The organism is Thioalkalivibrio sp. ALE16, assembly GCF_000381305.1.
Classification (GTDB): domain Bacteria; phylum Pseudomonadota; class Gammaproteobacteria; order Ectothiorhodospirales; family Ectothiorhodospiraceae; genus Thioalkalivibrio.
Genome location: NZ_KB906354.1, coordinates 55,627 through 110,912, shown reverse-complemented (window position 1 = coordinate 110,912; position 55,286 = coordinate 55,627). Strand labels below are relative to the sequence as shown.

The window sequence follows — 55,286 nt, the reverse complement described above, 5'->3', positions numbered from 1 at the left end:
GTCCGGGTGGCCTCGGGGAAGTGCGCGATCCGGATCCGGTCGGTCACCGCCAGCAGCTCGTCCTCGCAGTCCAGCAGCGAGAGCTGGCAGCCGTCGCAGGAGGCGAACTTGAATACGGCAAGGGTCGGACGTTCGGCACTCATAGTTCGCGTATCCGGAAGGCCGGTTCCATCACCGGGTAGGGAAACACGGGCCCGTCGCGGCAGACGAAATGCGCGCCGATCTGGCAGTGCCCGCAAAAGCCCACCGCGCAGCGCATGTTGCGCTCCATGGAGACGTAGATGTCTTCCGGCTTCAGGCCACGGCGCTCCAGCGAGGACGCGGTGAAGCGCATCATCACCTCCGGGCCGCAGGTCATCGCCAGTGTGTTGCGCCGGTCGAAGCCGCCACGATCGACCAGCTGGGTGACCACGCCGACATCGCCGCGCCAGGCGGCCGTGCCACGATCCACGGTGATGCGCAGATCGATGTCGTCGCGCGCGCCCCAGGCCTCCAGCTCGTCACGAAAGATCATGTCACCGGGCGAGCGGGCGCCGTAACAGATCACCACATGGCCAAAGTCGTCGCGCCGTTCCAGCGCCGCATGGATCACCGGACGCAGCGGGGCCAGACCGATGCCGCCGGCGACCAGCACCAGGTCGCGGCCTCGGGCCTGCTCCACCGGCCAGGCGGTACCGAACGGGCCGCGCAGGCCGACCACCGCGCCGGGTCCCAGATCCTGCATCGTGCGGGTCACGCTGCCCACCGCGCGCGTGGTATGCACGATGCCGCCATCGCCCGTAATCGCGGATACCGAGATCGGCACCTCGCCCACGCCGAACAGGTAGAGCATGTTGAACTGCCCGGGCGCCGGCGGTGGCCCCGGGTCGACTCCCGGCTCGGGGTACAGCGTCCAGCTGAACACCTCGTTGCTGGCGACATCCGGGCGCACCGAATGGATGCGCCAGGGCTGCGGCGCCATCGCCTGTTCCGGCAGGGCGCTGTCGGCGCGGGGCTGCAGGGTCTCAGGTGCCATGCCCGGGCCCTCCGTGGCTGTAGATGTCCAGCGCCTGCAAACGCGCGGCCTGCAGCCGCTGCACGATCAGCGCGGAGAAATCTTTCATTAGCATGTAGCCGAACGCCGGGTCGGCCTCCATGTGTTCCCGCAGCACGCCGGCATCGAAGCGCAGGGTGTGCAGGTCGGTCAGGGCGCGCGCGTCGTAACTGGCACGGTACGGCGGCAGGAGCCAGGACCAGCCGAGGATGTCGCCGGGCCCCAGGGTCTGGAAGGTCACGCAGCCTTCGCGCAGCGGGCTCTCCAGCGCGACCTGGCCCTCTCGGATCAGCCAGAAGGTCTCCGTCGGCTCGTGGTCGCGCATCAGCCGCGTGTCCGCCGGGTAACTTAACTTCGCGGCGCACGCCGCCAGCAGGCGCCGGTGTTCCGGTTCCATGTCGGCGAAAAACGGCTGGTCTTCGAGGATCGCCAGCAGCTCGTTCATGCCCGTCCCTCCGGGTCGCGGCGCACGGCGGTCACCTCCTCGGTGATGTCGATGCCCACCGGGCACCAGGTGATGCAGCGTCCGCAGCCGACACAGCCGGAGGTGTCGAACTGGTCGTGCCAGGTGGCGAGCTTGTGGGTGATCCACTGGCGGTAGCGCGCGGCCACCGAGTCACGGTGCGGCCCGCCGACCAGGTGCGAGTGCTCCTGGTTGAAGCAGGAGTCCCAGCGCCGCACGCGCTCGGTGCGCTGACCTTCCAGATCGGGCACCTCCTCGACCTGGGAACAGAAACAGGTGGGGCAGACCAGGGTGCAGTTGGAACAGGACAGGCAGCGCTCGGCGGTCTCTTCCCAGCGCGGGTGCTCGAAGGCCCGGTTCAGCACCTCGCGCGCGTCGCCGGGCATCTCCCGGCCCATCTTTTCCGGGGCCTCGGCCCACACCTGTTCGGCCGCGGCCTGCTCGGCGTCCGTGGCCGGGCGCGGCTCCAGCCGCTCGAACATCGCGCGCCCCGCCTCGCTCCCCGCCTCGATGACCAGGAAATGCTGCGTGGCATCGATCACCTCGGTCAGGGCCAGGTCGAAGCCCTCGCGGGCGCGCGGTCCGGTATCCATCGAGGCGCAGAAGCACGTGGCGCCGGGCTCGGCGCAGTGGGCCGCGACCATGAACACGTCCCGACGCCGCGCTGCATAGCCGCGGTCCTGCACCGTCTGGCCGAGGAACACCCGGTCCTGCACGCCGATCGCCGCCAGCTCGCAGGCACGCATGCCGATGAACGCACGCGGCGACGCGTCGGATTCGCCCGGCTCGGTGGTGAAGCTGCCGTCCGCCTGGCGGGTCAGCCGGAACAGGGTCTCCTGCGGGGGAAACAGGTATTTCTTCCAGGAGTGCGGCCCGACCACATAGCCGAACAGGGCCGCGTCGTCACGCTCGCGCAGGCGGTAGTGGCCGGGGGCGTGCTCGTCCCCCCAGCCCGCCGGCAGGTCATCCAGGCCTTGCACGCGGTCGTAGACGATCGCCCCGTCGCGCCGCGTCGGACCCACCACCTCGTAGCCATCACCGGCCAGCAGGCGGATCAGCGTATCCACGGCTTGTGGGGCGATCACATGCATAGGTTGCTCCCGGACGCCCGCCGCAGGCAGCGCCGAAATCGATGCGTGCGGGTCAAAACATAGTGCGCCAATCACGGGGCACGATCCACCCGGGCGGTAACCTTTCCCGGTTATGCTGGAGTTTGGCCCAACCACTGTCCGGGGGATGCGATGAAGGTCGCCGTCTTCAGTACCCAGCAGCATGATCGCGAGCACCTGATACCGGCTCTGGTGGCCGCCGAATTGGTGCCGGTGGTGTACGCCGAGCGCCTGACTGCGGAGACGGTGCACCTGGCCCGGGGTGCGGATGCGGTCTGCGTATTCACCAACGACGACCTGCACCGCCGGGTGATTGACGGGCTGGCGGATCAGGGCATCCACGTGATCGCGCTGCGCTGCTCCGGGTACGACAATCTGGATGTGGCGCGGGCCCGCGAGCGCGGCGTGCGCGTGGGGCGGGTTCCGGCCTACTCCCCGAACGCGATCGCGGAGCATGCGGTCGCCCTGCTGATGACGCTGAACCGCCGGGTGCACCGGGCCTGGGACCGGACCCGGCGTGGCGATTTCCGACTCGACCACCTGACGGGCTTCGATCTGGTCGGGCGCACCGTGGGGGTGGTGGGGACCGGGCGGATCGGCCAGGCCTTCGCGCGGATCATGCTCGGCTTTGGCTGCCGGGTGCTCGCGCACGACCCGTACCCGAATGCGGAGCTGCAGGCCGCGGGAGTGGAGTATCGGGACCTGGATACGCTGCTGGCGGAGTCCTCGGTGGTGAGCCTGAGCTGCCCGATGACGCCGGAGAACCGGCACCTGATCAATGCCGACACGCTCGCGCGGATGCCGCGCGGGGCCTTCCTGATCAATACGGCGCGCGGGGCGCTGGTGGATACCGATGCCGCCGAGGTCGCGCTGGACTCCGGTCAACTGGGCGGATTTGCGCTGGATGTCTACGAGGCCGAGGCGGGGCTGTTCTTCCACGACTGGTCGCTGGCCGGTCTTCCGGACCGGCGCCTGGCGCGGCTAATGCAGCGCGACGATGTGCTGGTCACCGGCCACCAGGCCTTCCTGACCCACGAGGCGCTGACCAACATCGCCGACACCACCGTGGCCAACCTGACCACCCTGCACCAGGACCCGGACGCGCAACCCGAAGGCCGCGTCGTCTGAGGCATCTCCCCGCGATCAGAACGCGAGCTGGAAGCCCGCCCCCAGCCCCGCACAAACGAGGATCAGCGGGATGATCCCGACGCGAAAGCGGGCCAGGGCGATGAAGGCGGCGATGCCCAGCAGGGCGGAGAACCATTCGAAGGCGCCGTCAAAGCCGTCGGGCCACAGCACGTGCCAGGTGAAGAAGACCGCGAGGTTCACGATCACCCCGACCACCGCGGCGGTGATGCCGGTCAGCGGCCCCGTGAAGTGCAGATCCCCGCGCGTGCGTTCGACCAGCGGTGCGCCGACCAGGATGAACAGGAATGATGGCAGGAAGGTGAAGAAGGTTGCGACCAACGCACCCAGCACGGCCGCCAGAAAGACCTGATCCGGTCCCAGGAAGGCCTGGGTCCAGCCGCCAATGAAGCCTACGAACGTGACCACCATGATCAGCGGCCCTGGCGTGGCCTCCCCCAGTGCGATCCCGTCGATCATCTGCGCGGGACTCAGCCACCCATAGGTCTCCACCCCGCCCTGGTAGACATAGGGCAGGACCGCGTAGGCCCCGCCGAAGGTTACGAGTGCCGTTTGGGTAAAGAATTGCCCCATGCGGGTCAACGTGGCGTCCCAGCCGAACAGCGCGAGCAGGGCCCCGAACACGGCGGCCCACAGCCCCAGACCCACTACCAGAAAGCGAATCACCCGCGACCAGCGAAACTGCATCCAGGGGGCGGGTGGCGTGTCGTCATCCACCACCGCCGGGCCGCGCGACTCAACACCCCCGGTCCCGTGAGATTCGCCATTCTCGAAGCGCTGCGGCCAGACGCGGCTGCCCAGCCAGCCGAGGACCCCCGCCGTGATGATGATGTACGGGAACGGGACGTTGAGGGCGAAGATGGCCAGGAAGGCCGCGATGGCCATTAGCCACAGCAGGCCGTTATTGAGCACCCGTCCGCCGATACGCCAGCCGGCGTAGACAATGATCGCGACCACGGCCGGCTTGATGCCGTAGAACACCGCCTCCACCGCCGGCACATCGCCAAAGGCCAGGTAGACCCATGAAAGCCCGGCGATCAGGAATAGCGAAGGCAGGATGAACAGCAGCCCGGCCATCAGACCGCCGAAGGTCCCGTGCAGCAGCCAGCCGAGATAGGTCGCCAGCTGCTGCGCCTCGGGACCCGGCAGCACCATCGTGTAGTTCAGCGCATGCAGGAAGCGGTTCTCGGAGACCCAGCGGCGCCGCTCCACCAGCTCCTCGTGCATCATCCCGATCTGCCCGGCGGCACCGCCAAAGCTGATGAAGCCGAGTTTCAGCCAGTAGCGAAAGGCCTCGGCCCGAGTGGGCGGGTCGGGTCGTTGCGTCGCGGAGTGTCGGGGATCGGTCATTCGGTGTTGTGTCCGGATTGTTGTTCATAGGCCTGGCGGAGGTCGTGCAGCACCGGGGTCACGCGGGCCAGCAGGGCGTCGTCGTCCGCGCACTGCTGTTTGGCCCCGGTCAGGATGCTTTCGAAGCCCGCCGCCTCGGGGATGGGACGCCCCCCCACATCCAGGAAGTGCACCATCTCGGCCAGTCCGGCCAGACCGCTGTCGCGCTCCAGGCCGAAGGCGGCCAGCAGGACCTCGAAGGTGACGCGGTCGCCAACGTGGGTGAAGGCGGCCCCGTCGAAGTCGAAGCCCAGGGCCTCGGTCGGGCAGTCGGCCGGGGTGGGAATCCAGACGAAGCGGGCTTCCGGGTCGATGAATTCGCGGATCAGCCAGGCACTGGCGACCCGGTCCACCCACATGGCCGCGCGCGTGGCCCATAGCCGGCCCCGGTAGTCCGCCGGGTCCAGGCGGGGGATTCCGGAATCCGGCGCGGGCGATGGTTCGTCCGGCGAGAGCATCGACTGGGCTGCGGCTTCGAGCCGGGCCAGCTGGGCCTCCAGTGGGCCGCGTCCGGGGCCCGGGAAGTAATCGGTGCGGCGCAGCGGCTCCGCCTCGCGGTGGACCTGGCGCAGGCGCTTGAGCAGTTCGGCCTCGCCCAGTCCGGGCAGCTGGCCCAGCAGGGTCTCGGCGCTGGTCTGCAGCGTACGGTACTCGGCCTCGCGATCGAACAGGCTGCGGTAGTGCGCCTGCTCCTCGGCGCTGGCCGCCACCGGCAGGTGGTAGGCCTGGTTGCCTGCCGCCCGGGCGGATTCCGCCAGTTCCAGCAGAGCGTCGCGCAGATCCGGGCGATTGGGCAGCAGGTAGACGCCGTCGCGCAGCGTGGCGGCGCCCAGCGCCTTCAGCGCGCGCCAGAGCCGGACCCGGGTCGAGTCCTGCCCGCTCTGAAAGGCGAGGATGAGTAGTTGCCAGTCGGTATCCGGAAAATCCATGTTACAGGTATAGCAGTAACGTAACGTCCGTTACAACCAATGGCTTCCGGGCACAAGAAAGCCCGGCGCCTTGCGGGGCCGGGCCTCTTGGAAGGCGCTGACTTGATCGCGCGTCCGCGCTCGCGCCAGCGTCTAACTGACTGCAAAGGGCGTAGGGATCAGCCCTCGTTGTGGTAGCCGGTGATGCGCTCCACTTCGTTCTTCGCGCCCAGGACCACCGGTACGCGCTGGTGGATGCCTTCGGGGCTGATGTCCATGATGCGCTCGCGGCCGGTGGTGGCGGCGCCGCCGGCCTGCTCGATGATGAAGCTCATCGGGTTGGCCTCGTACATCAGGCGCAGCTTGCCGGCCGTGCCCTTGGCCTGCATCTTCGTGTCCATCGGGTACAGGAACACCCCGCCACGCGACAGGATGCGATGCACCTCGGCCACCATGGAGGCCACCCAGCGCATGTTGAAGTCCTTGCCGCGGGCGCCTTCCTTGCCGGCCAGGCATTCGTCGATGTAGCGCTTGACCGGGGCCTCCCAGAATCGGCTGTTGGACATGTTGATCGCGAACTCCTGGGTGTCTTCCGGGATCTGCACGCTGTCCTTGGTCAGCAGGAATTCACCGAAGTCCTTGTCCAGGGTAAACATCTTCACGCCCTGGCCGGTGGTCATCACCATCATGGTGGACGGGCCGTACAGGCAGTAGCCGGCGGCGACCTGCTTGGTGCCCGGCTGCAGGAAGTCCTCGGTCTTGGGATCGGTGACGCCCTCCGGGGCCTTCAGGATGGAGAAGATCGTGCCGACCGAAACGTTCACATCGATGTTCGAGGAACCGTCCAGCGGATCGAACAGCACCAGGTAGTGGCCGCGCGGCTCGTTGGCCGGCATCTCGCAGATCTCGTCCATCTCCTCGGAGGCCAGGCCAGCGGCGTGGCCATTGTGGCTCAGGCTCTCGATGAACACCTCGTTGGTGATGATGTCGAGCTTCTTCTGCGTCTCGCCCTGCACGTTCTCGGAGCCGGCGGAGCCGAGCACGCCGACCAGATCACCCTTGTCAACGAGGTCGGAGATCTTCTTGCACGCCACGGAGATGTCGTTCAGCAGACCGGTGAATTCGCCGGTCGCGCCCTGGATGCCGCGCTGGGTTTCGATGATGCAGTTGGTCAGAGTGGTACCGATATGCATGATGCAATCCTGATGCTGTTGTGAATCGGGCGACACGGCGCGAAATGGGGCACAGCAGCCCCGTCGCGGGGCGAACGGCCCCGGCGCGCCGGGTGTCAAAGGCGGCATAGTGTAGCAAAAGCACCCGGAGTGGCCGATCCACGGTACGGATCGTGGCGTGATCGGCCTGGCACTGTGTTTGCTCGGCCTTCGGGAACCAACAGGAAATGGAGGATTCGCATGCCGCAGAACGCGCTGTACGCCCAGTCGGGCGGAGTCACTGCCGTCATCAACGCCAGCGCCTGGGGGGTGATCGAGGCGGTGCGCGCCCACCCGGCCCATTTCGGCAAGATCTATGCGGCGCGCGACGGCATCCTGGGTGTGCTGCGCGAAGAGATCATCGACCTCGACCAGGAGGACCCGCTGACCCTCGCCGCCCTGCGCCATACGCCGGGCGGTGCGTTCGGTTCCTGCCGCTTCGATCTGGGTGACCCCGACAAGGACCCGCAACAATACGAGCGCCTGGTCGAGGTCTTCCGCGCCCATGACATCGGCACCTTCTTCTACAACGGCGGTGGCGGCTCCATGGATACCGCCTTGAAGATCGCAAAGATGGGCGAGCGCATGGGCTTTCCGATCAAGGCGATCGGCGTGCCGAAGACGATCGACAACGACCTTGCCGTAACCGACTCCAGCCCGGGGTTCGGCTCGGCCGCCAAGTTCATCGCCACGGCAGTGCGCGAGGCCAGCCTGGACGTCGAGTCCATGCACACCAGTTCCACCAAGGTGTTCGTGATGGAGGTGATGGGTCGGCATGCCGGCTGGCTGGCGGCCGCCGCGGCGCTGGCGCAGGAGTTCGACGGTCAGCCGCCGATGCTGATCCTGTTCGCCGAGGTCCCGTTCGACCAGGACGACTTTCTGGAGCACCTGAACCGCACCATCGAGCGCCACGGCTACTGCGTGGTGGTCGTCTCCGAGGGCATCAAGAACCCGGACGGGGAGTTGTTCTCGGTCGCGCAGAGTCACGACGTGTACGCCTATACCCAACTCGGCGGTGCCGCCCCGCGCCTGGCCGAACTGATCCGCGAGAAGACCGGCCACAAGCTGCACTGGGCCGTGGTGGACTATATCCAGCGCGCCTCGCGCCATATCGCATCGAAGGTGGACGTTGAGCAGGCCTATGCCTGCGGGCGCGCGGCGGTGGAGGGGGTGGTGGCCAGCGAGGACGCCTTCATGCCGATCATTCGCCGGGACTCCAACCAGCCGTACCGCTGGAGCATCGGCTTTACCCCGCTGGAGACCGTCGCGGACATCGAGCAGGGCATGCCGCGCAACTACATCACCCCGGATGGCTACGGCATCACCCAGGCCGCGCGCGACTACCTGCGCCCGCTGATACAGGGCGAGGATGCCCCGCCATTCGAACGGGGCCTGCCCTGCTACCCGCGCATCCGCGGCGAGCTGTTGCCAAAACGCTGCCCGCCATTCGACGTGAAGACCGAGTAGATACGCGGACTACGGACCCTAAGGCCTCCCGGGGGTACAGCAAGCACCGGGGCCCTCCTGCTGGATCGGCGGACAGGGCACGGACCCGTAGGAACAGAAGACGCAGCAATCCCCCGGCAACGGCCTCAGCAGGGCACCGTAGCCGGTGCACTCATAGAACCACTGGCAGGCATCGGTGGGCATCGTCTCGGTCTTCTGATGGCCGCACTCCGGGCAGGTCAGGGTCGAGTCGGGGCTGATCTCGTTCATATGCGTTTCAGGTCGGTTTGCGAAGATAGGGTGCAAGGTCCGGGCGGTCATACGAAAAACCCCGCCGGACGACCGGGATCGGCACAAAACGGGCGGTTCCGGAGTCTACAGCACTGCAAGCCCGCGCAAGACGGGCGCCAACACCGGATACCGGATGGAGGAAACGATGTACACGCGAATCCTGAACCGCACGCTTGCCCTGTCAGCCGCCAGCGTCCTGGCCGCCGCATTCCTGGCGCCAGGCCAGGTCGCCGCGCAGGGCGCCTATTTCGCGCCGGCCGATGGCTCGCCGGACGAGGTCACCTTCGAATACCGCATGCGCGAGTACGGCTGTGCCAACGTGCGCGGCCAATGGCGGGCGACCAACAACACCGACGACTGGCTGGAGGTGCGCGTCACCAAGACCGCCTACAACTGCCCGGGCGAACTGGAAGACGACGTGCGCACGACCACCCGCCTGTGGCGCACGTTGGCACCGGGGGCCACCGAGAACCGGACCCGCGACAACTCCGTCTGCGGCGGCGCCTGGGCGCGCGGGGTCGAGGTCCTGGAATACGAGATCAACGTGGTCGACGCCCCCGAGGAGAGCTGACAGGTGTGATACCGGCCGCGAATTTTCTTCGCGGCCGGTCGCTTTGGGCCCCGGCACGCTAAACTCGGTACTGTCATCCACCCCTCTCAAGGAGTCTGTCCATGCGCGTCCCTTCGTTTCGCCAAGTCCTGTCCGCCCCCGCGGCCTTTCTGGTCGCGCTGACTCTGACCCTGCTGCCCGCCACCCCGGCCTTCGCCGGCGTGGGCATGCTCGATACCGGCAGCATGATCCAGCAGGCCAGCGCCGACGACACCCGCGCCCAGTTGCTGGAACAGCTCAATGACGCCGATGTTCGTGCCCAGTTGATCGAGATGGGGGTCGACCCCGAACGGGCCGAGCAGCGCGTGGCGCGTCTGACCGACGAGGAACTCGCCCGCCTGGAAGCGCACATGGAAACCGACCCGGCCGGTGCCGCCAGCGCCCTCGGTGTGGTCGCCATCGTGTTCGTGGTGTTCGTGATCCTCGATGCGGTCGGCGTGACCGACATCTTCTCGTTCGTGGGTCCGGCGCGCGCCAACCGCTGACGCGGTCATGGCATCGTGGAACCGACGGCGAGCCTCCGGGCTCGCCGTTCTTGTGTTCGGCCTGGTGATGGGCGCATTCGCCCTGGGCGGTTGCGCCACCGCGCCGCAGAGCGCGAGCCTGGCGAGCGAGCGCCCGGCCGACCTGCCGACCCGCGTGGAACTGACGGACACGCCCTTCTTCCCGCAGGAGCAATACCAGTGCGGCCCCGCCGCCCTGGCCACGGCCCTGAACGCCCGCGGCATCGACGCCGCGCTGGACGACCTGATCGAGGAGGTCTACCTCCCCGGCCGCGAGGGCAGTCTCCAGGCCGAGATGCGCGCGGCGGTGCGGGCCCGCGACCAGGTCGCCTACCGCATCGAGCCGCAACTGGAAACCGTCCTGCGCGAAGTGGCCGCCGGCAACCCGGTGGTGGTGTTCCAAAACCTCGGCGTGGCCCTGATCCCGGAATGGCACTTCGCGGTGGTGATCGGCTATGACCTGGAAGATCGCGAGATCTTCCTGCGCAGCGGCCCCATCCAGCGCCATGTGAACTCGTTTGCCCGCTTCGAGCGGACCTGGGCCCGCGGGGAACGCTGGGCCTTCTTGGTGATGGCACCGGACACCCTGCCGGCAACGGCCACGCCCCTGCGCTGGCTGCGAGCGGTCAACGAGCTGGAGCAGACCGGACGCCTCGCGGCGGCCGCCACTGGCTATGAAACGGCGATGGAGCGCTGGCCCGACGAGGCCATCCCCTATGTGGGCCGGGCCAACGTGGCGTTTGCCCAGGGCGACCTGACCACGGCCGAGGACGCCCTGCGGAACCTCGTGGAGCGTGATCCGGCGCGTCACGAAGGGTGGAACAACCTGGCGCATGTACTGATCGCCCGCGAGTGCGGTGAGCAGGCGCGCGAGGCGGCAAGCTGCGCGGCCGGTCTGGCGGGGCCGGGCAGCTACGCTCGCACCCTCGGTGCGGCGGCGGATGCGCCGGACACTGGGGCCGAATGCCGCGCCCTGCCGCCTTGTGCCGCGACGATGGACTCCGCGGCTTTACCGGAGCGCGATTAGGCGGGTGCACGCTTGCGCGGCGCACGCCGGTCCTCTCCGGCCGGGGCGTGTGCGGCGCGCCTACTTGCGCTTCTCGAGCGTCTGTTCAGCGTGCTTGAGGACCAGGCCCAGGTTCTGTTTCTCGACGTCCGTGACCTGCGGGTCTTCCTTCACGGCGTGGCGCAGGTGTTCCACCAGTTGCGCCAGTTCGTCGCGCGAGATCTGGTGAAAATTGAAGCCGCCACCGTAGCGGGACTCGAGCTGATCCCAGTAGTCGGCAAGCGGAGGGCGGTAGTCGTCACTCATGGGGCATTCCCTGGTTGCGGTGCGGCGGGCGCATTTTGTCTGCTTGCGGTGCTTGGGGTCTAATGGGGGCTTTCCCGGCCGGCCTTTCGCCCATGTCCGTTACCGCTATCTACCCCGGCACCTTCGATCCCATCACGCATGGTCACACCGATATCGTGCGCCGGGCCGCCCGCCTGTTCGATCGCGTAGTGATCGCGGTGGCCGCCAATCCCAACAAGGGCCCGGCCTTCCCGCTGGAGACGCGTGTGGCCCTGGCCCGCGAGGCCGTGGGCGAGATCCCCGGCGTCGAGGTGCAGGGGTTCAACGTACTGCTGGCGCATTTTGTCCACGCCCAGCGCGCCAACGTGATCCTGCGCGGTTTGCGGGCGGTGTCCGACTTCGAACACGAATTCCAGCTGGCGGCGATGAACCGCCAGCTGGCGCCGGAGGTCGAAACCCTGTTCCTGACACCGGCCGAGGAATACAGCTTCGTCTCCTCGAGTCTGGTACGGGAAATCGCCCGTCTGGGCGGCGACGTCTCAAAATTCGTGAGCCCCGGCGTGGCGCGCATGCTGGCCGAACAAAACGGCCTGGAGCGCTAGCGGCCGGGCCCTGCGACTGGATACGAGGATTGGCCCATGGCCCTGATGATCACCGACGAATGCATCAACTGCGATGTCTGCGAGCCCGAGTGCCCGAACGAGGCCATCTACCCGGGTGACGAGATCTACGAGATCGACCCCAATCTGTGCACGGAATGTGTTGGGCACTTCGACGAGCCGCAGTGCCAGGATGTCTGCCCGGTCGACTGCATCCCGCTGGACCCGGATCACAAGGAGACCCGAGAACAGCTCCAGGCCAAGTATGAAGCCCTGATGGCCGCGAAGTAGGCAACCTCGTGGACTGGCATCGACCCCTCCAGCGCGGCGCCGTCCTTGTCACCCTGGCACTGGCCGCCCCGCTGGCCTGGGCCGGGCCCGGGCAGCATGCGGTGGCCACTGCCCACCCCGCGGCCACCGAGGCCGGCGAGGCCGTGCTGCGCGACGGCGGCAATGCCTTCGACGCCGCCGTGGCCATCACCGCCGCGCTGGGCGTGGCCGAACCCTATGGCTCCGGCCTCGGGGGCGGCGGGTTCTTCCTGCTGTACGAGGCCGACTCGAACCGCAGCGTGATGGTCGACGCCCGCGAGACCGCCCCGGCCGCGGCGCATCGCGACATGTACCTGGATGCGGAAGGCGAGGTGGTCGACGGACTGTCGCTGGACGGCGTGCTGGCGGCGGGCATCCCCGGCATGCCGGCCGGCCTCGATCACCTCGCGCGGAACTACGGGCGTCTGTCGCTGGCGGACAGCCTGGCCCCGGCGATCCGTCTGGCCGAAGACGGTGTCCCCGTCAGCGGTCGCTATCGGCAGATGGCGGGGTTCCGCCACCAGGCCCTGCGCGACGGGGCAGACGCGCGCGGCATCTACCTGGACGACGGCCAGCTGCCGGACGAAGGGACGCCCCTGCGCCAGCCGGATCTGGCCGCAACCCTGCGGCGCCTGGCGGACGCCGGCCGCGACGGGTTCTATACCGGCGAACTGGCCGAGCAGCTGGTCGCGGGGGTGCGCGAGGCGGGCGGGATCTGGACGCTGGACGACCTCGCCGGTTACGCGGTGGTCGAGCGCGACCCGATCCGACTCGACTACCGCGGGGCCGAGATCACCACGGCATCCCCGCCATCCTCCGGGGGGGTGGCACTGGGGCAGATCCTGAACATCCTTTCATTCTATGACCTCGAGGCACTGGCGCCGGACATGCGCGCCCATCTGACCATCGAGGCCATGCGCCGCGCGTACCGCGACCGCGCCGAGTACCTGGGCGATCCGGATCACGTCGAGATGCCGCTGGAGCGGCTGCTGTCGCGCGACTACGCCGCCGGGCTGCGCGCCACCATCCATCCGGACACGGCCACCCCCAGCCGCTACCTGCCGCTGTCGGTGGATCCGAAGGCCGACCACCCGGAGGCCGCCGCCACCGAGAGCCGCCAGACGACGCATTTCTCCGTGATCGATGCCGAGGGCAACCGCGTCGCGGCCACCCTGACCCTCAACTACCCCTTCGGCGCCGGCTATGTGGTGCCCGGCACCGGTGTGCTCCTGAACAACGAGATGGACGACTTCTCGGCGAAACCGGGCGAACCCAACGCCTACGGCCTGGTCGGCTTCGAGGCCAACGCCATCGCGCCGCAGCGCCGGCCGCTGTCGAGCATGAGCCCGACCTTCGTCGACACCGGCGAGCGGGTGGCGATCCTGGGGACGCCCGGGGGCAGCCGTATCATCACCATGGTGCTGCACGGCATCCTCGGGGTGCTCGAGGGACAGTCCATCGAGGATGTGGTGGCGGCTCCGCGCTATCACCACCAGTACCTGCCGGACCGGGTCGAGCACGAGACCGGCGCCTTTGATGCCGAGTTGCGCGGCCAGCTGGTCGCGCGCGGGCACCAGCTGGTGCCTCAGGTCCGCCCGTTCGGCGACATGCACGCCATCCTGTGGGAGCCCGAGGCCGACCGTCTGGAGGCCGCCTCCGACCCGCGCGGTGAGGGCGAGGCGCGCGTCTTTCAGCCCCGGTAACCCTCATTGTGGAAGGAACGCGGCGGTCGCGGGGTACCCCGAGAGCTCGCCACGTCGCTGTGCGACTCGCGATGACGGGGGATAGCGGCGACGAATACGTTCAGGGGCGCGCCGAATGCCACCCACGCAAAAAGCCGCGCCCGTTTGCGGGGCGCGGCTTCGCGATTCAGCTATCCGCGGCCGGCGCGAGGCCGGCCAGATGGCCGGGGGCTTAGCCCTGGGCCAGGTCGCGGATGCGGGCGTTCAGACGGCTCTTGTGACGCGCCGCCTTGTTCTTGTGGATCAGGCCCTTGCTCACGGTCTTGTCGATCACCGGCACGGCCGACTTGTAGGCCTCGGCGGCAGCCTGGGCATCGCCCTTGTGCAGCGGCTTCAGCACGGCCTTCATGGCCGTACGGAAACGGGAGCGCAGCGCCATGTTGTGGGCGCGGTTCTTGACCGCCTGACGGGCCCGCTTACGGGCAGAAGCAATATTCGCCAAAGTACTTCCCTCGCGTTGAATCGCTAGGTTCTGGAAAAGGCGGCAGAGCATACCGCCGGGCCGGCTGGGCGTCAACCGGGAGCAGGGCGTGGCGGGAATGACAGAGGGGTTCCGGGGCGTCTACTCTAGAAAGAAACAACACCATACAAAGGAGACCACGATGAACCGCTTTCCCCGGACCCTTCAAACCACCTCGGCAACCGCCGCGGGCATGGCCCTCCTGCTGGCCACCCTGCTGGTCGCGAGCCTGGCCTTCATGCCCCATGCCAAGGCCTTCGAGCCGGAGGCCAAGGTGGTCTATCACGCCGACTTCGCCGACCCGCGCCGCTTCTCCGCGATGCTGACCAGCATCAATAACATGATGACGCACTACCAGAACGAGTTCATCGACGCCGACGTGCGCATCGTGTTCGTGGCCCACGGCATCCGCTTCCTGACCGACGACAATCTCGCCGATACGCCGTTCGAGGCCGACGAGGAGCTGAAGGAAGAGCGCGAGACCCTGCGCGGCCGCCTGATGAGCCTCGCAAGCACCCATGGCGTGAAGCTGGAACTGTGCGAGATCACCCGCTCGCAGATCGGCCTCGACGAGGATCTGATCTACGACCACGTGAATTTCGTCCCCTCGGGCGTGGTGCGCGTGGCCGAACTGCAGAACGAGGAAGGCTTCGCCTACATCAAGATCGAGTGATCGCCGTTCGGCTTGATGCTCACAAGCCCCGCCTCGGCGGGGCTTTTTTGTGTCACCACGAAGCGCACGAAGATACGAAGGGGATCAAGGGCGTTTGCACCACAGAGGGCACAGAGGACACGGAGAAACCCCGCGAAGAGGGGCAGGATGTGGCGAGCGCAGCGAATCGCATCGTGTCGCTATTGAGTACGTCATCGCGAGAAGCGAAGCGACGTGGCGATCGGGTTGGGAGTCCCGCCAGTGTTAACGAAAAGATTGCCGCCTACGCTCACAATGCCAGCCCTATTAATCCAGCCCTTCTCTTCCTGTCTCCCCACCTTCCTGTAAATCGCCCTGGCCCTTCTCCGTGGCCTCTGTGTTCTCCGTGGTGAAATAAGCGGCATTCCGCCTAACCCAGAACCTCCAGTTTGGCGAAGCTGAGCACCAGCCACTTGGAGCCGGCGTGGGCGAAGTTCACCTGTACCCGCGCCGAGTTGCCGGAGCCCTCGAACTGGGTGACCAGGCCCTCGCCGAACTTCGCGTGATGCACACGGGCGCCGATGGCCAGGCCCGCCGCGGAGGCCTCGGCGGCCTGTGCATCCATGGACCCAAAGCCCGCCGTCTTCTGCCGGGCCGCCGCAAAGCGTCCGGCGCCGTAGGGCGAGGCCTGCGGGCGCAGCACCTCCAGCGCGTCCTCCGGGATCTCGTTGATGAAGCGCGAGGCGACGTTGTAGGACTCGCGCCCGTACAACCGACGGGTCTCGGCGTGGATCAGGTACAGCTCCTTCTCGGCGCGGGTCATACCGACGTAGGCCAGGCGGCGCTCCTCCTCCAGCCGGCCCGGCTCCTCCAGCGAGCGCGCGTTGGGGAACAGGCCCTCCTCCATGCCGGTCAGGAACACCAGCGGGAACTCCAGGCCCTTGGCGGAGTGCAGGGTCATCATCTGCACCGCGTCCTCGTGCGGGTCGGCCGCGCCCTCGCCGGCCTCCAGCGCCGCGTGGGCGAGGAATTCGGTCAGCGGATTGCCCTCGCCTTCCTCGCTCTCGGCGGTGGATTCCATGTCGAAGGCGCGCGCCGCGCCCACCAGTTCGTCCAGGTTCTCGAGACGCGCCTCGCCGCGCTCGCCCTTTTCCTTCTTGTAGTGCTCGCGCAGCTGGGCGCGTTCGATCGCCTGCTCCACCTGGTCCGCCAGCGGCTGGCGCGGGAGCTCCTGCTGCAGATCGCGGACCAGCTGCACGAAGCCGGCGACCGCGTTGCGCGCACGCCCGGGCAGGGCGTCGGCATCCACCGCGTGGGCCGCCGCCTGAAGCAGGCTGGTGTCCGCCGCCTGGGCCGCCTGGCGCAGGCCCTCCAGGGTCTTTTCGCCGATCCCGCGCGGCGGCTGGTTGACCACGCGCAGGAAGGCGGCGTCGTCATCGCCGTTGCCGGCCAGGCGCAGGTAGGCCAGGGCGTCGCGGATCTCCTGGCGCTCGAAGAAGCGCAGGCCGCCGTAGACGCGGTAGGGCATGCGCCGGCCGATGAAGGTCTCTTCCAGCACGCGCGACTGGGCGTTGGAGCGGTAGAGCACGGCGCACTCGCGGTACAGCCCGCCCTCGTCCACGTGGCGGGCGATGGTCTCGGCGATAAAGCGCGCCTCTTCCTGCTCGTTCAGCGCGGTGTACAGGCGCACCGGCGCGCCCTCCTTGTCCTCGGTCCACAGCTCCTTGCCGAGGCGGCCGGAGTTGCGCCGAATCAAGGCGTTGGCCGCGTTCAGGATGTTGGCGCTGGAACGGTAGTTCTGCTCCAGGCGCACGACCTGGGTGCCCGGGTAGTCCTGCTGGAAGTGCTGGATGTTCTCGATCTTCGCGCCGCGCCAGCCATAGATGGACTGGTCGTCGTCGCCCACCGCGAACACCGGGCTGTCGCCGGCCAGCAGGCGCAGCCAGGCGTACTGGATGTCGTTGGTGTCCTGGAACTCGTCGACCAGCACATGGCGAAAGCGCGTGCGGTAGTGCTCCAGCAGCGCCTTGTTGTCGCGCAGCAGCTCCAGCGAGCGCAGCATCAGCTCGGCGAAGTCCACCACCCCGGCGCGCTCGCAGGCCTGCTGGTAGGTGGTGTAGACGCGCACCCACTGGCGCGCGACGGGGTCGCCGGTATCCGGCAGGTGTTCCGGGCGCGAGCCCTCGTCCTTGCGCGCGTTGATGTACCACTGCGCCTGCTTCGGCGGCCAGCGCGCCTCGTCCAGTTCCAGGCCGCGCAGCACGCGCTTGACCATGCGCAGCTGATCGTCGGAGTCGAGGATCTGGAAGCCCTGCGGCAGTTTCGCCTCCTGCCAGTGCTGGCGCAGCAGCCGGTGCGCCAGGCCGTGGAAGGTGCCGACCCACAGCCCCGTGGCCGGGTGGCCCAGCAGCGCCTCGATGCGCCCGCGCATCTCGGCCGCCGCCTTGTTGGTGAAGGTGACCGCCAGCAGGCTGTGCGGGGCCACGCCCTCCACGCCGATCAGCCAGGCGATGCGGTGCACCAACACGCGGGTCTTGCCGGAGCCGGCGCCGGCCAGCACCAACAGCGGCTGCGGCGGGGCGGCCACGGCCTCGCGCTGGGCCGGGTTCAGGGAATCAAGCAGGGGGGAGACATCCATGCGCGAATGGTAGGGAAACCCGGCCGGAATCGCACGTTCCGCATGCGGGCCGTGTGCCTTCGGCCGGGCAAACGCGCTACTCTCGAAGTCAGCCCACGTCGAAGCGCCAGGGTGCCTGCAAGGAACCTCGCACGCCGACGGAGTCACAAGGGTAGTCGCATCAGGAATGGGAAGACCGCGAATGAACGAGATGCCATCCCGGCACCGGCTGGACAGCCCCGTCTCCGGCCAGGAACTGCACCCCGACAATCTGGCCTTTGCCGAGGGTCTGCTGGAGCGCTACCGCGAGGACCCCGATTCGGTCCCGCCCGCCTGGGCCGACTATTTTCGCTCGCTGGAAGGTGTGTCGCGGCCGGAACGCCGCCGGCGTTCGACCGACCGTCCGGACCTGGCGCACGAACAACTGCAGATCCGGGTGCTGCAGTTCATCAACGCCTACCGCTATCTCGGGCACTTCGGCGCCCGCCTCGACCCGCTGGAACGCGAGTCCCCCGAGCCGCCGCGCGAGCTGAGCCGCGAGCATCACGGGCTGGACCAGGTCGGCCCGGACATCACCTTCGATCCGGGTTCCCTGTTTATCGAGGGGCGCGTCTCGCTCGATACCATCGAGCGGGTCCTGAAGGAGACCTACTGCGCCAGTATCGGCGCGGAATACATGCACCTGATGGCCACCGACGAGAAGCGCTGGCTGCAGGAACGCCTGGAGTCCGCGCATGGCCGGTTCGGCTTCGACGACGAGACGCGCCTGGCCATCCTCGAGCGTCTCACCGCGGCCGAGGGCCTGGAGCGCTACCTGCACCGGCGCTATGTCGGACAGAAGCGTTTCTCGCTGGAGGGCGCGGAGAGCCTGATCCCGCTGCTGAATGCCCTGGTCCAGCGTGGCGGCGCGCGCGGGCTGCACGAACTCGTGGTCGGCATGGCCCATCGCGGGCGCCTGAACGTGCTGGTCAACCTGTTCGGCAAGTCGCCGGAGGAACTGGCCAACGAATTCGAGGGCCGGCCGCGTGACGATCGCGGTACTGGGGACGTGAAGTACCACATGGGATTCTCGTCGGATCTGGATACGCCGGGCGGGCCGGTTCACCTGGCGCTCGCCTTCAATCCGTCGCATCTGGAGATCGTCACCCCGGTAGTCGAGGGCTCAGTGCGCGCGCGCCAGGTCCGCGTTGGCGATCGCAAGGGCAACCGCGTGATGCCGGTGGTGATCCATGGCGATGCCGCGTTCGCCGGGCAGGGCGTGGTCATGGAGACCTTGAACATGTCCCAGACCCGGGGGTTCTCCACCAAGGGCACCGTGCACGTGGTGGTGAACAACCAGATCGGGTTCACGACATCGACCCTGAAAGACGCACGTTCGACCCATTACGCGACCGATGTGGCCAAGATGGTGAATGCGCCCATCCTGCACGTAAACGGCGACGACCCCGAGGCCGTGGTGTTTGTCACCCAGATCGCGCTGGACTACCGCATGCGCTTCGGCAAGGACGTGGTGATCGACCTGGTCTGCTATCGCCGCCAGGGGCACAACGAAGCCGACGAACCGGCCGCCACTCAGCCGCGCATGTACCACCGCATCCGCGAGCTGCCGACCACCCGCGAGCGCTACGCCACGCGCCTGATCCGCGACGGCCTGACCACCGAAGAGGCCCAGGATCAGGCCCTGGAGGACTACCGCGGCCGGCTGGATGCCGGACAGCCGGTGGCGCTGTCGCTGCTGCGCGAGCGCAATGGGCATACCGGGTCTTCGACCAACTGGGGCCCCTACGTGAACCAGACCTGGGACCAGGACGTGGAGACCGGTGCGCCCGCCGAGCGTCTGGCGCGCACCCTGGAGCAGCTGTCCACGCCGCCGGAGGGCTTTCGCCCGAACGACCGCGTGCAGAAGATCCTGGAGGCCCGCGTCGCCATGGCGCGGGGCGAACAGCCGCTGGACTGGGGCGCGGCCGAGACCCTGGCCTATGGGGCGCTGATCCAGGATGGCTACCGCATCCGCCTTTCCGGACAGGACTCCAGCCGGGGCACCTTCTTCCACCGCCATGCGGTGCTGCACGACCAGGAGACCGGGAAGGCCATCGTGCCGCTGCGGCGTCTGGACCCGGACCATCCGCGCTTCCTGGTAATCGACTCGCTGCTCTCCGAGGAGGGCGTGCTGGCCTTCGAATATGGCTACGCCACCGCCGCCCCGGAGGCCCTGGTGATCTGGGAGGCGCAGTTCGGCGACTTCGTGAACGGCGCCCAGGTGGTAATCGACCAGTTCATCTCCTCCGGGGAGCAGAAATGGGGCCGCCTGTCCGGTCTGACCCTGCTGCTGCCGCATGGCTACGAGGGCCAGGGCCCGGAGCATTCCTCGGCGCGCCCCGAACGCTTCCTGCAGCTCGCGGCGCAGGAGAATATGCAGGTCTGCGTGCCGACCACGCCAGCGCAGATGTTCCACCTGCTGCGCCGCCAGATGCTGCGCCCCTACCGCAAGCCGCTCATCGTGATGACGCCGAAGAGCCTGCTGCGACACAAGGACGCGGTCTCCGACCTCGATGCCCTGGCCAGCGGCCAGTACCAGACGGTCATCGACGACGCCGGCATTGACGACCCGAACCGGGTGAAGCGCGTCCTGCTCACCAGCGGCCGCATCTTCTACGACCTGGCCGCCCGCCAGGCCGAGGGCGAGCACGCGGACACGGCCATCCTGCGCCTGGAACAGTGCTACCCCTTCCCCGAGGCACGCCTGACCGAGCTGCTGGGCCGCTACCCGGAGGCGGACGAGTTCGTCTGGGTCCAGGACGAACCGGAGAACCAGGGGTATCTGGAGTTCGTCGCGCCGCGCATCAACCCGCTGCTGGCGGTACGCGGCCAGACCCTGCACGCGGTGGCGCGACCCCCGGCCGCGGCCCCTGCCGTCGGCTACCCCGAGGTGCACAAGGCCCAGCTGAAGGATCTGCTCGAACGTGCGTTCGGGCCCATCAGCTCGCGGGACACGCCGCACCCGACGCCCTGAATCTTCGAAACTGACGTACAGCACAAGGAAGCGAGATGGCAACCGATCGCACCCCGATCCAGGTCCCGGAACTCCCCGAATCGGTCGCCGACGCGACCGTAATCGCCCTGCACAAAAAGGCCGGGGACCCCGTGAAGCGCGATGAACTCATTGCCGAGCTGGAGACCGACAAGGTGGTCCTCGAGGTGTCGGCGCCTGGCCCCGGCACCCTGGTGGAGCTGTCCGCCAGCGAGGGCGACGTGGTCAAGGCCGATGCCGTGCTGGGCTATATCGGCTCGGCCGAGTCTGCGCCGGCAGACACGGAAGACGAAGCCAGTGACGAACCGGCACCGGCGAAGTCCGCAGATTCTCCAGAGCCCGCCGGCTCCGCGGCGACCGCCGACGCTGGAGGGAAAGGCGATGACGCGCAGCCCGCTGCCGAGTCCGCAGCGTCCGGTACGGGCGCGGATGATGCCGGCAGTGCGCCGCCGCCCTCTCCCTCCGTTCGGCGCTTGTTGCAGGAGGCCGGGCTCAGTGCCGGGGAGGTCGAGGGCACTGGGGAAGATGGGCGCATCCAGCGCGAGGATGTGGAGCGCGTTCGTGACCAGCGGGCCGCGGGTTCCGGGACCCGTAGGGGTGCGCAGGCGGAAGACGCCGGTTCGGCCGCCCGCACGGCGCAACGCCCGACCGAACCGACGGACCGTGCCGAACGCATCGAGCGCGTGCCCATGACGCGGCTGCGTGCGCGCATCGCCGAGCGCCTGCTGGAGGCCAAGCAATCCACCGCGATGCTGACCACCTTCAACGAGATCGACATGTCCGCCGCGATGGCCCTGCGCGGGCGCTACAAGGAGACCTTCGAGAAGCGCCATTCCATCAAGCTCGGCTTCATGGGCCTGTTCGTGGCCGCGGCCACGCGGGCGCTGGAGCGCTTCCCGGTAATCAACGCGGCGCTGGACGGCGAGGAGATTGTCTACCATCACTACAGCGACATCGGGATCGCGGTGTCGTCACCGCGCGGGCTGGTGGTACCGGTGCTGCGCGACACCGGCAACGCCTCCATCGCCGATATCGAGCGGCGCATCCGCGATTTCGCCGAGCGCGCCCGCGACGGCAAGCTGGATATCGACGAGCTGCGCGGGGGCACCTTCACCATCACCAACGGCGGTGTGTTTGGCTCGCTGTTCTCGACGCCCATCCTGAACCCGCCGCAAAGCGCGATCCTGGGCATGCACGCGATCAAGGAGCGCCCCGTTGCGGTGGACGGCGAGGTGGTGATCCGGCCGATGATGTACGTAGCGCTATCCTACGATCACCGTCTGGTGGATGGCGCCGATGCGGTGCAGTTCCTGGTCGCCATCAAGGACGCCATCGAGGACCCGGCGCGCCTGCTCCTCGACGTCTGACCCCGGGCGCCGGACCGCTCCCCGTAGGAGGCCAGCCCTCTGGCCGACAGGGGCCTGCCCGACGCCCCATTCGCCAGAGCCCCATCGGCCAGAGGGCTGGCCTCCTACAGTTGCGGGGACCGAAGGTGACGAAGGTCCGCCGTCAGTCGAACGGCGCGATCAGTTCGCGCACCACATCGTAGTCGGCATCGCGAACCGGGGCGAAGCCGTTGTAGTTCTCGTCCAGCGCGCGCAGCGCCGGGCCCGAGGCCGGGTCGTCCGGGTTCGCCGCCAGCAGGGTGTCGCGGATGCGCTCCCGCAGGTCCGGGTCCAGCCCGGCGCGGGCGGCAATGACGTACGGTGGCAGATAGGGCGAGGCGTGCAGGATGCGAATACCTTCGCCTTCCCAGCGGTAGGCGGCGGTGTCCTTCAGGATGCCGGCATCGAAATCGCCACTGATGACCCCGCGCACAATGTTGTCGTAATGCCCGAGGAAGTGGTACTCCCCGAGTTCGCTGAGTTCAACCCCGGAGTCGACCACCGCGGCCCGCTGCAGCAGGGCGGCCTCGTCGCCGAAGGCGAAACGCTTGCCGGCCAGTTCCTCGGGGGTCTGCAAGGGGCTGTCCTCCGCGACCACGATCATCAGGCGGAAACTGTCCTCGCCCTTGGTGATGGTGCGCGCCAGGGGTACGGCGTCCCCGCGCTGATTCGCCCGGATATACGCGACCGGGGTGAGGTAGGCGATGTCCGAACGCCCCTCCGCGATCTCGCGGATCGCGTCGGGCATGCTGGACGACAGGCGCAGGGTCACGTCCCGCTCCAGGGTTTCCGCCAGATATTCGGTGAACGGCTCCAGGCGCGCCATCATCTGCGCCGGGATGTCCATGGCCACCGACCCGAACACCAGTGGTTCATTTGCGTCCGCGGCGCCCGCGGATGCGGTCAGTGCCAGCAGACCGCCGAGCAGCATTCCCTGGAACCGTTTGTTCATGACTCGTCTCCCTCGAAGTTGACTGACAGCGGGTCTTCATGGATCAGTGTGGTGTAGTTGGTCACGCGGTTGCGTCCGCGCCGCTTGCTGGAGTACATCGCCTGATCGGCCGCGCGGCAAAGGGCTCTGGAGGAGGTGACACCCTCCTCCAGCGAGAGCGTCGCGATGCCGATACTGACGGTCACATGCAACTGCTGGCCACCATCCTCCGTGGGCACTTCCATCGCCTCGACGGTGCGCCGCAGCTTCTCCGCGGTCCGTTGCGCGCCACGCGCATCGCAGCGGCGCAGGAACACGGCGAATTCCTCGCCGCCCATGCGGCATGTGGTGTCGGTATCCCGGCACTGCTCGCGAATGAGCCCGGCGAACGCCTTGAGGATGCGATCCCCGGTGTCATGGCCCCAGGTGTCGTTAATGGCCTTGAAGTTATCCAGGTCCAGGATGAGCAGACTGGCCGGATCGCCGTGGCGGCGGAACAGGGCGATGTCCTGTTCCATCGCCTCCTGGAAGGCCCGGCGGTTGCCCAGGCCGGTCAGCGGATCCGTGCGGGTCAAGGCCTCCAGCTCGGCATTGGAGGATTCCAGCTCCTTTTGCTGCTGGATCAGCCGTTCGTAGGCCTCCCGCAGTTCACGGTCGGCCGACTCCACCCGCCCCCGCAGTTGTTCGTTGGCGGCGTTGAGTTGGGCGCGCATCTGGTTGAACCGGGCCGCCAGGTCCCCGATCTCGTCATTGGAGTGCACCTCGATGTCACGCACGATCACGCCGTTGCGGTCGACGTTCGACTCCAGGGCGCGCGACACGCGGGTCAGCGGGGCGATGATGATCCAGGACAGGGCGGCGAACTCGCCCAGCGCGATCAGCGCGATCACGGCCACCTCGCGGCGGATCAGGGAGGCCTTTTGCTGTTCCAGCTGGGCCAGGATGGGCTCGATGCTGAGTTCGATCTCGAGGTGCCCGACGGCTCGTCCGTCCAGTTCGATGGGTCGGTCGAACGCCACGCGTTCGAGCTCCATGCGTTCGGGATGCTGCGCCTCCGCCATGGTGTTGCCGCGATCGCTGAAGACGCGCGCATGCACCACGCCGCCCGATTCGACGAACTGGTCCAGCAGCAACTGGATGGTGTGGTAGTCGTAGCCCACCACGCTGAAGGAAAGCGACCGGGCCAGGGAGTCGGCGGTCTCGCCGCCGCGGCGATCGGTTTCGCTGAGGACGTTCTGCTCGACATCGCGCAGGACCAGATAGCCGCTGATCGAAAGCGCGGTCAGCAGCACGGTCAGCAGGACCAGCACCACCTTCTGGCGAATCCCGAGTCGGAAAAGGCGGCGCCTGCGGGCCATGCGGTCCTCTTGTTCGATGGACTGGGGGCGCCCCGGCGTCCTTGCGGGGAGTCTGTAGCTTAAAAAGGCATCCCGCCGGGAACAAACAGGGTTTGTTAATACAGCAGCCGCGCGCCGCTCAGCGGTCGGATTCGATCGTCGGGCGGGGCTTTGTAGGGGTCAGGCGTTCACGTCTCGGCGCCGCCGCCGCGGACCGGGGCGCAAACCGAGCAGGAGCACGCCGGCACCGGCGAAGGCGAGCGGCCAGGTCGGCCAGGGCAGTCCCAGCCAGCTGGCCACCTCCAGTTGCGTAGCCAGGCCGGCCAGCGCCAGCAACGCGACCCCGGCCCAGCCCTCGTTGCGTCGTCGGGACTGTCGTCTCAGTCCGTCTTCCAGCTCGAGGATCTGGCGGCGCAGTGCGGCGTCGCGCTCGGCGCGCTGCTCCTCCACCGTCAACGCCTTCTCCAGATGCATCGGGATCTCCGGCAGATGGGCCAGCAAGCGCGGCAGGTGCTGCTGGGCGTTGCGGATGAACGCGCGCACGCCCATGCGTTCGTGCATCCACTTCTCGATGAATGGCTTGGCGGTGGTCCACAGGTCCAGCTGCGGGTACAGCTGGCGGCCCAGGCCCTCAATGTTCAGCAGGGTCTTCTGCAAGAGCACCAGCTGTGGCTGGACCTCCATGTTGAAGCGCCGCGCGGTCTGGAACAGGCGCAGCAGGACCTGGCCGAAGGAGATCTCGTCCAGCGGGCGCTGGAAAATCGGCTCGCAGACGGTGCGGATGGCCGCCTCGAATTCGTCCACGCGCGTGTCCTTCGGCACCCAGCCGGACTCCACGTGCAGTTCGGCCACGCGGCGGTAGTCACGATTGAAGAACGCGTGGAAGTTCTCCGCCAGATAGCGCTGGTCGGAATCCAGAAGCGAACCGACGATGCCGAAGTCCACCGCCAGGTAGGTGGGATCGTCCGGGTGGGTGGCATCGACGAAGATGTTGCCCGGGTGCATGTCGGCGTGGAAGAAGTTGTGCTGAAACACCTGGGTGAAGAAGATCTCCACCCCGCGCTCGGCCAGCAGCTTCAGATCCACGTTCCGCTCGCGCAGCGCGGCGATGTCGGCCACCGGGATGCCGCCGATGCGCTCCATCACCAGCACGCTGCGGCGCGTGTAGTCCCAGATGATCTCCGGGATGTACAGCAGGTGGCTGTCCTCGAAGTTGCGGTGGATCGCGGCGGCGTTCGCACCCTCGCGGATCAGGTCCAGCTCGTCGGTGACGGTCTTTTCGTATTCGTCCACCACCTCGCGCGGGCGCAGGCGTTTGGCCTCGGACCAGTAGCGATCGGCCAGGTCCGCGATCAGGTGCATCACCTCGAGATCCGCGCGGATGGTCTTGAGGATGCCAGGGCGCACGACCTTGACCACGACCTCGCGCCCGTCCTGCAGCGTGGCCGCGTGCACCTGGGCGATGGAGGCCGAGGCGATCGGGGTGTCCTCGAAGGTGGCGAAGGCGATCTCGATCGGACGCTCCAGCTCGGACTCGATCAGGGCGCGCGCCTGCTCGAACGGGAACGGGGGTACGCGGTCCTGAAGCCGGGCCAGCTCCACCGCGATGTCGTCCGGCAGCAGGTCGCGCCGGGTGGACAGCATCTGCCCGAACTTGATGAAGATCGGCCCCAGGTCCTCCAGCGCGCGGCGGATACGCTCGCCGCGCGTGCCTTCGGTACGGCGAAACCAGTTCCAGGGCGCGAGGTAGAGCAGGAAGCTGAGCGGGCGCAGCGGCTTCAGCGTAAACAGGATGACGTCGAGGCGATAGCGCACCAGGACCCGCGCAATGGTCCACAGCCGCAGGCCCCGGTACAGCGCGCGGCGCATCAGCACTGCCGGTCGTCAGGTGCGGAGGGCTGTGCCTCCAGACGGCGCAGCCGGGCATCAAGGCGGGCGACCCCGTCACGCAGGTCGGCGACGTCCTCGGCAAAGGCCTCGAAGGCCCCGCCGGCCGGCAGCCACTCGAGCTCGTCGCGCAGATAGTCGGCGGTATCCTCGGCGGAGCGGCGGCCGAGGTGGCGCAGGCTGCCGCGGGCCTGATCGAGCAGGTGGCGCAGCGGTCCGGCGGCCCCGGCGCCGGCAAAGCGCTCGAACAGCCCCTCCCAGTCGATTCCGGAATCCCGCAGCGCATGCTGCAGATCGGAGAGCACGGTGGCGTCACCGGTGATGGTCAGCCCGGAACGGTCGTCGCGGCCCAGCGCCGCGGCCAGCGACAGGGGCGAGCCCGCCAGCTGCACATCCACCGGCTCCTCGACACCGCCGATGACCTGCAGTCGGTCGGCAGCCCCGACCAGCGAAAGGGCCAGCCCCGGGGGCTCGATCACGATGGCGATTGCGCGCCCGGCCAGGCGCGCCCGGTCCTTCTCCGGCGCGCTCGCCAGGTGTTCGTTCAGCGTGGCCTCGATCAGGGCCGTGAACGGACTGGGCAGAGCGAAGGGTTCGGCCATGAAAACGTTACAGTTTTGTGCCGCGATGCAGCGCGACGATGCCGCCGGTCAGGTTGTCGTACTCGACCCTCTCCAGGCCGGCGTCGCGCATCATCCCGGCCAGGGTCTCCTGATCCGGGTGCATGCGGATGGACTCCGCCAGGTAGCGGTAGCTGTCCGCATCGTTGGCGACCAGCTTGCCCATCAGCGGCAGCATCTTGAACGAATAGACATCGTAGAGCGGGCGCAGCGGCGCCATCGGCTGCGAGAACTCCAGCACCAGCACGCGCCCGCCCGGCTTGATCACCCGGCGCATCTCAGCCAGTGCGCGTTCCTTGCGGGTCACGTTGCGCAGGCCGAAGGCGATGGTTACGCGGTCGAAGTAGTCATCCGGATAGGGCAACTGTTCGGCGTCCGCCTGCACGAAGTCGAGGTTGCCCACATGGCCCTCGTCCAGCATGCGGTCGCGCCCGGCCTCCAGCATCGAGGCGTTGATGTCGCAGACCACGATCTGCCCCTTCGGCCCGACACGTGGGGCAAAGGCCCCGGCCAGGTCCCCGGTGCCCCCGGCCAGGTCGAGGATCTTCATGCCCGGGCGCACCCCGGTGCGCTCCAGGGTGTAGCGCTTCCAGATGCGATGGATGCCCATCGACATCAGGTCGTTCATCACGTCGTAGCGCGATGCGACCGAATGGAAGACCTCGCCGACCCGCGAGGCCTTCTCGGACTCGGGTACGGTCTGGTAGCCGAAGTGGGTCTTGCCGGGTTCTTCTTTCATCAAGCTGCCGTTGTCAGTGCGTCTTGCGCTCGTGGCCGGCCTCTTTCAGCCGATCCAGATAATCCTGCCACAGACTTTCCTGCTCCGTGCCGAGCTTGTGCAGATAGTCCCAGTCGTAGATGCCGGTGTCGTGACCATCGGAGAACACCAGCTTCACCGCGTAGTTGCCGACCGGCTCGATCGCGGTGATGTTCACGTCCTCCTTGTCCACCTGCAGCACCTCCTGACCCGGCCCGTGCCCGCGCACCTCGGCCGAGGGCGAGTACACGCGCAGGAACTCGCAGGGCAGCTCGAAATGCGACCCGTCGGAGTAGGTCAACTCCAGGATGCGCGACTTCTGATGCAGCTGGATATCGGTGGGTCGGTGCGTACTGCTCATGCAGCCTCCAGAATCCTCGGTCCGGGCGAGCCCGGAAAGATCGTGCGCGACCGCCCGCAGCGGCCACCATCAACAGGCTGCGAGGATACCAGCCCTGCAGACCGGCGTGGCATCTCCCCGCGCATCAAAGGCCTGCCGCCCGGCAGGAGGGATCGCGCGGGCGATCCGGAACTCCGTGCGACAACGCTACTCGGCGTCGCGGCCCCGCTCGGGGACCGGGGGCGGCGTGGCGCGGGAGGACACGCTGAGGGCGGTGACGGTGACCAGGATCAGGGCCATGCCGATGATCTGAACCAGTGTCAGGCTTTCGTGCAGGATCACCACGCCGAACAGCGTGGCGGTGACCGGTTCGATCATCGCGACGATCGAGGCAACGGCGGGGGCTGTAGTCCGCAGGCCATTGATGTAGAACGCGAACGACAGCCCGGCACCGAAGATGCCGAGGGCCAGGAACAGCGGCCAGTCGGAGGTGCTCAGGACCTCCACCATCTGGGTATTGTCGCCCGGCAGCATCAGCAGGATGACGAGCACACCGAAGGCAATCGTCAGGATCGCTTGCGGGCTGCCGTGCTGCCCGGCGTATTTGAAGCCGAAGATGAAGATCGCGTAGGACAGGCCCGCCAGCAGGCCGGCACCGGCGCCGATCAGGGTCACATTGCCCGCTCCGGTGTCGTAGATCTGGGTCAGCAGCACGATGCCGACCATGACCATCGCGATGGCCACCAGCTTGAGCGTGGTCGGGGATTCCAGCCGCAGGGCGAAGGAGATGATGTAGACGAACACCGGGGCGCAGTACATCAACGTGGCGGCGACCGCCACACTGCCATGCGCGATGCTGAGGAAGTAGAACGCGAAGTTGCCGGCCACGCCCAGCCCGGCCACGGCCGACCAGAACCACATCTTGGCGCTGCCCAGCCCGCTGCCACCGGGACGCCAGGCGAGCCAGATCAGCACAAACAGCAGGCCGATGGCCCCGCGGTAGAACGAGACCACGAAGGCGTCCCAGCCCTCGGCCATCAGGATGCCGCCGATCCCGCCGGACAACCCCCAGAAGAAAGCCGCCAGCACCACGAGTCCAACACCGAGGCCCATCAATCACTCCCTTTGATCGCTGGATGTAACGGGCCGTAGTCGGTGACTCGACGTGGCCAGCAATGGCGGGTATTCGGCCACGGGAGCGACCGGGCCGGCCTTCGAAACAAGCGTCATATCTTACAGGGAGGCCCGACACGGTTGGAAAGACCCGGCGCCGAACGTCGGCTCCGGTGGAATGCCCCGCATCCGACCGGTCGCTGGGGCCGGCCTTCCGGCACAAGGGCATTTCTTGCGCCCGCAGTGGTCTCATACAGTATGAATGAACGAGCACCCTCGCTCGCCCCGATCGTCAGCAGGTCTCCCCGATGTCCGAACGCTCCCCTCCGATTGCCTGGACCCCGGCAGTTTTCTTCGTACTGACCAACCTGGCCGCCGTCACGCTGGTGCCGTGGTGGTGGTTCACCCAGGGTTTCAGCGGCGCGGCCTGGCTGTTCTTCGGGCTGTTCCTGGTGCTGAGCGGGCTGGGCGTCACGGTCGGTTATCACCGGCTGTGGGCGCACCGCACCCTCAAGGCGCGTGGGCCTCTGCGCGTTCTGCTGGCATTGAGTGGCGCCCTGGCACTGCAGAACAGCATCTACAACTGGGGCGCGCGGCATCGCGTGCATCATCGCTACGTGGATGACGTGGACCGCGATCCGCATTCGATCAAGCGCGGTTTCTGGCACGCCCACATGGGCTGGATGCTGCGCAACTGGCCCACCAGCGAGCCCGACTATTCGCGCGTGAAGGACCTGGCGAAGGACCCGGTGGTAATGTGGCAGCACCGTCATTACTGGACGCTCGCATGGGGGCTGAATCTGGGCCTGCCGCTGCTGCTGGGGCTGGCGTTCGGCGATGTGGTCGGCATGCTGCTGCTGTCCGGCGTGCTGCGCCTGGTGCTCAGCCACCACTTCACGTTCTTCATCAACTCCCTGGCGCACTGGTGGGGCCGGCGCCCCTACAGCGACGAGAACACCGCCGTGGACAACGGCCTGGTCGCCCTGCTCACCTGGGGCGAGGGGTACCACAACTTCCACCACGCCTTTCAGGCGGACTACCGCAACGGGGTGCGCTGGTGGCAGTACGACCCCTCGAAATGGCTGATCAACCTTTTTGCCTGGACGGGACTGGTGTATGACCGGCGCTGGACGCCGCGATTCAAGATCCTGCGCGCGCGGCTGCACACCGAGTTTCGCCGGCTGCTCAACGCCGACACAGCGGGCGCAATCCACGACAACTGGCGCGCGACCCTGGAGCGCGAGTACCAGCGCTTCCGTGAAATCGTGAACCAGTGGCAGGAGGTCCATGCGCGCAACATGCGGGCCGGGCGCGAGGTCCTGAACGACCGCTGGCTGCGCACGGAACTGCACACCCAGTTCAAGGAGCTGGAGTATCGCCTCAAGATGCAGCGCCGCCGCCTGCGCGCTCTGTCCGCCTCACGCAGAGGCGGTACGGCGTGAGCGCGGGCGCCGGATGACGCGGCCGAACGCCTTCCGGTTCAATCAGCACCCCAGCTTGGAAGCAACCCGATCGGCCACCTTGCCGCGGACCACGACCTCGTCGGCGCCCGCCTGGCGCGCGGCCTTGAGCATGGCCCCTTCCACGTGCGGGCCAAAGGCCAGGATCGTTGCGTCCGGGTAGCGCTCGCGCCAGCTCGATACCGCTTCCACGCCACGGCTGCCGAGATCGACCACCACCAGGTCAGGCGCCTCCGGTGTCTGGCTGGAGGTGACCACGGCCCCGGCCGAACGCCAGCGCGACTCCAGCCGTACGCGGGTCATCAGATCCGGGGTGTCGAGGTTAATCTGCATGAGGTCTCCCGAGGGGGTCGGCTGGTGGAAGGGGTCGCGCTTTACGGAGACTTGGCCGGACACGGGCAGCCTTGCCCGTAGGATCGCTTCAGCGCTGTCTCGTGGCACACACTCTAAACTATCGGGATCGTCACTTTGCCGACCCCGACTAGCCAGCGATTGGCCCCGACAGCAACGGAGAACGGATACATATGGCCCTGAGCGAATTCGAGCGCAAGCGGATTGAAAAAGTGATGGAGGGGTTCATGGAAAGGCGCCGACCGCCCGCCCATGTTCGAGACCGTCTGGACCTTGTCTGGCGTCTCGAAGGCCAAAGCGTGGTGCTGTACGAAGTGCGCCCGCTGATGGATGCTCCCACAAGGGTCATGGAACACCCGGTGTTCAAGGCCACGTTCGTGCGCAAATCGGGCCGTTGGAAACTCTATTGGCAACGGGCAGACCTGAAGTGGCACGGCTACGACCCACACCCGGAACTGGCCTCGCTGGAGGATGTGCTGAGTGTGGTGGAGAAAGACGAGTACGCCTGCTTTTTCGGATAGGGGAACACGGATGCACGAGTTTTCGTTGATGGCCGACCTGATGCGCAAGATCGAGCAGGTGGCGGCGGATAACAACGCCGAGCGGGTCACCCGGGTGCGGGTCTGGCTGGGCGCGCTGTCGCACATCACGCCGGAGCATTTTCGCGAGCACTTCGAGGATGGCACCCGCGGCACGCTGGCCGAGGGCGCCGAGCTGGAGGTGGAGACCTCCGACGACGAGACCCACCCCGAGGCGCAACAGATCCTGCTGCGGAGCCTGGACGTGGCGTGAACACGCCCGCGACACTTAGCCCGGCGCGGGAGCGCTGGCGCCTGGTCGTCACCGGCCGGGTGCAGGGCGTGGGATTTCGCCCATTCGTCGCGGCGCTGGCAAAACGGCTGGCGCTGGCCGGCACGGTCGGCAACACGCCCGAGGGCGTGGTGATCCAGGTCGAGGGGGACGCGGCTCGCCTGGATGCGTTTCGTTCGGCACTGGCGCAAGAGGCGCCGGTGGCCGCACGTGTCAATGACATCTCTGTCAGCCCCGTAACCCCCACCGGCGCAGCCGGCTTCCGGCTCACTACGGGGCCGAACCGAGGCGGCGCCCCGGCCCTGGCCCCGGACCGCGCCCCCTGTCCCGACTGCCTGGCCGAGATCCGCGACCCGACGGCGCGGCGCTACCGCTACCCGTTCACCGCCTGCACGGCCTGCGGCCCGCGCTGGAGCATTGCCACGGCGCTGCCTTGGGATCGTGCCGGCACCACCCTTCATGACTTCCCGCTGTGCCCGGCCTGTCGTGCGGAGTTCGAGAACCCGGGGGATCGGCGCTTCCATGCCGAGGCGATGGCCTGCCCGGACTGCGGGCCCCGGCTCCTGCTGCGCGCGCCGGACGGCACCGAACAGGCCACCGGGGATGCGGCACTGGAGGCCGCTGTGGCGGCCCTGCGCGCGGGGCAGATCCTGGCCCTGAAGGGCGCGGGCGGGTTCCAGTTGCTGGCGGACGCCACCCGCGAGGAGGCCATCGCCCGCCTGCGAGCGCGCAAGCAGCGCCCGGAAAAGCCGCTGGCGGTGTTGCTGCCGGACGGCGACTGGCTGGATTGTCTGGCCCACGTATCCGATGCGGAAAGGGGCCTGCTAGATGCCCCGGAGGCTCCGATCGTGCTGGTGGATCGCCAGCCCGGCGCGCCGCTGGCCGACAACATCGCCCCGGGGCTGAACCGCCTCGGGCTGATGCGGGCCGCCACACCGCTGCACCAGCTGCTGCTGGACGCACTCGCGACCCCGCTGGTCTGCACCTCCGGCAACCGCAGCGGCGAACCGCTTTGTATCTCCGGCGAGGAGGCGGTGGCTCGGCTGGGCGGGATCGCGGATGCCATCCTCGACCACGACCGGCCGATTGCGCGGCCGCTGGACGACAGCGTGTTCCAGATCGCGGCCGGGCAGCCGCAGTGCCTGCGCCTGGGACGGGGAGCCATGCCCCTGCGCATCCCGCTGCCGCAGCCCGGCCTGGTCACGCTGGCGCTGGGCGGCCACCTCAAGGCGGCACCGGCGCTGGCCCTGAACCGCGAGGTTGTGGTCGGCGCCCACGTCGGCGACCTCGACAGCGATCCGGCCCTGCGCCGCCTCGACAGCGAGGCCCGCGCGCTGGCCGGGCTCTGCGGCGTGCAGACCGAGCGCATCACATGCGACCGACACCCGGACTATGCCTCTACCACACTCGCCGAGCGCCCGGGCGTGCCGGTCTTCCCCGTGCAGCACCACCACGCCCATGCCGCGGCCTGTCTGGCCGAGCACGGGGTGCAGGACCCGGTCCTGGCGCTGGTCTGGGACGGCGCGGGGCTGGGTACGGACGGGACGCTCTGGGGGGGCGAGTGCCTGACCGTGGACGCCGACGGTGACTGGCAGCGTGCGGGCCATCTGCGCCCGTTCCGACTGCCGGGGGGCGAGGCCGCAATCCGCGAGCCGCGACGCGCGCTGCTGGGGCTGCTGCATGCGCACTTCGCGGGCGATACGGCGGCCCTGGCGGCCAGCCCGGCGCGGGCCCTGTTCGACGATGCCGAGTGGCCAGCGCTGCTCCGCGCCCTGGATCGCGGCGTCAACGCGCCCTGGACCAGCAGCGTCGGGCGGCTGTTCGATGCTGTGGCGGCCCTGACCCGGCTGCGCACCGGTGCCGGCTTCGAGGGGCAGGCCGCGATGCTGGTGCAGCAGGCAGCAGAGGCCGCACCGGGCACGGTGGATGGCCCGGATCTCGTGCTGGATAACGCCATGCCCTGGCAGGCGGACTGGGGCCCGCTGATCACCGCCCTGCTGGCGGCGAAGGCGGCCGGTGCCACCCCCGGGGCGATCGCCGCGCGGCTGCATAGCGCACTGGCGCGGTTCGCGGTGGCGGCCGCCCGGACGGGCGAACGAGAAACCGTGGCATTGACCGGCGGATGCTTCCAGAATCGGGGACTGCTGCAACAATGCGTGGACGCCCTGCAAACCGCCGGCTTCCGCCCGTTGTGGCCGCAGCACATACCGCCGAACGACGGCGGGCTGGCGCTCGGTCAGGCGGTGATCGCGCGCCGGGCCGCTGTGCCACCGAACGGAGACTGAGCCGATGTGCCTTGCCATCCCCGGTCGTATCGACAGCGTGGAAGGTGACGACCCGCTGTTCCGCCAGGCGCGCGTGGCCTTCGGCGGCGTCACCCGCACGGTCTCGCTGGCCTGCACGCCGGAGGCCGGGCCGGGCGACTACGTGCTGGTACATGCCGGCATCGCGATCGCCACCATCGACGAGGCCGCGGCCGAACGCACCCTGGCCGCACTGCGCGAGATCCCCGAGCACGAGCCGCCCGCGCCGGAGGGCCCGTGAGGCACCTCGACGAATACCGCGACCCGGCGCTGATCCTGCGCCAAGCGGAGGCGATCCGCGCGGCCTGCACCCGGCGCTGGACCCTGATGGAGGTCTGCGGCGGCCAGACCCACGCGATCCTGCGCCACGGGCTGGACGACCTGCTGGCGGGCTCGGTCGAGCTGCTCCACGGGCCCGGCTGCCCGGTCTGTGTGACCCCGACCGAGACCCTGGACCAGGCCGTACTGCTGACCCGCCGCCCGGAGGTGATGCTGTGCACCTTCGGCGACATGCTGCGCGTACCCGGCGCGCTGGGCGACCTGAACGCCGCGCGCGCGGCCGGCGGGGATGTGCGCGTGATCTACTCGCCGCTGGATGCGGTCGCGCTGGCGCGCGAACACCCGCAGCGCGAGGTGGTGCTGCTTGCGGTGGGCTTCGAGACCACCGCCCCGGCCGCCGCGATCACGGTACTGCAGGCCGAGGCCCTGGGGCTGTCCAACCTGTCGCTGCTGGTCTCGCACTCGCTGGTGCCGCCGGCGATGGAGGCCCTGCTGACGGACCCGGCCCACCGCATCCAGGGCTTTCTGGCCGCCGGGCATGTCTGCACCGTGGAGGGGGCGGCGGCCTATCAGGCGATCGCCGAGCATTTCCGGGTGCCCATCGTGGTGACGGGCTTCGAGCCGGTGGACCTGCTGGCCGGGATCCGGGCCTGTGTGGAGCAGCTGGAACGCGGCGAGGCCCGGGTCGAGAACCGCTATGACCGGGCCGCCCGCGACGACGGCAATGCCGCCGCGCGCGATGCGGTCAGTCGCGTGTTCGAGCCGGTGGAACGCGACTGGCGCGGCATGGGCCGCCTGCCCGCCAGCGGGCTGGGCCTGCGCCCGGCCTACGCCCGCTTCGATGCGGTCGCGCGTTTCGGGATCGCGGCCCCCGCGACCGGCGCGGACGGGCCCTGCATCGCCGGCGAGGTCCTGCGCGGGCTGCGCCGACCGACCGAGTGCCCGGCCTTCGGCCGCGAGTGCACCCCGGACACCCCGCTGGGCGCGCCGATGGTGTCCTCCGAGGGGGCCTGCGCCGCCTATCTGCACTACCGGGGCGGGGCATGACCACGGAGGTGGTCCGCCTCGCGCATGGGGGCGGGGGTCGGCTGCAGGCGAAGCTGCTGGACGAGGTGATCCTGCCGGCACTGGGCAGCCCGGCCCGCGGCGCCCCCGATGCCGCCGTGCTCAATGCACCGCACGGACGCCTGGCGCTGACCACCGACAGCTTCGTGGTGCGACCCCTGTTCTTCCCCGGTGGCGACATCGGCCGCCTCGCGGTACACGGCACGGTCAACGATCTGGCGATGGCCGGGGCGCGGCCGCTGTGGCTGACGCTGGGCCTGATCCTCGAGGAGGGGCTGCCCCTGGAGGACCTGCGGCGCATCCTCGCCTCCGTAAGCGCGGCCGCCGAAGAATGCGGCGTCCGGGTGGTGGCCGGCGATACCAAGGTGGTCGAGGCCGGGCGCGGCGACGGGGCCTACCTCAGCACCAGCGGGGTGGGCATCGTGCCGGAGGGCGTGCGGATCGCACCGGACGCGATCCGGCCGGGCGACATGCTGCTGGCCAGCGGTGACCTGGGCCGGCATGGCGTCGCCATCCTGGCCGCGCGCGAGGGCCTGGGACTGGACCCGCCGATCCCCAGCGACAGCGCCCCGGTCGCCGGGGCAGTGGCCGCGCTGCTGGCAGCCGATGTGCCCGTGCATGCCCTGCGCGACCCGACCCGCGGCGGCACAGTGGCCGCGCTGCAGGAACTGGCGGACGCCTCGGGCTGCCGCCTGATACTGGAGGACGCAGCCATCCCGGTGCGCGAGGACGTGCGCGGGGCCTGCGAGATCCTCGGGCTGGACCCGCTGCACAGCGCCTCGGAGGGGCGCTTCCTGGCCGCCGTGCCGGAACCCGCGGCCGAACATGCCCTGAGCGTGCTGCGGTCACGACCGGAGACGGCCGGGGCCGTTGCGATCGGCCAGGCCGAGGCGGGCGAACCCGCGGTCATCCGACGCCTCGCGACCGGCGTGGAACGCCGGGTGATCCTGCCCGCCGGCGAGCAGTTGCCCCGCATCTGCTGAGTCGCTGTTTGCAGCGCCTGCCGAGGGACCACGGAAACCGCCCGATGGAGTGCTCACGACGACACGGGATCACGCGCATGACGGCGGCGGCCGCCGGGCGTTATGGTGATCCCCCCGGTTCAATCAGGAGGAACCCCCGATGTCGATGCGCCCGTTGATTCCCGCAGTCCTCACGCTCGCCAGCAGCCCCGCTCTGGCCCACCCGGGGCACGGCCATGGCGAAGGGTTCTCGTTGCTTCACTTCCTGAGCGCTCCGGAACACGCGTGGCCGCTGGGCCTGGGCCTTCTGGCCATGGCGATCATCGTGGGGCTGTTTGCCCGACAGTGGCACCGCAAGCGCCCGCGGCGCTGAGCTCAGGGCGGAGAGGACGCGCCCTTCGCCGGCCACCAGTAACGCTGTTCGTAATCCCGGTCGCGATCGCGGACCGGCACCGGGACGAATCCCATGGCGGCGAAGAAACCGGCGGCGGAGGCCTGGGCCTTGACCAGCACCCCGGCGACACCGGCCTCCCTTGCGGCGGCGCGACTGGCCTCGACCAGTTGCCGCCCCACCCCCTGCCCGCGCGCGGCGCGCCCGACATAGAGGCCGTGGAGCAGAAGGCCATCCGGTATACCCTCCGGCAGTTCTTGGGCCCCCGCCGCCTCCCAGGCCGCGACGCCGACCACGTCGCCTGCGCACTCCAGCACGACCATGTCGAGGAACATCCGGTCGGCCTCGGTGTAGCGGTAGGCCGGCAGGGCCAGGCGGCGCACGCGCTCGGGCAGCGGCCAGTCCTCGATCGCCTCGGCGACGAGGCGGTTGATGGCATCGAGATCCACTGGGCGCGCGGCACGGGCAGTCAAGGTGGTAAGGGAGGTTGTGGTTTCGGGCATCGGTCATCAGGTTTGTCGGCACGGTTCCTGCTCGGACCTTTTGCGCAACGCGAAGTGCCAAACGCATGGAGCCACGAGGCCCTTCACGACAACGAAACCCCCGATCGGGGATAATCCGCGCCGCACCGAAAGGAGACGACCCCGCACCATGACGGAACTGAAGAAGGCGATCGAGCACCAGCGCGAGTACCTCGAGAACAAGCTGCAGGAGCCTCTGGCCACCATCGCGCGTCGGCTGTCCGCGGTCTGGCCGCGCCGCGAGGACCTGGACTCGATTCTGGAAGAGGCGATCCGCCAGATCCCGGAGGCCACGTTCGTCTATGCCCTGAATACCCGGGGCATCCAGCTCTCCGACAACATCTCGCGCAGCGGCGTACTGCCGGAGCATTTCGGGCGCGACCGGTCACAACGCCCGTACATGAAGGAGGTCGTGCCGGCGACGGGCTTCCTGCTTTCGGATGCCTACATCAGCCTGCTCGGACGGCGGCCCTCGCTGACCGCGCTGCAGCTGGTTCGCGACAGCGACGGCAATGCGCTGGGCTTTCTCGGAGCGGACTTTGACCTGCGCAACCTGCCCGACTTTTCCGAGGACCTGTACGAAGAGCCGAACGAGTGGCGGCAGATCAAGGGCGATCCGTCCATCCGCGGCACGCTGTTCCTGCAGAGCCGTACCGAGAGCCTGATGGACCAGAACATGGATACGGCCCTGGCCATCATCGAGGAACTGTTCACCGAGCGCGGGGTGTTCCAGGGGGTATTCCACTTCTCCAGTTCACGCGCCACGCTGTGGACCACCGAGGACCCGTACCGCTACCGCATCCTGACCCACGAATCCCTCGGCGATCCCGACGTGTGCCTGGCGTTTCCGCACGAGCCGTACCCCGAGGAGGCACTCATCCCGAAGGACGAGGTCGGCCGGGTACTGGAGGGGCTGAAGGCCTTGCGCTACGCGGACGAGACCATCTACCTGCGCTCCGCCTCCATCAACCTGTTCAATGGCATGGTCAGCCTCACCTTCTCCTGTGACGGCTCGCACTACATGACCTGGGACGAGTTCCTCGGCCGCTCCATCGAGTTCTGGATCGGCGCCACCGGGTAAAGGGTCCCGGCCCGGGCTGTCGCGGGCCGCCCATCTCGGTCATCATGGGTACAGGATCACCGGGGCTACATGCCTATGGAAACCGGATACGCCAGGGAGACAGGTGGCCGCGCCGAGCAGCAGGATGCGGTGACCGTGCTGCACGGTCCCGACGGGCAAACTGCGTTGCTGCTGGTGGCCGATGGCATGGGCGGCCACGAGGGCGGGGCGCAAGCGTCGCGCACGGCCGTGGCGACGGCCGAACGCCTGTGGAATCGCTGCGCGGGGCGGACCGCGGATGGCCCCGCCCTACTGGAGAGCCTGTTCCAGGAGACCCATGCGGCCCTGCTGGAACAAGGCGGCGCCGATCCGGCCCAGCGTCCCGGAACCACACTGGTAGCCCTGTACGTTACGCCGGACTCGGCCTGCTGGGCCCATTGCGGCGACAGCCGCCTGTATCACATCGAGGGGGTCCGCCTGCAGGGCCGCACGCACGACCACACACGGGTGCAGCAGCTGGTCGACCAGGGGATGATCCGCGAGGCGGAGATGGCTACGCACCCGGAGCAGAATCGCTTGCTGCAGGGTCTGGGCGTGGTCGATCCCATACAGGTCGACCATGACGCGGCGCCCGTGACCGCCCAGACCCGCTTCCTGCTGTGTTCCGACGGCTTCTGGGAACAGTTCGCGCCGGACGCGATCGTCGAACTGCTGGACCATCCCGATCTGGGCACCGCGACCACCGAGGCGGCCCGCGAGGCGGCGCGGCGCGCCGGGCCCGGCGGCGACAACGTGGCGCTCGCCACCTGGCGGGCGGCGCGACCCCGTGGCCGATTCTGGCGCCGGCACCTGAAGGCCCGTATCCAGCCGACGCTGGCGCTGTTGCTACTGCTCGCCGCGGCGCTGGCGATCCTGCTGTGGCCGCTGGACTGATGCCGATCGTATACTCCGGGCGCCGCACCGCGCCCGAACCGAAGATCTTGCCATGACGCAGTTCCGCACCTTGCCTTTACGCCTCGTTCTGCTCGCCGCACTGGCCGGGCTGCTGCCCGGTTGCGCGCAGTTGCAGGGGGTATTCAACCCGGATGCGGAGGCCGAGGAAGAAACGGCGCCTGCGGAACCCCCCGCGCCCGAACCGGCAGCGGAAGAACCGGAGATCGAACGTCTCGAGATCGCCGAGATCGTGCAGCTCCTGCAGCGCGGCGAGATGGACCGGGCACAGGTCGCGCTCGACCGGGTCCTCGCGGACGAGCCGCGGAACCACGCCGCCCGTCATCTGCGCGAGCAGCTTTCCGGGGATCCGCGGGCCATGCTCGGCGAGGCGCATTTCGAGCACACGGTGGAACCCGGTGAGACCCTGGCCCGACTGGCCCGCGAACACCTGGGGGATGCCAACCGCTTCGTGATCCTCGCTCGGTACAACGACCTCGAGCGCCCGGACCGATTGCTGGTCGGGCAGCGGCTGCGCATCCCCCGAGACGCATCGGATCTGCCACGCGGCACCAGCGACCTGGACGATCAGCTGACCGCGCTGGATCCGGATGCCGCCCCCGGGGTGGGCGAGGACGGCCTGCGCCGGGCGATTGAGGCCGATCTGGCTGCGGAGCGTTACGGCGCGGCCCTGGAGGTCGTGGAGCGGGCCCGGCAGCGCCCCGAGGCGGAGACGCAGTGGGCCGACTGGCTGGAGCCCCTGGCGCGCGAGGCCGAAACGGGCCACTGGTACCAGCGCGGTCTGGAGGCCCGGTCAGCCGGGGACACCGCAGAGGCGCTCGAGGCCTTCGGCGAGGTGCTCGCGCGGGACCCGCAGCATTCCGGCGCCCGCCAGCACCACGCCGAACTGGAGCAACAGCACAAGGAGGCCCTCCATGCAGAGGCCATCGTGCGCTACCGCAACCAGGACCTGGATACCGCGATCGCGCTGTGGGACGAGGCGCTGGCGATCGACCCCGAGTTCGAGGCGGCCCGCGGGTACCGGCTGCGCGCGCTGGAACTGCAGCGCCGGCTGGACGCCCTCGACGGTTAAGGAAACACTGATCCCTGTACACGCTCGCGCTCGAGTCGCTTTTGCGTGCGTTTAATGCGCGGTGACCGCCATGCAGTCATTCTGCACAAGGGAGCCGCAACGCCGTTCGCGCACCCGTTTTTGATAGCAACGGGGGGCCGAGCCCCTTCGGGGTTGGTACCCCAGGTTTTCCGATTCTGCGTTGCGCCCCAAATCCATCCGAAACGGGCCGGTAGAACCACTACCCGCTGCACGATGCGCCTGGTCTCGGAAAACCTGGGGTGCCAACGCGAGCGTGTACAGGGATCAGTGTTTCCTTAGTCGGTTCCGGTCCGTCTCGGGGCCGCCTCGGACGGCAGATCCTCGGGGGCCAGTTCCTGGGTCCGGTCCCCGGCAGATGCTGCGTGGCCGGTGCCGGGTTCGCTCACCCCGTCCGTGCGCCGCTTCATGCGCGCCTCCAGCGAATCCGCCATCGCGTTGTAGGCACTGAAGACACGTTCGAAGTCATCCCGACGCCGGGCCCGGATGCGCGTGTCCAGCCGTCCCTGACCGATCTGGTCCAGGGCCCCGCGCAGGCGGTCCAGGGGTTCCTGCAGGCGCCGGGCCAGGACGTAGGCCCCCAGCAGCACCGCGAGCAACGTGACCAGGGTGAGCATCAGCAGGGCCATGAACGTGGCCTCGTTGGCCGCACGCAGCGACCCGGTGGACAACCCGACCTGGAGCTGGCCGATGTGGTGATCCTGGTAGCGCACCGGGGCCTCGAACAGGAACAGCTCCCCGCCATCCGGCCCGGCCACGGACCACACGGCCTGGCCGTCGCGGCGCTGGAGGAGATGCTCCTCGGGCGGCGGCTGATACGGCTGGCCCATGGCCTCGGGATCGCTGCTGGCCACCACCCGTCCGCGATGGTCCGCCACGCTCAGCAGGGCGATCTCGCGGTTGGCCTGCATGTCGCGCAGGCGGCCCTGGACCGCGATGGTGTCCTCCAGCAGCAGGTCCTCGGCGCTCTCCACCGAGATGATCTGGGCGAGCGTGGAGCCATAGTCGAAGGCCAGGTCGGTCATCACCGCATTCTGCTTCTGGTGGACCAGGGCCCCGCCGACGACCAGCGTGACCGCGACCAGGACCCCCATCACCGCCGCCCAGCGCAACCGCAACGGGACGATGCGGCGGCCCGCCCCGGCCCGCTCACGTTCGCTGCGTTGCTCTTCGATGCGTTCGAGGTCCACCAGCAGTTCGCCCGCCGACTGATAGCGCTGGTCCGGGTCTTTCGCCAGCAGGCGCAATACCAGCTCGACCAGTTCCTGCGGGCAGTCGCGCACGATGACTCGGGGTGACGGTACGGGGTCCCGGACCACCCGGGTCAGCAGCGTCTCGACATCGTGGCCACGAAACGGCGTGGCGCCGGTCAGGAGTTCGTACAGCACCACGCCGACCGAATACAGGTCGGCCCGCGCATCGGTGGGCTGGCCGCGCACCTGCTCCGGGGCCATGTAGTGTGGGGAACCGGCGACATAGCCATCATCGTCGGCCCGCCAGTCGGGATCGCTGAGGGTGCGGGCGATGCCGAAGTCCATCACCTTGATATTGGCCGTGGCGCTGGTGACGATGATGTTTTCCGGCTTGATATCCCGGTGCACCACACCATGCCGGTGCGCGTAATCGAGCGCTTCCACCAGCTGGATGGCGATCTTCAGGACATTGCGCAGCAGCAACGGACGGAACTGGTCGGCAAATTCCGCGAGCGTGATTCCGTCCAGCAGCTCCATCGCGATGAACGGCTGGTGATCCGACTCGCCGACATCGAAGATGGTAACGATACCCGGGTGGGTCAGCGTGCCGGCCGCGCGGGCCTCGGCCAGGAAGCGCCGGCGATACTCGGGGCGGCAGGCGTAGTCGGGCTGCAGGGATTTGATGGCCAGCGGCCGGCGGATGTCCGGGTCGTAACCACGTTGGATCACGGCCATCGCACCGCGACCGATCTCCTCGCCGACCCCGTAGCGCCCGATCCGCTGCATGGGGGAGCCGGGCCCGGCCCTCAGGCTGTCTCGAGCAGGATGCGCGCGATCACCGCCAGCACCAGGACCACGACCGCGATACCGAGCCAGCGCCAGCGCGACCGGCGGCCACCACCGGGTCGGGCATCGGAGCCGTCATCGCGGCGGCGGAAGACGAACTCGGCACGCCCGAAACGGACATGGTCGCCGTCCTTCAGCACGGCCTCGTGCACCTTCTCGTCGTTCACCCAGGTCCCGTTGGTGGAGAGCAGGTTGACCACCCGGCACTCGCCCCCGTCGTTGACCAGCCAGGCATGCTGCGAGGACACGCTGCCCTCCTGCAGGACGATGTCGTTGTCCGCCTGGCGACCGACCGAGCGCTTGCCCGGCTTGAGCGTCAGGCGCTGCTGGCCGAAGGGCTCGGAGAGCCCCACCAGCACCGGATGGCCACCGGGCGGGGTCTCCTCGCCGGCGGGATCGGCTACCGCCTCCGGCTCGGGCACGGCCTGCCCCTGAAACAGCATCGTGCCCTGCGGCCCGCTGCGGCCGGCATCCCTGCGTCGTCCCTGATCGCTCATACATCCCCCTGCTTCTCGAGCCGTGACCCGGCCCTGCTCTTCGGGCTTGCACCCGGTCGAGTATGCACGGGCTGCACGCGCCAAAACAACGAATGCGTCACAGCATGAGGCGGCCTGCTATGCTCCGGAGACCCACCCGTCACGACCAGCCAACACGACAAGGAGTCTGAACATGGAACAGGACGCAACCAGCACGGCCGACCTCCGGGGCCTGATCGAGCCGCTCGTTCGCGGGAAATTTAAGGGCGACGCTTAGCCATTCGCGCCCTCGCGTTGGCGCCCCATTTTTTCCGAGACCAGGCGCGGCGCGCAGCCGGTAGTGGTGCTACCGGCAAGTGACGCAACGCAGGATCGGGGAAAATGGGGCGCCAACCCCGAAGGGGCTCGGCCGATTTTGCCCGCTGACGGCGTTGCGGCTCTTTTGTGCAGAGTGACTGCACGGCAGTCACCGCGCCTTGTCAGCACGCAAAATCGACTCGAGCGCGAGGGCGCGAATGGCTAAGCGTCGCCCTGAATGCAGCTGATCGGCATCATGCTGATCATCTCCGGCGTACTCACCGCGCTGTCGATCATCGGCATCATCATCGCGTGGATCCCGATCTGGGCCGGCGTGGTTCTGATGCAGGCCGCCGGTGCCTCCCAGCGCGCCTTCGAAAGCGGCGACCCCGAGGCGATCAAGTACGCGCTCGGGCGCCTGCGGATCTACTTCACGATCTTCGGTGTGCTGCTGCTGATCTACCTGATCCTGATGGTGCTGGGCATGATCTTCGGGATCGGCGCCGGACTGATGGGTATGGGGGGCATGAGCGGCGCCATGTAGGTACCCTCGCCCGGGGCTCGGGCCAGAAAAGGAGTCAAGGCTTGGATAACACCAGGCGCCCACGGGCCCTCTGGGACCCGCTGCACCGGGAAGACACCGCGGTTCAACAGGCGTTCGACGCCTGGCATCGCCAGGCGCGTATCCCGCAGGTCCGCTATGTCGCGCTGCTGACGGCCCTGATGTACCTCCTGTTCAGCGCCGTCGAACAGTCTGTGGCGGCGGACCTGCACAGCGAACGGCTGGTCGCGCATGCGATGCTGGTGCCCGGCCTGCTGCTGGCGGTGGCCGCGATGAGCCTGCGGGCCCCCCTGCAACGGCCGATGTGGGCCCTGCTGATGGTAGCGCCGGTGATCGCGAATGGCGCCAATCTCTATCTGAACACCGGGTCGCCGCAGTTCCTGGTGTTCGCCCCCGAGATCTACCTCAGCATCATGTGGACCTTCGCAATATCGGGCCTGCCGCTGCGCCCGGCCACGATGGCCGCCACCGCCATCGTGGCGCTGGTGATTGTCGCCGCCTTTCGCGATCCCATGCAGGGCGAGCTGATCCAGCTGCATCTCCTATGGGTGCTGGCCGCCTTCAGCTTCGGTGCGCTGAGTGCCTTCATGCTGGAGCATGCGCGCAAGCACAGCTTCCTGCAGCAACGCCAGCTGGAACGCTCGGCGCAGGTCGACGAGCTGACCTCGCTATGGAACCGCGCCCATATCGAGCGCCTGTTCGAGGCGGAGCGGGCCCGCACCGAGCGCTACGGCGAACCGTTCTCGGTGATCCTGATGGACATCGACCACTTCAAGGCGGTGAACGATACCTGGGGGCACAGTGCCGGTGACCGCGTGCTGCGACAGTTCGCGGACCTGCTGCGCCAGAATCTGCGCGAGGTGGATGCGATCGGCCGGATCGGGGGCGAGGAGTTCTTCGTGCTGCTACCGCAGACGTCCGTCGCGCAGGCACAGGGGGTCGCCTATGACCTGCAGGCCCGTATCAATGCCTTCGACTTCGAGACGGTCGGGCGGCGCACCGCGAGCTTCGGCGTGACCGAATACCGGCCGGGTGAAAGCCGGGTCGACACCTTTGATCGTGCCGACCAGGCCCTGTATGCGGCGAAGGAGAACGGCCGTGACCGCATCGAGGTGCGGTAGGGCGTCCTGACCCGGGCCAGCCCCGCTGGCCTACACCTCGCGGTAGATCTTCGCGCCCTTCTCGACGAACTCGACCGCCTTTTCCTGCAGGCCCTTCTTCAGGGCCTCGTCCTCCGAGATGCCCTGGGCCGCGGCGTAGTCGCGCACGTCCTGGGTGATCTTCATCGAGCAGAAGTTGGGGCCGCACATGGAGCAGAAGTGGGCGACCTTGTGCGCCTCCTTCGGCAGGGTCTCGTCGTGGAATTCGCGCGCGCGCTCCGGGTCCAGCGCGAGGTTGAACTGGTCCTCCCAGCGGAACTCGAAGCGCGCCTTGCTGAGTGCGTTGTCCTGCAGCTGGGCGCCGGGGAAGCCCTTGGCCAGATCGGCGGCGTGGGCGGCGATCTTGTAGGTGATGATGCCGTCGCGCACGTCCTGCTTGTTGGGCAGGCCCAGATGTTCTTTCGGTGTCACGTAGCAGAGCATCGCGGTGCCGTACCAGCCGATGTTGGCCGCGCCGATGCCGGAGGTGATGTGGTCGTAGGCCGGGGCGATGTCGGTCACCAGCGGGCCGAGGGTGTAGAACGGCGCCTCGAAGCAGTCCTCCAGCTCCTTGTCGACGTTCTCCTTGACCTTCTGCAGCGGGACATGGCCGGGGCCCTCGATCATCACCTGCACGTCGTGCGCCCAGGCCTTCTGGGTCAGCTCGCCCAGGGTCTCCAGCTCGCCGAACTGGGCGGCATCATTGGCGTCGGCCAGGCAACCGGGGCGCAGGCCGTCCCCCAGCGAGAAGGAGACGTCGAACGCCTGCATGATCTCGCAGATCTCGTCGAAGTGGGTGTAGAGGAAGTTCTCCTGGTGATGCGCCAGGCACCACTTGGCCATGATCGAACCGCCGCGGGAGACGATGCCGGTCACGCGGTCGGCGGTCAGCGGCACGTACTGCAGGCGCACGCCGGCGTGGATGGTGAAGTAGTCCACGCCCTGTTCGGCCTGCTCGATCAGGGTGTCGCGGAACAGCTCCCAGGTCAGGTCCTCGGGCTTGCCGTCGACCTTCTCCAGCGCCTGGTAGATCGGCACGGTGCCGATCGGTACCGGCGAGTTGCGCAGGATCCACTCGCGGGTCTCGTGGATGTTCTTGCCGGTGGACAGGTCCATCAGGGTGTCGCCGCCCCAGCGCGCGGACCACACGAGCTTCTCCACCTCTTCCTCGATCGAGGAGGTGACCGCGGAGTTGCCGATGTTGGTGTTCACCTTCACCCGGAAGTTGCGGCCGATGATCATCGGCTCGAGCTCGGGGTGGTTGATGTTCGCGGGGATGATCGCGCGGCCGCGGGCGATCTCGGCGCGCACGAATTCAGGCGTGATCTCGTCCGGGATGGAGGCGCCGAATGACTCGCCGGCGTGCTGGCGCAGCAGCTTCCGGTAGCGCGGGTCGGCGCGCAGCGCCTCGAGGCGGTTGTTCTCGCGGATCGCGACGAACTCCATCTCCGGGGTGATGATGCCCTTGCGGGCGTAGTGCATCTGCGAGACGTTCGCGCCGGCCTTCGCCCGGCGCGGCGGGCGGATGTGCTCGAAGCGCAGGCGGGCCAGCTCCGGGTCGGCGGCGCGGGCGCGGCCGTACTCCGAACTCGGGCCGTCCAGCCACTCGGTGTCCGCGCGTTCGTCGATCCACGGGCCGCGCAGGTCCGCCAGGCCCCGGTGCAGGTCGATGCTCGCCTCGGGGTCGGTGTAGGGGCCGGAGGTGTCGTACACCGGGATCGGCGGGTTCTCCTCGGGCGTGCCGGAGGTCATCGTCGGCGTCTGCGCGACCTCGCGATACGGCACGCGGATGTCCGCGCGCGACCCCTCGACGTAGCGCTTCTCGGAGTTCGGGAACGGGCGGGTGACCTCCGCGGAGACCTCGGCGGTCTTGCGGGCAAACGACTCGGGGATGGCGCTCATGATCGGACCTCTGCTGTCGCGTGAGGCGAAGGGAGCGCGGGCAGGGCGATCGCGGGGGCAGGGACCCCGGGTACAGCAGACCGTTGACCGAGCTTCCCTCCGCCGGTGTTAACCGGTTCAGGTTCAAGGGGACTCTCTCAGCCCGCATCCACGGCGGGCACCCCCAGCTCTGATCCAAGAGTCTAGCGCAGAACGGCGGCCTCGACACGAACAAGTCCGCGCGGGCCACGGTGTTTTGCGTTAGATTATGGCTTTGTGACAACCTTCGCGCCGCCATGTCCCCCAAGAACTTCGTCTTCGAGCTGTTTGGCCGTTCCCCGGTGCGCCCGCTGCAGGCGCACATGGAGAAGATCCGCGCCTGCATCGCCGAGCTCCCCCCGTTCATGGAGGCCATGGCGCGCGATGACTGGGAGACCGCGCGCGAGCAGCAGCGCAAGATCGCGAAGCTGGAGCGCGAGGCCGACCGCCTGAAGAAGGACCTGCGGCTGCACCTGCCCAAGGGCATGATGCTGGCGATGTCGCGCCGCGACGTGCTGGATACCCTGCTGATCCAGGATCGCATCGCCAACATGGCGAAGGACATCGCCGGGCTGATGCTGGGCCGCCAGATGCAGTTCCCCGACAACATGCGGGAACCGATCAAGCGTTTCCTCGACCGCAGCGTGGATGCGGTCGATCAGGCCGGTCGGGCGATCAACGAACTGGACGAACTGGTGGAGGCGGGTTTCCGCGGACACGAGGTCGAGGTCGTCAACGGCATCCTTACCGAACTGGACCAGATCGAGCACGAATCCGACGAGGCCCAGCGCGAGGTGCGCGAGATCCTGTTCGCCCAGGAGGCGGAGCTGCCCCCGGTTAACGTGATCTTCATGTACCGCGTGATCGACTCGATCGGCGAGCTGGCCGACCTGGCCCAGCGTGTAGGCAGCCGCCTGCAACTGATGCTGGCGAAGTAACAGGCCATACCAAGTAAGGAACCGAGGACCGCATGGAATACAGCACCCTGTTGCTCGGCCTTGCAGTGATCTTCGGCCTGTTCATGGCCTGGGGCATCGGCGCCAATGACGTCGCCAATGCGATGGGTACCTCGGTCGGCTCGCGCGCGCTGACCATCCGCCAGGCGGTCTTTGTCGCCGCGATCTTCGTATTCTCCGGGGCCTGGCTCGCCGGCGGCGAGGTCACCCAGACCATCCGCAGCGGGATGGTCGACTCCAGCCTGATGGCGGACAACCCCGAACTGCTCGTGTACGGGATGCTGGCGGCCCTGGCGGCCGCCGGGAGCTGGCTCCTGGCCGCGTCCTATTTCGGCTGGCCAGTCTCCACGACCCACTCGATCATCGGGGCCATCATCGGTTTTGCCGTGGTCGGGCTGGGCTTCGAGGTCGTGCGCTGGGAGCGCGTCGGGACCATCGCGATGTCCTGGGTGGTGTCGCCCATGGTCGGCGGCATGATTGCGTTTGCCCTGTTCCGCAGTGTGCAGATCCTGATCCTGGACACCGTCGATCCGCTGAAGAACGCCAAGCGCTGGGCCCCGCTGTACATCTTCCTGACGGCCTTCGTCACCGCCCTGGTCACGATGTTCAAGGGACTGACCCATGTCGGGCTGGACCTGACGACGCTGCAGGCCTATGGCTTCGCCACCCTGGTAAGCGCGGTGGTGGTCGTGCTCGGGATGATGGCGATCCGCCGCCTGCGCTTCGACGACCCCACGGGCGTGGGCGAAGAGGGCTCCCATTTTGCCAATGTCGAGAAGGTGTTCGGCGTCCAGATGGTGGTGACCGGCTGCGCGATGGCCTTCGCCCTGGGCTCCAACGACGTCGCCAATGCGGTGGGGCCGCTAGCCGCGGTCGTGGACGTGATCCAGACCGGCGATGTGAGCACCGAGACGGTCGTGCCGATGTGGGTGCTGCTGCTGGGCGGGTTCGGGATCGTCTTCGGCCTGTTCACCTACGGCCACAAGGTCATCGCGACCGTCGGCACCGGCATCACCCAGCTCACGCCCAGTCGTGGCTATGCGGCCACGGCCGCGGCGGCGGCGACCGTGGTGCTGGCCTCGGGCACCGGCTTGCCGATCTCCACCACGCACACCCTGGTCGGCGCGATCCTCGGGGTGGGCCTGGCGCGCGGGATCGCCGCGATCAACCTGGGGCTGGTGCGGATGATCTTCCTGTCCTGGATCGTGACCCTGCCGGCCGGGGCCATCCTCGCGGTGGTCTACTTCTACATCCTGCGCGGCATCCTCGGGTAAGCTCGGGGCATTCATTCCACACCCCGCACGCATTCCGTCCGGTCAGGACGAACAACTCAGCTGGATGCCGCTGGCCCACGCCGGGGGCAGATCGGCATAGGCCTCGAACTCGGGCTGCTCGTCGAACGGCCGGGCGAGAATCCGCTGCAGGCGCTGCACCTCGGAGGGATCACCGGCCTCGGCCCGCTCGATCGCGGCCTGCGCCAGGTGGTTGCGCAGGATGTACTTCGGGTTGACCGCGTTCATCGCCGCCCGGCGCGCATCCGCCGCCCGGGCTTCCTGCGCCAGGCGTGCCTGGTAGCGCGACCACCATGCCTGCCAGGCGTCCCGATCCTCCAGTTCCAATTCCAGCTGCGCGCGCGTCTCCGCCTGCTCCAGATCCGGCAACTGGCGGAAAAAGCGGGTGTAGTCCACGCCCTCGGCCGCCATGCGGGCCAGCAGGTCCTGGATCAGGGCCTCGTCGCCTTCCTGCGCCGCCTGCAGGCCGAGTTTCGCCCGCATGCGCGCGAGCCAGGCACGGCGGTACTGCGGCTGGAAATCCTGCAGCAAGGCCTTGGCGCGCTCGATCGCCGCCTCCCGGGTAGGGTCGGCGAAGTAAATCACCAGGGTCTCGGCCAGGCGGATCAGGTTCCACTGCGCGATCTGCGGCTGCTGATCGAAGGCGTAGCGCCCGCCCTGGTCGGTGTGGTTGCAGATGTAGCTGGGGTCGAAGGCATCCATGAAGGCGAACGGACCATAGTCGATGGTCAGCCCGGCCAGACTCATGTTGTCGGTGTTCATCACCCCGTGACAAAACCCGATGGCCTGCCAGTCCGCGATCATCTCCGCGGTGCGTCCAATCACCGCCTCCAGCATCGCAGCCACCGGATCTTCGGCATCCACCAGCTCCGGATAGTCGTGCGCCAGGGCATAGTCGATCAGCTCCTGCAGGCGCGCGCTGTAGCCGTTGTAGTGGAAGTACTCGAAATGGCCGAAGCGGAGGAAGGACGGCGCCGCCCGCAGCACGATGGCCCCCGGTTCGATGCGCTCGCGATAGACCCGCAGACTGGAACCAAACAGCGCCACGGCCCGCGTGGTAGGCACACCCAGCGCCGCCATCGCCTCGGAGACCAGGTACTCGCGCACCGAGGACCTGACAACCGCACGACCGTCCGCCCCTCGCGAGTACCGGGTTGGCCCAGCCCCCTTGACCTGCAGTTCCCAGGTCTCGCCCCGGGCGGTTCGGACCTCGCCGAGCAGCTTGGCGCGACCATCCCCCAACTGTGGCACGAATACTCCGAACTGATGACCGGCATAAACCGATGCCAGGGGTTCGGCGCCCGGCAGCTCGCTCCCCCGGGTACAGACCCCCAACCACGGATCGCGCTCCAACGCGGCCGGGTCCAGGTCCAGGCGATCGCACATGTCGGGGCTTGCGGCCAGGCAGTTGGCGCCGGGAAACGGGGCCGGGGCGGGCCGGTCATAAAAAGCCTCCGGCAACCGGGCGAAGCGGTTGATCCACTCCAGTTCCGTATCGGGGAGGTCAGATTGTGCAGGGTCGTGGACCGACATGGGGCAGCTCGGCAGGTTGCGGTGTCAGGGGTTATCATGCGCGTCGCAACGACCCCGGTTCAGGAACCCACGGCGGTCGCACGTTCATTCCCCGGCCGGGGCCCGTGGCCACCGGCCGTCCGCATGCATCCCGGAGGCAAGCCCCGTGTCCGAACAAGACAACCCCAAGCCGCAGAACCTGAAGACCAGCGAACGCCTGGTGTGGCTCGGCTTCATGCTGTTCTTCGTGGTCGTGCTGGCGATCTACATCGCCCGCGGCAACGGTCTGGAACAGGATCTGTCGGAGGCCAACCGCGACCTGCTGCAGGCGCAGATGCAACTGCAGCAGTACACCCGCCACGAAGTCCCGCGCCCGGTGGAACTGGGTCTGACCAACGCCCACATCCAGGACCTGCAACGCCGCGGCATGGTGCGCCCGAATGAGCGCCTGGCCGACGACCTGATGCCGCAGACCGACCTGATCCCCCACGAGGCCCCGGCGGGCGAGGAATACGCCTTCCGCCGCGACGGCATCCACGTACTCAACCACCAATGGGTGCTGGCGAACTTCGAGGGTGACTCCGCGCATGGCCAGTTGCTGCTGGCCTACGAGGTCGTCCACGGCAACGTGCACTGGGAAGTGCTGGAGTCCACGCTGGATCGCAGGTAAGGCTCGCGGCGAACGGGGTCGCGCTCTCCCCGTGTCCGTCCGGCAAGGCCCTCTGCGTCAGGTATCCGCGCGGGCCAGCGCGGCCAGGTGTTCGCGCGCCGCTGCGGCCTGGCGGCGGACCTGGTCCGGGGCGGTCCCCCCGGTGAGGTTGCGCGCCGCCGCCGAGCCCTCCGGCGTCAGCACCGCGAAGACATCCTCGCCCACCGCCGGGCTGATCGCCTGCAGCTCTGCCAGCGGCAGCTCCGCCAGATCCACCCCGCGTTCCTGGGCGATGCGCACCGCCCGGCCGACCACCTCGTGGGCGTCGCGGAAGGCCACGCCCCGTCCGACCAGGTAGTCCGCCAGGTCGGTCGCGGTGGCAAAGCCCTTGCGGGTCGCGGCCAGGGTATTCTCCCGCCGCACCTCGAGGTTCGGCACCATGTCGCCGAAGGCGCGCAGCGACCCGAGCAGGGTATCGACGGTGTCGAACAAAGGCTCCTTGTCCTCCTGGTTGTCCTTGTTGTAGGCCAGCGGCTGGCTCTTCATCAGGGTCAGCAGGGACATCAGGTGGCCATAGACGCGGCCGGTCTTTCCGCGCACCAGCTCCGGCACGTCCGGGTTCTTCTTCTGCGGCATGATCGAGGAACCGGTGCAGTAGCGGTCCGGTAGCTCGATGAAGGCGAACTGGGCGCTGGTCCACAGCACCAGCTCCTCGGCCTGGCGCGACAGGTGCATCATCAGGGTCGCCGCGGCCGCGGTGAATTCGATGGCGAAATCACGATCGGAGACGGCGTCCAGGGAGTTGCGGGTCACGCCATCAAAGCCCAGCAAGTCGGCCGTGTATTCGCGATCCAGCGGATACGGCGTACCGGCCAGCGCGGCCGCGCCCAGCGGCAGGATGTTCACCCGACGACGCGCGTCACGCAGGCGCTCGGCATCGCGCTCCAGCATCTCGTACCAGGCCAGCATGTGGTGGCCGAAGGTGACCGGCTGCGCGGTCTGCAGGTGGGTGAAGCCCGGCATCACCGTCTCCGCCTCGCGTTCGGCCAGGGCGACCAGACCGTCCTGGTAGCCGCGGATCAGGCGCAGGATGTCGTCGATGCTCGCACGCAGCCACAGCCGGATGTCGGTGGCGATCTGGTCATTGCGCGAGCGCCCGGTGTGCAGCTTCTTGCCGACGTCACCGATGCGCTCGATCAGCCGTGCCTCGATGTTCATGTGCACGTCCTCGCGCCCGACCTGCCAGTCGAACGCACCGGCGGCGATCTCGTCGCGGATCGCGTCCAGCCCCTCGAGGATCTGCGCGGCCTCGTCGTCGGTCAGCACCCCGACCTTCGCCAGCATGCGTGCATGGGCCTGGGAGCCCTGGATGTCCTCGCGATACAGACGGCGGTCGAACGCCACCGAGGCGGTGAAGCGCTCGACGAAGGCATCGGTCGGCTCGGAGAAGCGTCCGCCCCACAGCTTGGCCTCGCCGGAGGCGGCGGGTGTGGCGGCTGGCTTGTCGTGCGGGGAATCCTGCGTCATGGTGCTTCCTGAAGGGACTTGGAAAGACACGGAAGTATACGGGCACAAAGGGGGGGTGAACATGGCACGACCACGTCCCCGGAACGAGGCCCGGTACCAGGGGAGCAACTGACGCATGGCCCAGGGGGACTCCGCCAGGCAGACCAACGGGGAGCTGTCGCCGCTGCCGGACTTCTGCAGCGCGGAGACCCTGCTGCGGGTGCTGATGGTCGCCGTGCTGCTGGCGCTGGCGATCGCCCTGCTGCGCGGTGGCGGCCAGGACTGGCTGTCGGCCCTGGCGCTGCACGCCCTGTTCATCTTCTGGGTGGCGCTGACCAGCCTTCTGATCCTGTGCGCCCTGAAGCGCCCGCTGCACCGGCTCCCCCTGATCGCCCAGATCGTGCTGCCGCCGCTGGTGCCCATCGCCAACACGGCCATTGTCTATCGTCTGGCGGAGGAGCTGGTGCTGGCCGACCCGGCCCTGCGCTGGCCGGTAATCGGTGTGGCGACCATCCTCAGCCTGGTGGCGATGCACTACCTCTACCTGCAGGCGGCCTGGCAGCGCGAGACCCGGGCCGTAGCCGCGGCCCGCGAACAGGCGATGCGCGCCCGCCTGCGCCCGCACTTTCTCTACAACAGCATGAACACCATCGCCGGCCTGTGCCGCAGTGACCCGGAACGGGCGGAGCAGATCACCCTGGATCTGGCGGACCTGTTCCGCGCCACCTTCGCCACCGGGGACCGCCACTCGCTGCGCGAGGAGCTGGAGCTGGTCCGCGCCTTCCTCGGGATCGAGCAGACCCGCTTCGGCGAGCGCCTGGAACTGGACTGGGACTGTCCCGACCATGCCGGGCTGGACGTGCCGGTGCCCACGCTGTTCCTGCAGCCGCTCGCGGAGAACGCCATCCAGCACGGGATCGCCCCGGCGCGCGGCGCGGGCCGCATCTGGGTACGCTGCCGCATGGACTCGGGCCGGGTGACGCTGATCCTCGGCAACAGCGTGGACGCGCAGGCCCGCGGCGAGGGTACCGGGACCGGCACCGAGGCCGTGCGGCTGCGACTGCAGCATGCCTTCGGTGAACGGGTACACTTCGAAACCGAGGGGGGCGACGGGGCGTTCGAGGTCCGCATCCGGCTGCCCCTCGCGACCCGGGAGGGAACCCCATGAACGACCGCCCACTGGACTTGCTGGTCGCCGACGATGAACCCATCGCCCGCCAGCGCCTGAGCGCCCTGGCCCGGGAGCTGGGGCATCGGGTGGTGGCAGAGGCCGCGCACGCCGGTGAGGTCGAGACGCGCCTGCGAGACCACACGCCAGATGCCCTGCTGCTGGACATCGACATGCCCGGCGAAACCGGGCTGGAGCTCGCGCGGCGCCTGCATGCCGCCGACCCGGGGCTGACCGTGATCCTGGTCACCGCCCATGATCGCTTCCCGCTGGAGGCCTTCGAGGCGGGGGTGCGCGACTATGTGCTGAAGCCGGTACGCCGCGAACGGCTGGAACAGGCGCTGCAGCGCGCGGTGCAACAGAAGCAGGGGCGGGTCGAAACCTTTCCCAACGAGGTGCACATCACGGTGGGTCGGCGCGAGGAGCGCGTCCCGCTGGAGCGGGTCGATATCTTCATCGCCGAGGGCGGCTACGTGATGGCGCGTTCCGCGCGCCTGGCGGGTTTTGTGGATGGCCGCCTGCGGGATCTGGAGAGTCTCTACGGCCCGGCGCTGTTGCGGGTGCACCGCGGCTGCCTGGCGGTGAAGGCGTCGATCAAGGGGATCGAAACCCTCGGACCTACCGACAACCGCCTGTTGTTCCACGACGACCTGGACCCGATGCCGATCAGCCGCCGCCAGCTCCCGCGGGTGCGCGAGTACCTGCGCAACGGCACCTGACTACCTGGCCCGCCCCGGACATCCGGCGGATCAAGGCCGGGGAAACGCGCGGGATTCGGGGCCGACCGCCATGATCGTTATACTAGTGCGTTTTGAACGCCCGGCCGCCCGCGCCGTGGCTCGCCCGGACGACCCATGAAGCCAGTACGCATCGCCACCCGAAAGAGCCCGCTTGCCATGTGGCAGGCGGAACATGTCGCCGCCCGCCTGCGCGCCCGCGAACCCGAGCGTCCGGTCGAACTGGTCGGCATGACCACCCAGGGCGACCGCGTGCTGGACTCGCCGCTGGCCCGGATCGGCGGCAAGGGGCTGTTCGTGAAGGAGCTGGAGATCGCGCTGTTGGAGGACCGCGCCGACATCGCGGTGCACTCGGTGAAGGACGTGCCGATGGAGCTCCCGGAGCAGCTGGAACTGCCGGTGATCCTGGACCGCGAAGACCCGCATGATGCGTTCGTGTCCAACCGCTACGCCCATGTCGACGAGCTGCCGCAGGGCGCGCGGGTGGGCTCCTCCAGCCTGCGCCGCCAGTGCCAGCTGCGGGCCCGGCGACCGGACCTGGAGGTGCGCGACCTGCGCGGCAACGTGAACACGCGCCTGGGCAAGCTGGATGCCGGCGAGTACGACGCGATCCTGCTGGCTGCGGCCGGGC

54 protein-coding genes, 1 pseudogene and 1 riboswitch (2 of these 56 only partly in view) are annotated in these 55,286 nt (G+C 68.4%); of the genes and pseudogenes, 30 read left to right on the top strand and 25 right to left on the bottom strand.

Features of this window, described 5'->3' with window-relative positions; translation table 11 throughout:
- The 4 genes in view from F627_RS0100575 to F627_RS0100560 are tightly spaced (each overlapping or abutting the next) and all read right to left on the bottom strand, a layout consistent with a single transcriptional unit that may run on beyond the window.
- Window positions 1-143, bottom strand: partial view of an oxidoreductase gene (locus F627_RS0100575; protein WP_019582979.1) — the beginning only. Its footprint begins 646 nt before the window's first position; only the first 143 of its 789 coding nucleotides appear in the window; it begins with the start codon at window positions 141-143; the stop codon falls past the left edge of the window.
- Window positions 140-1,015, bottom strand: a complete 876-nt coding sequence (locus tag F627_RS0100570) for an FAD/NAD(P)-binding protein (RefSeq protein ID WP_019582978.1) — start codon at window positions 1,013-1,015, stop codon at window positions 140-142. The genes F627_RS0100575 and F627_RS0100570 overlap by 4 nt, the downstream gene beginning before the upstream one ends.
- On the bottom strand, window positions 1,005-1,478 hold the full coding sequence (locus F627_RS0100565) for a cyclic nucleotide-binding domain-containing protein (protein ID WP_019582977.1): 474 nt from the start codon (window positions 1,476-1,478) through the stop codon (window positions 1,005-1,007). Before F627_RS0100565 ends, F627_RS0100570 begins: the two co-directional genes overlap by 11 nt.
- The gene (locus F627_RS0100560) at window positions 1,475-2,587 is read right to left on the bottom strand and encodes a sulfite reductase subunit A (RefSeq protein ID WP_019582976.1); all 1,113 of its coding nucleotides are present in this window, start codon (window positions 2,585-2,587) and stop codon (window positions 1,475-1,477) included. The genes F627_RS0100565 and F627_RS0100560 overlap by 4 nt, the downstream gene beginning before the upstream one ends.
- Before the next feature lie 150 nt (window positions 2,588-2,737).
- Between F627_RS0100560 and F627_RS0100555 the strand changes: the two genes are divergently transcribed.
- A complete protein-coding gene (locus tag F627_RS0100555; RefSeq protein ID WP_019582975.1) occupies window positions 2,738-3,733 on the top strand; it encodes a 2-hydroxyacid dehydrogenase in 996 nt (331 codons plus the stop codon).
- A gap of 15 nt (window positions 3,734-3,748) precedes the next feature.
- Here F627_RS0100555 and chrA read toward each other — a convergent pair whose 3' ends face one another.
- The 3 genes from chrA to F627_RS0100540 all read right to left on the bottom strand — a co-directional run bounded on the left by chrA (window position 3,749) and on the right by F627_RS0100540 (window position 7,241).
- A complete protein-coding gene (gene chrA / locus F627_RS0100550) occupies window positions 3,749-5,101 on the bottom strand; it encodes a chromate efflux transporter (RefSeq protein ID WP_019582974.1) in 1,353 nt (450 codons plus the stop codon).
- A complete protein-coding gene (locus F627_RS0100545; RefSeq protein WP_019582973.1) occupies window positions 5,098-6,069 on the bottom strand; it encodes a chromate resistance protein ChrB domain-containing protein in 972 nt (323 codons plus the stop codon). The genes chrA and F627_RS0100545 overlap by 4 nt, the downstream gene beginning before the upstream one ends.
- A 158-nt stretch (window positions 6,070-6,227) precedes the next feature.
- Window positions 6,228-7,241 carry a class 1 fructose-bisphosphatase gene (locus tag F627_RS0100540; RefSeq protein ID WP_019558360.1) on the bottom strand — a complete coding sequence of 338 codons (1,014 nt, stop codon included), beginning with the start codon at window positions 7,239-7,241 and terminating at the stop codon, window positions 6,228-6,230.
- Between the two features lie 219 nt (window positions 7,242-7,460).
- On the opposite strand from F627_RS0100540, the gene F627_RS0100535 reads away from it, so the two are divergent.
- Complete coding sequence (locus F627_RS0100535) at window positions 7,461-8,726, top strand: 6-phosphofructokinase (protein WP_018867920.1); 1,266 nt, start codon at window positions 7,461-7,463, stop codon at window positions 8,724-8,726.
- 18 nt (window positions 8,727-8,744) lie between these two features.
- Here the strand turns inward: F627_RS0100535 and F627_RS0100530 are convergent, their stop codons facing one another.
- On the bottom strand, window positions 8,745-8,975 hold the full coding sequence (locus tag F627_RS0100530) for a GDCCVxC domain-containing (seleno)protein (RefSeq protein ID WP_019582972.1): 231 nt from the start codon (window positions 8,973-8,975) through the stop codon (window positions 8,745-8,747).
- 154 nt (window positions 8,976-9,129) lie between these two features.
- Between F627_RS0100530 and F627_RS0100525 the strand changes: the two genes are divergently transcribed.
- The 3 genes from F627_RS0100525 (at window position 9,130) to F627_RS0100515 (ending at window position 11,136) form a co-directional block, all read left to right on the top strand.
- Window positions 9,130-9,567 carry a hypothetical protein gene (locus F627_RS0100525; protein WP_019582971.1) on the top strand — a complete coding sequence of 146 codons (438 nt, stop codon included), beginning with the start codon at window positions 9,130-9,132 and terminating at the stop codon, window positions 9,565-9,567.
- Window positions 9,568-9,668: 101 nt separating this feature from the next.
- The gene (locus F627_RS0100520) at window positions 9,669-10,091 is read left to right on the top strand and encodes a PA2779 family protein (RefSeq protein WP_018877011.1); all 423 of its coding nucleotides are present in this window, start codon (window positions 9,669-9,671) and stop codon (window positions 10,089-10,091) included.
- A gap of 67 nt (window positions 10,092-10,158) precedes the next feature.
- The gene (locus F627_RS0100515; RefSeq protein WP_051081472.1) at window positions 10,159-11,136 is read left to right on the top strand and encodes a PA2778 family cysteine peptidase; all 978 of its coding nucleotides are present in this window, start codon (window positions 10,159-10,161) and stop codon (window positions 11,134-11,136) included.
- A gap of 60 nt (window positions 11,137-11,196) precedes the next feature.
- On the opposite strand, the gene F627_RS0100510 is transcribed toward F627_RS0100515, so the two are convergent.
- Complete coding sequence (locus F627_RS0100510) at window positions 11,197-11,421, bottom strand: hypothetical protein (protein WP_018877013.1); 225 nt, start codon at window positions 11,419-11,421, stop codon at window positions 11,197-11,199.
- Window positions 11,422-11,513: 92 nt separating this feature from the next.
- On the opposite strand from F627_RS0100510, the gene coaD reads away from it, so the two are divergent.
- The 3 genes from coaD to ggt are packed head-to-tail and all read left to right on the top strand — an operon-like array spanning window position 11,514 to window position 14,011.
- Window positions 11,514-12,002, top strand: coding sequence for a pantetheine-phosphate adenylyltransferase (coaD, locus tag F627_RS0100505; RefSeq protein WP_018867926.1), 489 nt, complete (start codon window positions 11,514-11,516; stop codon window positions 12,000-12,002).
- A 36-nt stretch (window positions 12,003-12,038) separates the two neighbouring features.
- Window positions 12,039-12,290 carry a YfhL family 4Fe-4S dicluster ferredoxin gene (locus F627_RS0100500; RefSeq protein WP_017942992.1) on the top strand — a complete coding sequence of 84 codons (252 nt, stop codon included), beginning with the start codon at window positions 12,039-12,041 and terminating at the stop codon, window positions 12,288-12,290.
- Between the two features lie 8 nt (window positions 12,291-12,298).
- Window positions 12,299-14,011 (top strand): gamma-glutamyltransferase, encoded by a 1,713-nt coding sequence (gene ggt / locus F627_RS0100495; RefSeq protein ID WP_019582969.1) that lies wholly within the window; start codon window positions 12,299-12,301, stop codon window positions 14,009-14,011.
- Between the two features lie 211 nt (window positions 14,012-14,222).
- Here the strand turns inward: ggt and rpsT are convergent, their stop codons facing one another.
- Window positions 14,223-14,492: a 30S ribosomal protein S20 gene (rpsT, locus tag F627_RS0100490; RefSeq protein ID WP_018880926.1), complete on the bottom strand. Its 270-nt coding sequence runs from the start codon at window positions 14,490-14,492 to the stop codon at window positions 14,223-14,225.
- Between the two features lie 160 nt (window positions 14,493-14,652).
- Between rpsT and F627_RS0100485 the strand changes: the two genes are divergently transcribed.
- Window positions 14,653-15,183 carry a DsrE family protein gene (locus F627_RS0100485; protein ID WP_018867929.1) on the top strand — a complete coding sequence of 177 codons (531 nt, stop codon included), beginning with the start codon at window positions 14,653-14,655 and terminating at the stop codon, window positions 15,181-15,183.
- Between the two features lie 388 nt (window positions 15,184-15,571).
- Here F627_RS0100485 and uvrD read toward each other — a convergent pair whose 3' ends face one another.
- Complete coding sequence (uvrD, locus tag F627_RS0100480) at window positions 15,572-17,779, bottom strand: DNA helicase II (RefSeq protein ID WP_019582968.1); 2,208 nt, start codon at window positions 17,777-17,779, stop codon at window positions 15,572-15,574.
- A 181-nt stretch (window positions 17,780-17,960) separates the two neighbouring features.
- Between uvrD and F627_RS0100475 the strand changes: the two genes are divergently transcribed.
- Window positions 17,961-20,771 (top strand): 2-oxoglutarate dehydrogenase E1 component, encoded by a 2,811-nt coding sequence (locus F627_RS0100475; RefSeq protein WP_018879298.1) that lies wholly within the window; start codon window positions 17,961-17,963, stop codon window positions 20,769-20,771.
- 35 nt (window positions 20,772-20,806) lie between these two features.
- Window positions 20,807-22,156 (top strand): 2-oxoglutarate dehydrogenase complex dihydrolipoyllysine-residue succinyltransferase, encoded by a 1,350-nt coding sequence (gene odhB, locus F627_RS0100470; protein WP_019582967.1) that lies wholly within the window; start codon window positions 20,807-20,809, stop codon window positions 22,154-22,156.
- A gap of 142 nt (window positions 22,157-22,298) precedes the next feature.
- Here the strand turns inward: odhB and F627_RS0100465 are convergent, their stop codons facing one another.
- From F627_RS0100465 to F627_RS0100435, 7 genes are all read right to left on the bottom strand, one after another.
- Entirely contained in the window at window positions 22,299-23,126 is an 828-nt protein-coding gene (locus tag F627_RS0100465; RefSeq protein ID WP_019582966.1) for a PhnD/SsuA/transferrin family substrate-binding protein, read from the bottom strand.
- Window positions 23,123-24,463 (bottom strand): diguanylate cyclase, encoded by a 1,341-nt coding sequence (locus F627_RS0100460; RefSeq protein WP_018877019.1) that lies wholly within the window; start codon window positions 24,461-24,463, stop codon window positions 23,123-23,125. The genes F627_RS0100465 and F627_RS0100460 overlap by 4 nt, the downstream gene beginning before the upstream one ends.
- Window positions 24,464-24,622: 159 nt before the next feature.
- Window positions 24,623-26,311, bottom strand: coding sequence for a ubiquinone biosynthesis regulatory protein kinase UbiB (gene ubiB / locus F627_RS0100455; RefSeq protein WP_026331981.1), 1,689 nt, complete (start codon window positions 26,309-26,311; stop codon window positions 24,623-24,625).
- Window positions 26,311-26,931 carry an SCP2 domain-containing protein gene (locus F627_RS0100450; RefSeq protein WP_019582964.1) on the bottom strand — a complete coding sequence of 207 codons (621 nt, stop codon included), beginning with the start codon at window positions 26,929-26,931 and terminating at the stop codon, window positions 26,311-26,313. Before F627_RS0100450 ends, ubiB begins: the two co-directional genes overlap by 1 nt.
- A 7-nt stretch (window positions 26,932-26,938) precedes the next feature.
- Complete coding sequence (gene ubiE / locus F627_RS0100445) at window positions 26,939-27,688, bottom strand: bifunctional demethylmenaquinone methyltransferase/2-methoxy-6-polyprenyl-1,4-benzoquinol methylase UbiE (RefSeq protein WP_018867569.1); 750 nt, start codon at window positions 27,686-27,688, stop codon at window positions 26,939-26,941.
- Window positions 27,689-27,701: 13 nt separating this feature from the next.
- On the bottom strand, window positions 27,702-28,067 hold the full coding sequence (locus F627_RS0100440) for a gamma-butyrobetaine hydroxylase-like domain-containing protein (protein WP_018867570.1): 366 nt from the start codon (window positions 28,065-28,067) through the stop codon (window positions 27,702-27,704).
- A 186-nt stretch (window positions 28,068-28,253) separates the two neighbouring features.
- Window positions 28,254-29,159, bottom strand: coding sequence for a DMT family transporter (locus F627_RS0100435; RefSeq protein ID WP_019582963.1), 906 nt, complete (start codon window positions 29,157-29,159; stop codon window positions 28,254-28,256).
- Between the two features lie 308 nt (window positions 29,160-29,467).
- Between F627_RS0100435 and F627_RS0100430 the strand changes: the two genes are divergently transcribed.
- Window positions 29,468-30,601 (top strand): acyl-CoA desaturase, encoded by a 1,134-nt coding sequence (locus tag F627_RS0100430; RefSeq protein WP_019582962.1) that lies wholly within the window; start codon window positions 29,468-29,470, stop codon window positions 30,599-30,601.
- Between the two features lie 42 nt (window positions 30,602-30,643).
- Here F627_RS0100430 and F627_RS0100425 read toward each other — a convergent pair whose 3' ends face one another.
- Complete coding sequence (locus F627_RS0100425; protein ID WP_018867573.1) at window positions 30,644-30,952, bottom strand: response regulator transcription factor; 309 nt, start codon at window positions 30,950-30,952, stop codon at window positions 30,644-30,646.
- Between the two features lie 191 nt (window positions 30,953-31,143).
- Here F627_RS0100425 and F627_RS0100420 point away from each other — a divergent pair, with 191 nt between their 5' ends.
- The 7 genes from F627_RS0100420 to F627_RS0100390 all read left to right on the top strand — a co-directional run bounded on the left by F627_RS0100420 (window position 31,144) and on the right by F627_RS0100390 (window position 36,762).
- On the top strand, window positions 31,144-31,491 hold the full coding sequence (locus F627_RS0100420) for a DUF3024 domain-containing protein (protein WP_018877025.1): 348 nt from the start codon (window positions 31,144-31,146) through the stop codon (window positions 31,489-31,491).
- 10 nt (window positions 31,492-31,501) lie between these two features.
- On the top strand, window positions 31,502-31,762 hold the full coding sequence (locus tag F627_RS0100415; protein ID WP_018863238.1) for a hydrogenase maturation nickel metallochaperone HypA: 261 nt from the start codon (window positions 31,502-31,504) through the stop codon (window positions 31,760-31,762).
- The gene (hypF, locus tag F627_RS0100410; protein WP_019582961.1) at window positions 31,759-34,065 is read left to right on the top strand and encodes a carbamoyltransferase HypF; all 2,307 of its coding nucleotides are present in this window, start codon (window positions 31,759-31,761) and stop codon (window positions 34,063-34,065) included. The genes F627_RS0100415 and hypF overlap by 4 nt, the downstream gene beginning before the upstream one ends.
- Window positions 34,066-34,069: 4 nt before the next feature.
- Complete coding sequence (locus tag F627_RS0100405; protein WP_018877027.1) at window positions 34,070-34,324, top strand: HypC/HybG/HupF family hydrogenase formation chaperone; 255 nt, start codon at window positions 34,070-34,072, stop codon at window positions 34,322-34,324.
- Complete coding sequence (gene hypD, locus F627_RS0100400) at window positions 34,321-35,409, top strand: hydrogenase formation protein HypD (RefSeq protein WP_019582960.1); 1,089 nt, start codon at window positions 34,321-34,323, stop codon at window positions 35,407-35,409. The genes F627_RS0100405 and hypD overlap by 4 nt, the downstream gene beginning before the upstream one ends.
- A complete protein-coding gene (gene hypE / locus F627_RS0100395; RefSeq protein WP_019582959.1) occupies window positions 35,406-36,410 on the top strand; it encodes a hydrogenase expression/formation protein HypE in 1,005 nt (334 codons plus the stop codon). Before hypD ends, hypE begins: the two co-directional genes overlap by 4 nt.
- A gap of 139 nt (window positions 36,411-36,549) precedes the next feature.
- A complete protein-coding gene (locus F627_RS0100390) occupies window positions 36,550-36,762 on the top strand; it encodes a hypothetical protein (protein ID WP_018867579.1) in 213 nt (70 codons plus the stop codon).
- A 2-nt stretch (window positions 36,763-36,764) separates the two neighbouring features.
- Here the strand turns inward: F627_RS0100390 and F627_RS0100385 are convergent, their stop codons facing one another.
- Window positions 36,765-37,283, bottom strand: a complete 519-nt coding sequence (locus tag F627_RS0100385) for a GNAT family N-acetyltransferase (RefSeq protein WP_019582958.1) — start codon at window positions 37,281-37,283, stop codon at window positions 36,765-36,767.
- A 148-nt stretch (window positions 37,284-37,431) separates the two neighbouring features.
- Between F627_RS0100385 and F627_RS0100380 the strand changes: the two genes are divergently transcribed.
- The 3 genes from F627_RS0100380 to F627_RS0100370 all read left to right on the top strand — a co-directional run bounded on the left by F627_RS0100380 (window position 37,432) and on the right by F627_RS0100370 (window position 40,384).
- Window positions 37,432-38,382 carry a PDC sensor domain-containing protein gene (locus F627_RS0100380; protein ID WP_019582957.1) on the top strand — a complete coding sequence of 317 codons (951 nt, stop codon included), beginning with the start codon at window positions 37,432-37,434 and terminating at the stop codon, window positions 38,380-38,382.
- A 75-nt stretch (window positions 38,383-38,457) separates the two neighbouring features.
- Window positions 38,458-39,294, top strand: a complete 837-nt coding sequence (locus F627_RS0100375) for a PP2C family serine/threonine-protein phosphatase (RefSeq protein WP_019582956.1) — start codon at window positions 38,458-38,460, stop codon at window positions 39,292-39,294.
- 52 nt (window positions 39,295-39,346) lie between these two features.
- On the top strand, window positions 39,347-40,384 hold the full coding sequence (locus F627_RS0100370) for a LysM domain-containing protein (RefSeq protein WP_019582955.1): 1,038 nt from the start codon (window positions 39,347-39,349) through the stop codon (window positions 40,382-40,384).
- Between the two features lie 296 nt (window positions 40,385-40,680).
- Here the strand turns inward: F627_RS0100370 and F627_RS0100365 are convergent, their stop codons facing one another.
- Window positions 40,681-42,381: a protein kinase gene (locus F627_RS0100365; protein ID WP_019582954.1), complete on the bottom strand. Its 1,701-nt coding sequence runs from the start codon at window positions 42,379-42,381 to the stop codon at window positions 40,681-40,683.
- 20 nt (window positions 42,382-42,401) lie between these two features.
- The gene (locus F627_RS0100360; RefSeq protein WP_018867585.1) at window positions 42,402-42,884 is read right to left on the bottom strand and encodes an FHA domain-containing protein; all 483 of its coding nucleotides are present in this window, start codon (window positions 42,882-42,884) and stop codon (window positions 42,402-42,404) included.
- 568 nt (window positions 42,885-43,452) lie between these two features.
- Between F627_RS0100360 and F627_RS0100350 the strand changes: the two are divergent.
- Together F627_RS0100350 and F627_RS0100345 are read left to right on the top strand one after the other, a co-directional pair.
- Window positions 43,453-43,758 (top strand): annotated as a pseudogene (locus F627_RS0100350) (DUF5362 family protein); the annotation flags it as partial.
- Between the two features lie 41 nt (window positions 43,759-43,799).
- Window positions 43,800-44,897, top strand: coding sequence for a diguanylate cyclase (locus F627_RS0100345; protein WP_019582952.1), 1,098 nt, complete (start codon window positions 43,800-43,802; stop codon window positions 44,895-44,897).
- A 30-nt stretch (window positions 44,898-44,927) separates the two neighbouring features.
- Here the strand turns inward: F627_RS0100345 and thiC are convergent, their stop codons facing one another.
- Window positions 44,928-46,817 (bottom strand): phosphomethylpyrimidine synthase ThiC, encoded by a 1,890-nt coding sequence (thiC, locus tag F627_RS0100340; RefSeq protein WP_019582951.1) that lies wholly within the window; start codon window positions 46,815-46,817, stop codon window positions 44,928-44,930.
- Window positions 46,818-46,894: 77 nt separating this feature from the next.
- A riboswitch (TPP riboswitch) is annotated at window positions 46,895-46,992 on the bottom strand.
- Window positions 46,993-47,092: 100 nt separating this feature from the next.
- Here thiC and F627_RS0100335 point away from each other — a divergent pair.
- Together F627_RS0100335 and F627_RS0100330 are read left to right on the top strand one after the other, a co-directional pair.
- Window positions 47,093-47,773 carry a TIGR00153 family protein gene (locus tag F627_RS0100335; RefSeq protein ID WP_018867589.1) on the top strand — a complete coding sequence of 227 codons (681 nt, stop codon included), beginning with the start codon at window positions 47,093-47,095 and terminating at the stop codon, window positions 47,771-47,773.
- Window positions 47,774-47,805: 32 nt separating this feature from the next.
- Window positions 47,806-49,065 carry an inorganic phosphate transporter gene (locus F627_RS0100330; protein WP_018867590.1) on the top strand — a complete coding sequence of 420 codons (1,260 nt, stop codon included), beginning with the start codon at window positions 47,806-47,808 and terminating at the stop codon, window positions 49,063-49,065.
- Window positions 49,066-49,107: 42 nt separating this feature from the next.
- Here F627_RS0100330 and F627_RS0100325 read toward each other — a convergent pair whose 3' ends face one another.
- A complete protein-coding gene (locus F627_RS0100325) occupies window positions 49,108-50,616 on the bottom strand; it encodes a YdiU family protein (protein ID WP_019582950.1) in 1,509 nt (502 codons plus the stop codon).
- Between the two features lie 145 nt (window positions 50,617-50,761).
- Here F627_RS0100325 and F627_RS0100320 point away from each other — a divergent pair, with 145 nt between their 5' ends.
- Window positions 50,762-51,265: a hypothetical protein gene (locus F627_RS0100320; protein WP_018867592.1), complete on the top strand. Its 504-nt coding sequence runs from the start codon at window positions 50,762-50,764 to the stop codon at window positions 51,263-51,265.
- 57 nt (window positions 51,266-51,322) lie between these two features.
- Here the strand turns inward: F627_RS0100320 and argH are convergent, their stop codons facing one another.
- A complete protein-coding gene (gene argH, locus F627_RS0100315) occupies window positions 51,323-52,771 on the bottom strand; it encodes an argininosuccinate lyase (protein WP_018876803.1) in 1,449 nt (482 codons plus the stop codon).
- A gap of 115 nt (window positions 52,772-52,886) precedes the next feature.
- On the opposite strand from argH, the gene F627_RS0100310 reads away from it, so the two are divergent.
- The 3 genes from F627_RS0100310 to hemC form a co-directional block, all read left to right on the top strand.
- Window positions 52,887-53,918: a sensor histidine kinase gene (locus tag F627_RS0100310; RefSeq protein WP_019582949.1), complete on the top strand. Its 1,032-nt coding sequence runs from the start codon at window positions 52,887-52,889 to the stop codon at window positions 53,916-53,918.
- On the top strand, window positions 53,915-54,637 hold the full coding sequence (locus tag F627_RS0100305; RefSeq protein WP_019582948.1) for a LytTR family DNA-binding domain-containing protein: 723 nt from the start codon (window positions 53,915-53,917) through the stop codon (window positions 54,635-54,637). The genes F627_RS0100310 and F627_RS0100305 overlap by 4 nt, the downstream gene beginning before the upstream one ends.
- Before the next feature lie 135 nt (window positions 54,638-54,772).
- Window positions 54,773-55,286, top strand: the 5' portion of a protein-coding gene (gene hemC / locus F627_RS0100300; RefSeq protein WP_081618404.1) for a hydroxymethylbilane synthase. 431 nt of this gene lie beyond the right edge of the window; only the first 514 of its 945 coding nucleotides appear in the window; its start codon is at window positions 54,773-54,775; the stop codon falls past the right edge of the window.

Coding starts and splice junctions, on each gene's coding strand:
- F627_RS0100570 (WP_019582978.1), bottom strand. CDS start 1,015: ATGGCACCTGAGACCCTGCAGCCCCGCGCCGACAGCGCCCTGCCGGAA.
- F627_RS0100565 (WP_019582977.1), bottom strand. CDS start 1,478: ATGAACGAGCTGCTGGCGATCCTCGAAGACCAGCCGTTTTTCGCCGAC.
- F627_RS0100560 (WP_019582976.1), bottom strand. CDS start 2,587: ATGCATGTGATCGCCCCACAAGCCGTGGATACGCTGATCCGCCTGCTG.
- F627_RS0100555 (WP_019582975.1), top strand. CDS start 2,738: ATGAAGGTCGCCGTCTTCAGTACCCAGCAGCATGATCGCGAGCACCTG.
- chrA (WP_019582974.1), bottom strand. CDS start 5,101: ATGACCGATCCCCGACACTCCGCGACGCAACGACCCGACCCGCCCACT.
- F627_RS0100545 (WP_019582973.1), bottom strand. CDS start 6,069: ATGGATTTTCCGGATACCGACTGGCAACTACTCATCCTCGCCTTTCAG.
- F627_RS0100540 (WP_019558360.1), bottom strand. CDS start 7,241: ATGCATATCGGTACCACTCTGACCAACTGCATCATCGAAACCCAGCGC.
- F627_RS0100535 (WP_018867920.1), top strand. CDS start 7,461: ATGCCGCAGAACGCGCTGTACGCCCAGTCGGGCGGAGTCACTGCCGTC.
- F627_RS0100530 (WP_019582972.1), bottom strand. CDS start 8,975: ATGAACGAGATCAGCCCCGACTCGACCCTGACCTGCCCGGAGTGCGGC.
- F627_RS0100525 (WP_019582971.1), top strand. CDS start 9,130: ATGGAGGAAACGATGTACACGCGAATCCTGAACCGCACGCTTGCCCTG.
- F627_RS0100520 (WP_018877011.1), top strand. CDS start 9,669: ATGCGCGTCCCTTCGTTTCGCCAAGTCCTGTCCGCCCCCGCGGCCTTT.
- F627_RS0100515 (WP_051081472.1), top strand. CDS start 10,159: ATGGGCGCATTCGCCCTGGGCGGTTGCGCCACCGCGCCGCAGAGCGCG.
- F627_RS0100510 (WP_018877013.1), bottom strand. CDS start 11,421: ATGAGTGACGACTACCGCCCTCCGCTTGCCGACTACTGGGATCAGCTC.
- coaD (WP_018867926.1), top strand. CDS start 11,514: ATGTCCGTTACCGCTATCTACCCCGGCACCTTCGATCCCATCACGCAT.
- F627_RS0100500 (WP_017942992.1), top strand. CDS start 12,039: ATGGCCCTGATGATCACCGACGAATGCATCAACTGCGATGTCTGCGAG.
- F627_RS0100485 (WP_018867929.1), top strand. CDS start 14,653: ATGAACCGCTTTCCCCGGACCCTTCAAACCACCTCGGCAACCGCCGCG.
- uvrD (WP_019582968.1), bottom strand. CDS start 17,779: ATGGATGTCTCCCCCCTGCTTGATTCCCTGAACCCGGCCCAGCGCGAG.
- F627_RS0100475 (WP_018879298.1), top strand. CDS start 17,961: ATGAACGAGATGCCATCCCGGCACCGGCTGGACAGCCCCGTCTCCGGC.
- odhB (WP_019582967.1), top strand. CDS start 20,807: ATGGCAACCGATCGCACCCCGATCCAGGTCCCGGAACTCCCCGAATCG.
- F627_RS0100465 (WP_019582966.1), bottom strand. CDS start 23,126: ATGAACAAACGGTTCCAGGGAATGCTGCTCGGCGGTCTGCTGGCACTG.
- F627_RS0100460 (WP_018877019.1), bottom strand. CDS start 24,463: ATGGCCCGCAGGCGCCGCCTTTTCCGACTCGGGATTCGCCAGAAGGTG.
- ubiB (WP_026331981.1), bottom strand. CDS start 26,311: ATGCGCCGCGCGCTGTACCGGGGCCTGCGGCTGTGGACCATTGCGCGG.
- F627_RS0100450 (WP_019582964.1), bottom strand. CDS start 26,931: ATGGCCGAACCCTTCGCTCTGCCCAGTCCGTTCACGGCCCTGATCGAG.
- ubiE (WP_018867569.1), bottom strand. CDS start 27,688: ATGAAAGAAGAACCCGGCAAGACCCACTTCGGCTACCAGACCGTACCC.
- F627_RS0100440 (WP_018867570.1), bottom strand. CDS start 28,067: ATGAGCAGTACGCACCGACCCACCGATATCCAGCTGCATCAGAAGTCG.
- F627_RS0100435 (WP_019582963.1), bottom strand. CDS start 29,159: ATGGGCCTCGGTGTTGGACTCGTGGTGCTGGCGGCTTTCTTCTGGGGG.
- F627_RS0100430 (WP_019582962.1), top strand. CDS start 29,468: ATGTCCGAACGCTCCCCTCCGATTGCCTGGACCCCGGCAGTTTTCTTC.
- F627_RS0100425 (WP_018867573.1), bottom strand. CDS start 30,952: ATGCAGATTAACCTCGACACCCCGGATCTGATGACCCGCGTACGGCTG.
- F627_RS0100420 (WP_018877025.1), top strand. CDS start 31,144: ATGGCCCTGAGCGAATTCGAGCGCAAGCGGATTGAAAAAGTGATGGAG.
- F627_RS0100415 (WP_018863238.1), top strand. CDS start 31,502: ATGCACGAGTTTTCGTTGATGGCCGACCTGATGCGCAAGATCGAGCAG.
- F627_RS0100405 (WP_018877027.1), top strand. CDS start 34,070: ATGTGCCTTGCCATCCCCGGTCGTATCGACAGCGTGGAAGGTGACGAC.
- hypE (WP_019582959.1), top strand. CDS start 35,406: ATGACCACGGAGGTGGTCCGCCTCGCGCATGGGGGCGGGGGTCGGCTG.
- F627_RS0100390 (WP_018867579.1), top strand. CDS start 36,550: ATGTCGATGCGCCCGTTGATTCCCGCAGTCCTCACGCTCGCCAGCAGC.
- F627_RS0100385 (WP_019582958.1), bottom strand. CDS start 37,283: ATGCCCGAAACCACAACCTCCCTTACCACCTTGACTGCCCGTGCCGCG.
- F627_RS0100380 (WP_019582957.1), top strand. CDS start 37,432: ATGACGGAACTGAAGAAGGCGATCGAGCACCAGCGCGAGTACCTCGAG.
- F627_RS0100375 (WP_019582956.1), top strand. CDS start 38,458: ATGGAAACCGGATACGCCAGGGAGACAGGTGGCCGCGCCGAGCAGCAG.
- F627_RS0100370 (WP_019582955.1), top strand. CDS start 39,347: ATGACGCAGTTCCGCACCTTGCCTTTACGCCTCGTTCTGCTCGCCGCA.
- F627_RS0100365 (WP_019582954.1), bottom strand. CDS start 42,381: ATGCAGCGGATCGGGCGCTACGGGGTCGGCGAGGAGATCGGTCGCGGT.
- F627_RS0100360 (WP_018867585.1), bottom strand. CDS start 42,884: ATGCTGTTTCAGGGGCAGGCCGTGCCCGAGCCGGAGGCGGTAGCCGAT.
- thiC (WP_019582951.1), bottom strand. CDS start 46,817: ATGAGCGCCATCCCCGAGTCGTTTGCCCGCAAGACCGCCGAGGTCTCC.
- F627_RS0100335 (WP_018867589.1), top strand. CDS start 47,093: ATGTCCCCCAAGAACTTCGTCTTCGAGCTGTTTGGCCGTTCCCCGGTG.
- F627_RS0100330 (WP_018867590.1), top strand. CDS start 47,806: ATGGAATACAGCACCCTGTTGCTCGGCCTTGCAGTGATCTTCGGCCTG.
- F627_RS0100325 (WP_019582950.1), bottom strand. CDS start 50,616: ATGTCGGTCCACGACCCTGCACAATCTGACCTCCCCGATACGGAACTG.
- argH (WP_018876803.1), bottom strand. CDS start 52,771: ATGACGCAGGATTCCCCGCACGACAAGCCAGCCGCCACACCCGCCGCC.
- F627_RS0100310 (WP_019582949.1), top strand. CDS start 52,887: ATGGCCCAGGGGGACTCCGCCAGGCAGACCAACGGGGAGCTGTCGCCG.
- F627_RS0100305 (WP_019582948.1), top strand. CDS start 53,915: ATGAACGACCGCCCACTGGACTTGCTGGTCGCCGACGATGAACCCATC.